The sequence below is a fragment of the Nostoc sp. DedQUE09 genome (assembly GCF_034530915.1).
Classification (GTDB): domain Bacteria; phylum Cyanobacteriota; class Cyanobacteriia; order Cyanobacteriales; family Nostocaceae; genus Nostoc.
In genome coordinates this window covers 1-45059 of record NZ_JAVRCE010000066.1, presented here as the reverse complement: position 1 = coordinate 45059, position 45059 = coordinate 1, and the positions used below count along the sequence as shown (strand labels likewise).

At 41.0% G+C, this 45059-nt stretch carries 47 protein-coding genes, 4 tRNA genes and 4 pseudogenes; 24 read left to right on the top strand and 31 right to left on the bottom strand.

Translation table 11 applies throughout. The features are described 5' to 3' along the window. Positions 1 to 590: 590 nt before the first annotated feature. Positions 591 to 779: a hypothetical protein gene (locus RMY27_RS29240; protein ID WP_322668337.1), complete on the bottom strand. Its 189-nt coding sequence runs from the start codon at positions 777 to 779 to the stop codon at positions 591 to 593. A 278-nt stretch (positions 780 to 1057) separates the two neighbouring features. Here RMY27_RS29240 and RMY27_RS29235 point away from each other — a divergent pair, with 278 nt between their 5' ends. The 3 genes from RMY27_RS29235 to RMY27_RS29225 all read left to right on the top strand — a co-directional run bounded on the left by RMY27_RS29235 (position 1058) and on the right by RMY27_RS29225 (position 3881). Then, positions 1058 to 1285: a hypothetical protein gene (locus RMY27_RS29235; RefSeq protein WP_322668336.1), complete on the top strand. Its 228-nt coding sequence runs from the start codon at positions 1058 to 1060 to the stop codon at positions 1283 to 1285. 148 nt (positions 1286 to 1433) lie between these two features. Further along, on the top strand, positions 1434 to 2309 hold the full coding sequence (locus RMY27_RS29230; RefSeq protein ID WP_322668335.1) for an SDR family oxidoreductase: 876 nt from the start codon (positions 1434 to 1436) through the stop codon (positions 2307 to 2309). Positions 2310 to 2372: 63 nt separating this feature from the next. Continuing rightward, positions 2373 to 3881 carry an HlyD family efflux transporter periplasmic adaptor subunit gene (locus RMY27_RS29225; RefSeq protein ID WP_322668334.1) on the top strand — a complete coding sequence of 503 codons (1509 nt, stop codon included), beginning with the start codon at positions 2373 to 2375 and terminating at the stop codon, positions 3879 to 3881. 211 nt (positions 3882 to 4092) lie between these two features. Here RMY27_RS29225 and RMY27_RS29220 read toward each other — a convergent pair whose 3' ends face one another. Beyond that, positions 4093 to 5853 (bottom strand): S8 family peptidase, encoded by a 1761-nt coding sequence (locus RMY27_RS29220; protein ID WP_322668333.1) that lies wholly within the window; start codon positions 5851 to 5853, stop codon positions 4093 to 4095. A gap of 218 nt (positions 5854 to 6071) precedes the next feature. Here RMY27_RS29220 and RMY27_RS29215 point away from each other — a divergent pair, with 218 nt between their 5' ends. After that, entirely contained in the window at positions 6072 to 6194 is a 123-nt protein-coding gene (locus tag RMY27_RS29215; protein ID WP_322668332.1) for a hypothetical protein, read from the top strand. A gap of 104 nt (positions 6195 to 6298) precedes the next feature. Here RMY27_RS29215 and RMY27_RS29210 read toward each other — a convergent pair whose 3' ends face one another. From RMY27_RS29210 to RMY27_RS29200, 3 genes are all read right to left on the bottom strand, one after another. Next, positions 6299 to 9001 (bottom strand): type I secretion system permease/ATPase, encoded by a 2703-nt coding sequence (locus RMY27_RS29210; protein WP_322668331.1) that lies wholly within the window; start codon positions 8999 to 9001, stop codon positions 6299 to 6301. Next, the gene (locus RMY27_RS29205; RefSeq protein WP_322668330.1) at positions 8950 to 9732 is read right to left on the bottom strand and encodes a peptidylprolyl isomerase; all 783 of its coding nucleotides are present in this window, start codon (positions 9730 to 9732) and stop codon (positions 8950 to 8952) included. Before RMY27_RS29205 ends, RMY27_RS29210 begins: the two co-directional genes overlap by 52 nt. A gap of 383 nt (positions 9733 to 10115) precedes the next feature. Beyond that, on the bottom strand, positions 10116 to 10937 hold the full coding sequence (locus RMY27_RS29200; protein WP_322668329.1) for a TIGR00297 family protein: 822 nt from the start codon (positions 10935 to 10937) through the stop codon (positions 10116 to 10118). A gap of 402 nt (positions 10938 to 11339) precedes the next feature. On the opposite strand from RMY27_RS29200, the gene RMY27_RS29195 reads away from it, so the two are divergent. Continuing rightward, positions 11340 to 11771 (top strand): VOC family protein, encoded by a 432-nt coding sequence (locus RMY27_RS29195; protein WP_322668328.1) that lies wholly within the window; start codon positions 11340 to 11342, stop codon positions 11769 to 11771. Positions 11772 to 11820: 49 nt separating this feature from the next. Here the strand turns inward: RMY27_RS29195 and RMY27_RS29190 are convergent, their stop codons facing one another. Next, positions 11821 to 12456, bottom strand: coding sequence for a triacylglycerol lipase (locus RMY27_RS29190; RefSeq protein ID WP_322668327.1), 636 nt, complete (start codon positions 12454 to 12456; stop codon positions 11821 to 11823). A 522-nt stretch (positions 12457 to 12978) separates the two neighbouring features. Here RMY27_RS29190 and RMY27_RS29185 point away from each other — a divergent pair. Beyond that, on the top strand, positions 12979 to 13551 hold the full coding sequence (locus tag RMY27_RS29185) for a hypothetical protein (protein WP_322668326.1): 573 nt from the start codon (positions 12979 to 12981) through the stop codon (positions 13549 to 13551). A gap of 34 nt (positions 13552 to 13585) precedes the next feature. On the opposite strand, the gene RMY27_RS29180 is transcribed toward RMY27_RS29185, so the two are convergent. The 6 genes from RMY27_RS29180 to RMY27_RS29155 all read right to left on the bottom strand — a co-directional run bounded on the left by RMY27_RS29180 (position 13586) and on the right by RMY27_RS29155 (position 19581). Further along, entirely contained in the window at positions 13586 to 13999 is a 414-nt protein-coding gene (locus tag RMY27_RS29180) for an after-VIT domain-containing protein (RefSeq protein ID WP_322668325.1), read from the bottom strand. 209 nt (positions 14000 to 14208) lie between these two features. Continuing rightward, positions 14209 to 15273, bottom strand: a complete 1065-nt coding sequence (locus RMY27_RS29175; protein ID WP_322668324.1) for a tetratricopeptide repeat protein — start codon at positions 15271 to 15273, stop codon at positions 14209 to 14211. Positions 15274 to 15341: 68 nt separating this feature from the next. Beyond that, positions 15342 to 16115 (bottom strand): 16S rRNA (uracil(1498)-N(3))-methyltransferase, encoded by a 774-nt coding sequence (locus tag RMY27_RS29170; protein ID WP_322668323.1) that lies wholly within the window; start codon positions 16113 to 16115, stop codon positions 15342 to 15344. A gap of 13 nt (positions 16116 to 16128) precedes the next feature. Continuing rightward, positions 16129 to 16773 carry a Uma2 family endonuclease gene (locus RMY27_RS29165; RefSeq protein WP_322668322.1) on the bottom strand — a complete coding sequence of 215 codons (645 nt, stop codon included), beginning with the start codon at positions 16771 to 16773 and terminating at the stop codon, positions 16129 to 16131. Positions 16774 to 16885: 112 nt separating this feature from the next. Beyond that, a complete protein-coding gene (gene sir / locus RMY27_RS29160) occupies positions 16886 to 18802 on the bottom strand; it encodes a sulfite reductase, ferredoxin dependent (RefSeq protein ID WP_322668321.1) in 1917 nt (638 codons plus the stop codon). Between the two features lie 239 nt (positions 18803 to 19041). After that, on the bottom strand, positions 19042 to 19581 hold the full coding sequence (locus RMY27_RS29155; RefSeq protein ID WP_322668320.1) for a hypothetical protein: 540 nt from the start codon (positions 19579 to 19581) through the stop codon (positions 19042 to 19044). Between the two features lie 394 nt (positions 19582 to 19975). Between RMY27_RS29155 and RMY27_RS29150 the strand changes: the two genes are divergently transcribed. Both RMY27_RS29150 and RMY27_RS29145 read left to right on the top strand, forming a co-directional pair. Beyond that, the gene (locus tag RMY27_RS29150; RefSeq protein ID WP_322668319.1) at positions 19976 to 20917 is read left to right on the top strand and encodes an ADP-ribosylglycohydrolase family protein; all 942 of its coding nucleotides are present in this window, start codon (positions 19976 to 19978) and stop codon (positions 20915 to 20917) included. Positions 20918 to 21004: 87 nt separating this feature from the next. Then, positions 21005 to 21946, top strand: a complete 942-nt coding sequence (locus tag RMY27_RS29145; protein WP_322668318.1) for an ADP-ribosylglycohydrolase family protein — start codon at positions 21005 to 21007, stop codon at positions 21944 to 21946. 42 nt (positions 21947 to 21988) lie between these two features. On the opposite strand, the gene cutA is transcribed toward RMY27_RS29145, so the two are convergent. The 5 genes from cutA to RMY27_RS29120 all read right to left on the bottom strand — a co-directional run bounded on the left by cutA (position 21989) and on the right by RMY27_RS29120 (position 25221). Next, complete coding sequence (cutA, locus tag RMY27_RS29140; RefSeq protein ID WP_322668317.1) at positions 21989 to 22321, bottom strand: divalent-cation tolerance protein CutA; 333 nt, start codon at positions 22319 to 22321, stop codon at positions 21989 to 21991. Between the two features lie 5 nt (positions 22322 to 22326). After that, positions 22327 to 23337 carry a transposase gene (locus RMY27_RS29135; protein WP_322668316.1) on the bottom strand — a complete coding sequence of 337 codons (1011 nt, stop codon included), beginning with the start codon at positions 23335 to 23337 and terminating at the stop codon, positions 22327 to 22329. A 21-nt stretch (positions 23338 to 23358) separates the two neighbouring features. Next, positions 23359 to 24210, bottom strand: coding sequence for a hypothetical protein (locus RMY27_RS29130; protein WP_322668315.1), 852 nt, complete (start codon positions 24208 to 24210; stop codon positions 23359 to 23361). 140 nt (positions 24211 to 24350) lie between these two features. After that, the gene (locus RMY27_RS29125; protein WP_322668314.1) at positions 24351 to 25010 is read right to left on the bottom strand and encodes an Npun_F0813 family protein; all 660 of its coding nucleotides are present in this window, start codon (positions 25008 to 25010) and stop codon (positions 24351 to 24353) included. Positions 25011 to 25095: 85 nt separating this feature from the next. After that, positions 25096 to 25221: a hypothetical protein gene (locus RMY27_RS29120; protein ID WP_322668313.1), complete on the bottom strand. Its 126-nt coding sequence runs from the start codon at positions 25219 to 25221 to the stop codon at positions 25096 to 25098. A 147-nt stretch (positions 25222 to 25368) separates the two neighbouring features. Here RMY27_RS29120 and RMY27_RS29115 point away from each other — a divergent pair. Beyond that, a tRNA-Arg gene (locus RMY27_RS29115) sits at positions 25369 to 25441 on the top strand. Between the two features lie 42 nt (positions 25442 to 25483). Further along, on the top strand, positions 25484 to 26167 hold the full coding sequence (locus tag RMY27_RS29110) for a group I intron-associated PD-(D/E)XK endonuclease (RefSeq protein WP_322668340.1): 684 nt from the start codon (positions 25484 to 25486) through the stop codon (positions 26165 to 26167). Positions 26168 to 26452: 285 nt separating this feature from the next. On the opposite strand, the gene RMY27_RS29105 is transcribed toward RMY27_RS29110, so the two are convergent. The 5 genes from RMY27_RS29105 to RMY27_RS29085 form a co-directional block, all read right to left on the bottom strand. Then, positions 26453 to 26815 (bottom strand): hypothetical protein, encoded by a 363-nt coding sequence (locus RMY27_RS29105; protein WP_322668312.1) that lies wholly within the window; start codon positions 26813 to 26815, stop codon positions 26453 to 26455. 417 nt (positions 26816 to 27232) lie between these two features. Beyond that, a tRNA-Thr gene (locus RMY27_RS29100) sits at positions 27233 to 27304 on the bottom strand. A gap of 87 nt (positions 27305 to 27391) precedes the next feature. Next, a tRNA-Tyr gene (locus RMY27_RS29095) sits at positions 27392 to 27477 on the bottom strand. A gap of 124 nt (positions 27478 to 27601) precedes the next feature. Then, the gene (gene nadA, locus RMY27_RS29090) at positions 27602 to 28573 is read right to left on the bottom strand and encodes a quinolinate synthase NadA (RefSeq protein WP_322668311.1); all 972 of its coding nucleotides are present in this window, start codon (positions 28571 to 28573) and stop codon (positions 27602 to 27604) included. A 14-nt stretch (positions 28574 to 28587) separates the two neighbouring features. Then, positions 28588 to 28743, bottom strand: coding sequence for a hypothetical protein (locus RMY27_RS29085; protein ID WP_159402586.1), 156 nt, complete (start codon positions 28741 to 28743; stop codon positions 28588 to 28590). Between RMY27_RS29085 and RMY27_RS29080 the strand changes: the two genes are divergently transcribed. From RMY27_RS29080 to RMY27_RS29070, 3 genes are all read left to right on the top strand, one after another. After that, positions 28723 to 29643 carry a TIGR04168 family protein gene (locus RMY27_RS29080; protein ID WP_292808972.1) on the top strand — a complete coding sequence of 307 codons (921 nt, stop codon included), beginning with the start codon at positions 28723 to 28725 and terminating at the stop codon, positions 29641 to 29643. The two genes, RMY27_RS29085 and RMY27_RS29080, sit on opposite strands and share 21 nt — an antisense overlap. Positions 29644 to 29774: 131 nt before the next feature. Continuing rightward, a tRNA-Ser gene (locus RMY27_RS29075) sits at positions 29775 to 29859 on the top strand. Positions 29860 to 29948: 89 nt separating this feature from the next. Next, positions 29949 to 30119, top strand: a complete 171-nt coding sequence (locus RMY27_RS29070; RefSeq protein WP_322668310.1) for a hypothetical protein — start codon at positions 29949 to 29951, stop codon at positions 30117 to 30119. Between the two features lie 118 nt (positions 30120 to 30237). Here RMY27_RS29070 and RMY27_RS29065 read toward each other — a convergent pair whose 3' ends face one another. Then, positions 30238 to 30657: a hypothetical protein gene (locus RMY27_RS29065; RefSeq protein ID WP_322668309.1), complete on the bottom strand. Its 420-nt coding sequence runs from the start codon at positions 30655 to 30657 to the stop codon at positions 30238 to 30240. A 242-nt stretch (positions 30658 to 30899) separates the two neighbouring features. Here RMY27_RS29065 and RMY27_RS29060 point away from each other — a divergent pair, with 242 nt between their 5' ends. From RMY27_RS29060 to RMY27_RS29050, 3 genes are all read left to right on the top strand, one after another. Continuing rightward, positions 30900 to 31166, top strand: coding sequence for a hypothetical protein (locus RMY27_RS29060; RefSeq protein ID WP_322668308.1), 267 nt, complete (start codon positions 30900 to 30902; stop codon positions 31164 to 31166). Continuing rightward, complete coding sequence (locus tag RMY27_RS29055; protein WP_322668307.1) at positions 31163 to 31621, top strand: type II toxin-antitoxin system VapC family toxin; 459 nt, start codon at positions 31163 to 31165, stop codon at positions 31619 to 31621. The genes RMY27_RS29060 and RMY27_RS29055 overlap by 4 nt, the downstream gene beginning before the upstream one ends. A gap of 168 nt (positions 31622 to 31789) precedes the next feature. Next, the gene (locus RMY27_RS29050; RefSeq protein ID WP_322668306.1) at positions 31790 to 32236 is read left to right on the top strand and encodes a thioesterase family protein; all 447 of its coding nucleotides are present in this window, start codon (positions 31790 to 31792) and stop codon (positions 32234 to 32236) included. On the opposite strand, the gene RMY27_RS29045 is transcribed toward RMY27_RS29050, so the two are convergent. The 3 genes and pseudogenes from RMY27_RS29045 to menA all read right to left on the bottom strand — a co-directional run bounded on the left by RMY27_RS29045 (position 32229) and on the right by menA (position 35503). Beyond that, positions 32229 to 33641, bottom strand: a complete 1413-nt coding sequence (locus RMY27_RS29045; protein WP_322668305.1) for a 2-succinylbenzoate--CoA ligase — start codon at positions 33639 to 33641, stop codon at positions 32229 to 32231. The genes RMY27_RS29050 and RMY27_RS29045 overlap by 8 nt on opposite strands. After that, positions 33626 to 34593 (bottom strand): annotated as a pseudogene (locus RMY27_RS29040) (o-succinylbenzoate synthase). The gene RMY27_RS29045 and the pseudogene RMY27_RS29040 overlap by 16 nt, the downstream one beginning before the upstream one ends. 13 nt (positions 34594 to 34606) lie before the next feature. Continuing rightward, positions 34607 to 35503: a 2-carboxy-1,4-naphthoquinone phytyltransferase gene (gene menA / locus RMY27_RS29035; protein ID WP_322668304.1), complete on the bottom strand. Its 897-nt coding sequence runs from the start codon at positions 35501 to 35503 to the stop codon at positions 34607 to 34609. A 310-nt stretch (positions 35504 to 35813) separates the two neighbouring features. Here menA and RMY27_RS29030 point away from each other — a divergent pair, with 310 nt between their 5' ends. The 6 genes and pseudogenes from RMY27_RS29030 to RMY27_RS29005 all read left to right on the top strand — a co-directional run. Next, positions 35814 to 37229, top strand: coding sequence for an isochorismate synthase (locus tag RMY27_RS29030; RefSeq protein WP_322668303.1), 1416 nt, complete (start codon positions 35814 to 35816; stop codon positions 37227 to 37229). A gap of 19 nt (positions 37230 to 37248) precedes the next feature. After that, positions 37249 to 37665 carry an element excision factor XisH family protein gene (locus RMY27_RS29025; protein ID WP_322668302.1) on the top strand — a complete coding sequence of 139 codons (417 nt, stop codon included), beginning with the start codon at positions 37249 to 37251 and terminating at the stop codon, positions 37663 to 37665. Continuing rightward, positions 37653 to 37988, top strand: coding sequence for a XisI protein (locus RMY27_RS29020; protein WP_322668301.1), 336 nt, complete (start codon positions 37653 to 37655; stop codon positions 37986 to 37988). The genes RMY27_RS29025 and RMY27_RS29020 overlap by 13 nt, the downstream gene beginning before the upstream one ends. Positions 37989 to 38002: 14 nt before the next feature. After that, positions 38003 to 38107, top strand: a pseudogene (locus RMY27_RS29015) (chorismate-binding protein); the annotation flags it as partial. A gap of 262 nt (positions 38108 to 38369) precedes the next feature. Next, on the top strand, positions 38370 to 38621 hold the full coding sequence (locus tag RMY27_RS29010) for a hypothetical protein (RefSeq protein ID WP_322668300.1): 252 nt from the start codon (positions 38370 to 38372) through the stop codon (positions 38619 to 38621). Between the two features lie 133 nt (positions 38622 to 38754). Continuing rightward, positions 38755 to 38895, top strand: a pseudogene (locus tag RMY27_RS29005) (chorismate-binding protein); the annotation flags it as partial. A gap of 43 nt (positions 38896 to 38938) precedes the next feature. Here the strand turns inward: RMY27_RS29005 and RMY27_RS29000 are convergent. The 3 genes from RMY27_RS29000 to RMY27_RS28990 form a co-directional block, all read right to left on the bottom strand. Continuing rightward, positions 38939 to 39889 carry an L-lactate dehydrogenase gene (locus tag RMY27_RS29000; protein WP_322668299.1) on the bottom strand — a complete coding sequence of 317 codons (951 nt, stop codon included), beginning with the start codon at positions 39887 to 39889 and terminating at the stop codon, positions 38939 to 38941. Positions 39890 to 39978: 89 nt separating this feature from the next. Continuing rightward, entirely contained in the window at positions 39979 to 40176 is a 198-nt protein-coding gene (locus RMY27_RS28995; RefSeq protein ID WP_322668298.1) for a hypothetical protein, read from the bottom strand. A 42-nt stretch (positions 40177 to 40218) separates the two neighbouring features. Then, positions 40219 to 40368 (bottom strand): hypothetical protein, encoded by a 150-nt coding sequence (locus tag RMY27_RS28990; protein ID WP_322668297.1) that lies wholly within the window; start codon positions 40366 to 40368, stop codon positions 40219 to 40221. A 31-nt stretch (positions 40369 to 40399) separates the two neighbouring features. Here RMY27_RS28990 and RMY27_RS28985 point away from each other — a divergent pair, with 31 nt between their 5' ends. Then, positions 40400 to 40909, top strand: a complete 510-nt coding sequence (locus RMY27_RS28985) for a GNAT family N-acetyltransferase (protein ID WP_322668296.1) — start codon at positions 40400 to 40402, stop codon at positions 40907 to 40909. An 80-nt stretch (positions 40910 to 40989) separates the two neighbouring features. On the opposite strand, the gene RMY27_RS28980 is transcribed toward RMY27_RS28985, so the two are convergent. After that, positions 40990 to 42297 (bottom strand): glutamate-5-semialdehyde dehydrogenase, encoded by a 1308-nt coding sequence (locus RMY27_RS28980; RefSeq protein WP_322668295.1) that lies wholly within the window; start codon positions 42295 to 42297, stop codon positions 40990 to 40992. A 407-nt stretch (positions 42298 to 42704) separates the two neighbouring features. Between RMY27_RS28980 and RMY27_RS28975 the strand changes: the two genes are divergently transcribed. Beyond that, positions 42705 to 44693 (top strand): zinc metalloprotease HtpX, encoded by a 1989-nt coding sequence (locus RMY27_RS28975; RefSeq protein WP_322668294.1) that lies wholly within the window; start codon positions 42705 to 42707, stop codon positions 44691 to 44693. Positions 44694 to 44778: 85 nt separating this feature from the next. Here the strand turns inward: RMY27_RS28975 and RMY27_RS28970 are convergent. Continuing rightward, positions 44779 to 45059 (bottom strand): annotated as a pseudogene (locus tag RMY27_RS28970) (hypothetical protein); the annotation flags it as partial.

Sequence of the window (45059 nt, the reverse complement as noted above, 5' to 3'; positions counted from 1 at the left end):
CCCTCAACACTTGCAATTTTACCTGTTTTAGGGAATGAAACAGCCCTGCCTTTACCAGGGGGAAAACTGGAAAATCTAGTTCCCTCCCCAATACATACGGGGAGGGTTAGGGTGGGGTAAAAAACGTTGATACACCAATTATGACTTTTCAAACATCCTCTTAACAGCTTTTGGCTATGGGCGGGCAAGATGCCCACTCCACAAGAAGTAGTTGAGTATTTTTTATTTGGGAGTCCCTAAAGTCAAATTTAATAAGCAAAATGACATTTGACTTACTCAAAAGCTGTGTTTGCTTACTCAAAAGCTGCTTTTACTTTCTAATTTCGGTGTTTTCCGCAAGTAAAATGAGCTTTTACTTTCTCAAACCCCAGTTTGCTTTCTCATTTTGGTGTTTTCCGCAAGCAAAATCAGCTTTTACTTTCTCAAACTCCAGTTTGTTTTCTCATTTTGGTGTTTTCCGCAAGCAAAATCAGCTTTTACTTTCTCAAATCCTAGTTTGTTTTCTCATTTTGGTGTTTTCCGCAAACAATCAAGCATATTGCTGACTTATTCCAGTAATTCACACATTCGTGACAACTATCTCTTTGAAATTACTTCTGTTTATCTTTATCTAATGCTTCCTGGATTGCACGACGGCAAAATTCTGGAGGATCATCCTTTGTAGATAGTTCTTCCTTCATAGTCTTGGTAATGCGTAGGTTAATCCTTTCTGTTAATGATTCTTCTCTATTTGATTTAATTGGTTGTAAATTTTGTGGATTCCCTTTAGGATTAGGCATTATTGAGAAATATAAATAAGGCTTGATTTACTTGGTGCCAAAACAATAAATTGTTTTTTGGTGGTTGCGACAACTTGCCGGAAGTACAACCACCAATATCCAATTTCAAAAATGGACACTACTATTTTATGTTCACGCGTTCCGAACTTGAAATCAAGACTATTAAAGAATTACGCGACTTGTGTCGGAGATACGGCATCAAACCAACTGGGAATGCAGGATACAAAACCTCGTACATCGTAACTCTGATGGCATTTCCACTTTTAGCGCTGTAACAAATGAAGCAAGGTAAAGGGTTAAAATTCCCTAACTTTAACGCTATCCAGGTAATCAGTTCTGCTATAGATGAGATGAATTCACCCACAGATGAGCAAGCAGCACTAATTCGGATAACTTTAGAGGGCAGGAAAATGAGCTATCCTGACCGATACGACCAGGAAAACCTGCTAAATTTGCACAAGGCTAAGATGTCGCTTGAACAAGCTATTGACTTGTTGAGCCAGTAAAACTAATCCTATTATTCTATCCCCTGCATCTACAAGGATGTGGGGGATCATTTTTAGAGTATTAAAATAAATAAGGTGTGACTATATATCGAGATATCGAGAATTTTGACAATTATAAACGCTGTAACTATTCAATTTAGGTATTTGTATGTTTCTGGTAACTGGAGCAACGGGAGGCATTGGTCGCAGAGTTGTGCGACTTCTACGACAACGAGAACAGTCTGTGCGGGCATTTGTCCGCCTTACCTCGCGCTATAGCGAGTTAGAACACCGGGGTGCAGAAATCTTCATCGGTGACTTGCTAGAAGAAAAAGATATCCAGAAAGCGAGTCAGGATGTGCGGTATATTATCAGCGCCCACGGTTCCGATAGCGATGCTTTATCTTTAGATTACCGCGCTAATATTGAACTCATCGACCAGGCGAAAGCCAATGGTGTAGAGCATTTTGTCTTCATTTCTGTGCTGGGAGCCGATCGCGGTTATGAAGATGCTCCGGTTTTCAAAGCTAAACGAGCAGTAGAGCGATATTTGGCAGCTAGTGGCTTAAATTACACTATTTTACGCCCATCTGGATTAGCATCTAACTTGCTGCCACTAGTAGAACGATTTCGGGAAACGGGATTGTATTTGCTGGTTGGCGATCGCAAAAACCGTACCTCAATTGTCAGTACTGATGATTTGGCAAGGATAGTGGTGGATTCTGTGACAGTTGAAGGCGCTCGCAACCAGATTTTACCCGTCGGAGGACCAGAGATTTTATTGCGAGAAGATATTCCTCGGATTTTTGGTCGGATTTTCGCCAAAGAACCAGTAATAGTTAACTCACCCCTATTTGTCATTGATGGGTTACAGAGTGCATTGGGTTTATTTAATCCCAAAATCCAAAAAGCTATGGGAACTTATCGCACATTGCTAGCAAATGAATTTTTCTGCACAAAAGATGAAATTGCCAATTTAGAAGCAATTTATAACTTCCAGTTGGAAACATTAGACAGTTTTTTGCGGCGCTATTTAGCAGTTTGAATAGTCATTTGTCATTAGTCATTGGTCATTAGTGAATAACCAAGCACAAATGACAAATGACAAATGACAAAGGACAAAGGACAAAAATGTATGGTAAATGCTGCTCAAGCACGTCAGACAAAAGAGCGATTCGCCCAACCGGAGGAACAACTTACTTATGAGTTGGGGAAGGCCGTACAGGAATTGCCACCCCTGTACACTAGATTATTAGCGGGAACGATGAGTGCCATTGTATTTGGAGCGATCGCTTGGGCGTACTTCTCACAAATCGATGAAGTCGCAACAGCACCGGGGGAATTAATTGCTTCTACACAGGTAAGACCGGTGACATCTTTGGGTGGAGGGTCAATTGTCGCTGTTAAAGTGCAAGAAGGCGATCGCGTTACTAAAGGTCAAATTCTGATTCAAAAAGATCCAGACTTGCAAATAACCGATGTTTCCCGCCTAGCTAAATCTAGTAGATTGATTCAGGACGATTTACAACGTTTGGATGCAGAACGTGTTGGAGGCAAAATTACTGGTACGAAACTGCAAGATGAACTTTTAAGCTCCCGCCTGCAAGACTTCCAAGCTCGTCAAGCAGCAGCGGAAGCAGAAGCAAATCGCCAAATAGCACTCATCGATCAAGCTAAAGTCCGCTTGAGCAGGTTGCAAGATAACTTAGTTAATGCTAGAAGCAGCTTTGCGAATGCTCAAACCAACCTTGTCAATGCAGATAGCATCCGAATTAAAATTGAAAGTAATTTAGCCCTTGCTCAAGAAAGGGAAAAAAGCCTACGCACTCTAATTACTCCTGGCGCTGTGCCTCGTGTCGATTACCTAGATGCCCAAGAAAGATTAACTCGTGCAAAGACAGAAATCACCAGAGCGCAAGATGAAGTGATCAACGCCCAGAATAGAATCACAGAGGCTCAAGATAAAGTCACATCATTAGAAAAAGATATTGCTGCTCAAGTCCAGGAAATTCGCCAAGCAGAACAAGCTTACAACGCTGCACGTAGTCAGGCCCAGCGTGTAGCATCAGAACGCCAAAGCGAAATTTTGACGCAGTTTAATAAGCGTAAAGAAGAACTGACAACCGTTCAAGGTCAATTAGAGCAGGCGAGGAAGCAACAAGCCTTAGAAACGATTGAGGCTCCCGTAGCCGGTACAATTTATAAAGTCAAAGCCACCAAGGGACCAGTACAATCGGGTGAAGAATTGCTGTCAATTTTGCCGGAAGGGGAAGAAATGCTTCTAGAGGTAAAAGTTCTCAACCGCGATATTGGGTTTATTCGTCAAGGAATGAAGGCAAAAGTGAAAATGGCGACTTTTCCCTTCCAAGAATTTGGCATTGTGGATGGCGAAGTTATGCAAGTCAGTCCAAATGCAATTGCTGATAAAGAATTGGGTTTGGTTTTTCCGACAAGAATTAAGCTAAATAAACACTCAGTAAACGTTCGAGGTCAAGAAGTAGAATTTACACCAGGGATGGCTGCTACAGGTGAAATTGTCACTCGTAAAAAATCAATTTTGACATTCATCACTGAACCTGTGACACGGCGCTTCAATGAGGCATTTTCCGTTAGATAGGGCAGTCTGTTAGATTAGCCACAAGTAAGGGTTTAACATTGTTAAACCCTTACATTTATTCACGACAGATGAGCAGTATTGAACTTATAGCGTTTACTAATCACATGAGGTACATCATATTCCCCTCCTCGCTTGCGGGGAGGGGGTTGGAGGTGGGGTTCTTGTACCTCACTCAACTGAGAACCGCTGTAAATGCAAATCGCTATAAATTTCAAGCTATCCCCAAAAATTTTCTATGCTGATCTATTTGTTTTTGCATTCCCTCTAGTAGTTTGACAAAATCTGGATTATTCTCATCCTGATTGCTATTTACATTGATACTGCCCAGAATCTTCTCATAGTTTTGAAATTGCCACCATAATTCTGGATTTGTTGATATGTTATTACCTTCGGCTGATATCAGATATTTTGTGGTTTCTGTAATTGCCTGACTAATTACAGGGCTAAAATCAGAATTATTCCAATTAGCGATCGTCTCTGGTGTTAGATATGTTGCGGTTTCTGTAATTCCCTGACCAATTAGTGAACCAAAATTGGAATTATTAAAACTATTGATATTTTCGGGTGTTAGATATCTTGTGGTTTCTGTAATTGCCTGACCGATTAGAGAACCAAAATTGGAACTATTAAAACTAGAGCTTGTAGTTTGTGTGTTATTCCCTGCGGTTTCTGCAATCACCCAACTCGCTAGAGAACTGACATTAGAACTATTAAAACTAGAGCTTGTAATTTGTGTGTTATTCCCTGCGGTTTCTGCAATCACCTGACTCGCTAGAGAACTGACATTAGAAATGTTAAAACTAGAGCTTGTAGTTTGTGTACTATTTGCTGCGGTTTCTGTGACAATCTGACGTACCTGGGCATCAGTCAGGGTGGAGTTAGCACTAAGCATCAGGGCAACGATACCAGCAACATGGGGAGCAGCCATAGATGTGCCGCTATAAGTTGCATACTGATTATTCGGAACTGATGAATAAACCTTGACTCCTGGAGCTGTGACGTAAGCGATTGGATTCGTTCCAGAGCGGTTAGAGAAGTCGGGCATATTATTATTCTTATCTACTGCCCCAACGGCAATTCCCGACTTGGATGCATAGCGGGCAGGATAGTCTGGTGAGGAGTCACCATCATTACCTGCTGCCATGACAACAATTACTCCTTTACTGCTGGCATAGTTAATGGCTGACTCTAGAGTGCGATTAGAAGATGCGCCTCCTAAACTGAGGTTAATTACATTAGCTCCATTATCTACAGCGTAGCGAATACCTTTAGATATGGAACTATAGGAACCAGAGCCAGAGCTATCTAAAGCTTTGACAGCCATAATCTTGGCATCGTAGGCTATACCAGTGACACCGTAGTTATTATTTTCTCCTGCGATCGTACCGGAAACATGAGTACCATGACCGTTGTCATCTAGGGTGTTGTTGTTTTGATCGGCAAAGTTCCAACCGTAATTATCATCAACATAGCCATTTCCATCATCATCTATACCGTTACCCGCAATTTCCTTGGTATTCGTCCAGATATTATTTGTTAAATCCTCGTGGTTATAGTCAACTCCAGTATCCACAACAGCGACAACAACGCCTTTACCTGTATATCCCTGTGCCCAAACTTCCGGTGCTTTAACCATGTCTGCTCCCCAATTATCGCCACCAAGATCGGGAACATCAGCAAAGGTATTTTGACCAATAGCTCTAGCCACTGCTGCTGCTCCATTAATCAAGCCATAGCCATTAGTGGAGTTATAATTTTGAGTGCTAAAAGCATTATTAGTAGCGTTATTGCTATTTTCAGATTCATCATTATTTAGTAACTGCACATCAGCATCATCTAAGTTATAGCTACTACTTCTGCTGAAGTTGAGGCTGTAGTTATCTTTTGTATGAAAGCTATCTAATGAGGAGATTGAAGTGGTATTTAGCTGTTTATTTGACAATATATTGTTATTAACATCATCAATGTGCATAAATTATTTCTCAAAGATAGCAACCGTTTTTTGACAGTTTGAAGCTGTGAAACCTTTACAACCAAAAACTTTCAATGTGTGAATAAACTTCATTCTCAATAATTACTATGGAATTTAATAACAAAATGCTAATTTTATTACCAAAAAAAATTATGAGAATTACGGTTTTTATTAAAAGTAACTTTATCGACTAAATGTTAAATATTTAAGGTGTATTAATGGAGACTAATGCAAAAATCGCAACATGGCGTTATCAACTCCTTTTATTACTCTTAGAACTCCTGCGATCGCTAGCTATAAAAGTTATTTACACCACACAGACTGGAGCATCAACAAAATAAAAATAGCGAACGGAGTTATGCTCCATTCGCCAAAGGCTATATTTAAGCCGCTTTGCAAACGTCGATCTTTTATGTAGCTACAAGCTTTGAGTTAGTTAAATCTATTAAATATTTGCTTGCTGTCGCTGATATAATGACCAATACAAACCCTTTTGCTGCAACAATTGTGAGTGAGTACCACGTTCGGCAATCACGCCTTGCTCCAATACCAAAATCAAGTCAGCACGTTTAAGCGGTGCAAAGCGATGAGCAATCAGAAACACGGTACGGTTGGCAGAAATTTTTTGCAGATTTTGCAGTACTTGTTGTTCAGTTTCACTATCCAAGGCACTGGTAGCTTCATCCAAAACTAAAATTGGCGCTTGGGAAAGAAATAACCTTGCCAGAGCAATGCGTTGTCTCTGTCCACCAGATAAAGCTGTACCGCGTTCGCCAACATTGGTTTCGTAACCGTAGGGTAATTGACTAATGAAGTCATGTGCCACGGCTAATCTTGCCGCCTCTACTACTTGCTCTGCGGTAATGTCGGGACTACCGAGAGTGATATTTTCCAAAATAGAACCGTTAAATAAAAAGTCTTCTTGGAGAACTACACTAACTTGTTGCCGCAGTGAGGCTAAATCGGCACTTTTTATATCAAAACCATCAATCAGGATGCGTCCTGATTCAATTTGATAGAGGCGTTGCAATAACTTAGAAAGGGTACTTTTCCCAGAACCGCTACGTCCGACAATGCCAACAAACTGCCCTGGTTCGGCACTGAAAGAGATTCCTCGCAGAATTGCTTCAAAGTTCGGGCGGTAGCGGAAAAATACTTGCTCGAAGGTGATTTGTCCTTTCAGAGGTGGCAAAACTAAGCCAGTTCCCAGTTCAGCTTCTGGGGAGACGTTGAGAATATCACCAATGCGATCTACAGAAAGTAGCACTTGTTGAAGGTTTTGCCACAACTGTACTAAGCGCAAAAGCGGGCCTGTAACTCTACCAGACAACATTTGAAATGCAACAAGCTGTCCAATTGTGAGCTTTTGTTCGATGACTAACTTGGCACCAAACCAGAGAATCAGCATGGTGGACAAATTAGTAAGAAAGTCACCAATGTTGCTGCTGATATTGGAGGTAGTAGAAGCTTTAAAGCCTGTGCGAATGAAACGGGCAAATAAGCCTTCCCAGCGATCGCGGGCTACTGGTTCGGCTGCGTGGGCTTTAACGGAGTGAATTCCGGTGATTGTCTCTACTAGAAACGATTGACTATCAGCACTTCGGTTAAAGGTTTCGTTGAGCCAGTTACGCAGAATAGGTGTTGCAACTATCGTCAATGTGGCAAACAACGGCAGTACTGCTAAAGCCACAAAGGTGAGTGGGATATTATAGTAAAACATCAATGCCAGGTAAACCACAGCAAAGATGCTATCCAGAATTACAGTTAATGCTGTACCTGTGAGAAACTGACGAATTTGTTCGAGTTCTTGGACTCTTGCTACTGTGTCTCCGACGCGCCGCGACTCAAAATAAGCTAATGGCAGACGCATCAGATGGCGAAATAGCTGCGCTGATAAACTCAAATCCAGACGGCGAGCTGTATGAGTAAAGATGAATAGGCGGAGAATGCCTAGTACGGATTCAAATATGGCTACGCATAAAAGCGCCAGCGCCATCACATCGAGAGTCGGCAAACTCCCCTGCACCATCACTTTATCAATGACGACTTGGGTAATTAGCGGTGTTGTTAACCCCAAAAGCTGCAAGGTAAAAGATGCTAACAATACTTCTGTGAGCAATCCTTTATACTTCCAAACTGCTGGGGTAAACCAACTGAGGTTAAATTTTTCTTGCTGGGATATGAGTTCTACTTGCCACAATTGTCCATCCCAACATGCCTCAACTATGGACTGCGGCAAGCTTTCACAAGTCCGTTCGGGATTTAGAGGGTTAGCGATAATTAAGCGATCGCCTTTAACTCCATAAGCCACCACCCAGGATGGACTCTGGGGTGAGTCAGAATTCCACAGCAATAAAGCTGGAAATGACAACTGTCGCAACTCACTCCAACTCACTTGTAACCGCCGCAACACTAACCCTAACTTTTCTGCTGCTTCCACAACCTGTTTTGGGCGTTGTCCTCTAAGTTGACGCTGCACCCATTCCAGTTGCACAGAATTTTCTAACTGTTGCGCCACCATTGTTAAACAGGCAGCAGCGGTATTCCAACTGGCAACAAACGGATAAATTGCAGCGATTAAATTGGCGGCTGGGAGTCCTTTTTGGGGTTGGAGGCTGTGGGGGCTGGAAGTCCCGTCTGAGGCTGAAGTTACTGAAGGAGTGCTAGAGAAGGAAAATGTTTCCCTTTGTCCCTCCATCTCTACTGGTAACGCTTGCCAAAATTCCTGAATTTGTGGATGAGAAAATTCTGCCCACAGCGCAGTATCCCAATAAACTACTATCACTTCTTTACTAGCAGCTACAGCTTTAAAATCCGCAGACAGCTTTTGGAAGTCGCCAAACCAATCCCCTGCATCTAGGGCGGCTATTGGTTTGCCAATGCCTTCTTCTCGCAAGCGGACTTTCCCAGCCACAATTAAGAATTGATAACCGCGAACATCGTTTGACCAGATTTTTTCTCCAAGACGATACTGGCGGGTTTGGCACTCATTTTCTAATCGGGATTGTTGTTCGGGAGTCAGCCAGGATAGCGGTGGCTGATTCCAAGGCAAAGAAGCTAGCACTTTTAATCGTAAAGATTCATTATCCAGAGTTTTTAACTCACTTGTAACTTGACTGTCAGTTTTTGAATTTTCTCTGCTAGCCATTTTTCAAACAACTCATTTTGTAGTGCTTGCTGTAGTTGAGTATCTTCTAAAGACGCTGGTAGAAATTGTTCTACTCGAAACAAACCATAAGGCCCTTCTCCTTGGGGAGAGTCTTTGCCAACGATTTCTATTGGGCCTATCAATTGTCCAGGACTGGCCACATCAATAGCTGCCCGTAATATATCCGGCATACTACCTCGGCTGACGATTCCCATCATGCCATTCACAATTCGGTCATCTGAAAGGGAATACTCTTTAGCTAGTTGCTCAAAACTACCTCCTTCTTCAATTTGGGTTTGGAGTTCGTCTGCCAATTCTCGATTGTCAACAACAATCCGGGAAAGTACTACCCGATCCAAAAAAATCTTGCGTTCAATAAAATATTCTGGGAGTTTTGTTTGTGTCACTACAGCTTTCAGCTTTTCTAACTTGTAACCAAAAGCAACCGATGTGTGAAAAGTAGCGTAATCTGTATTATTTGTCTTTAACCATTCTTGAAAACTTAGGGGGTCAGTAAGTTGATTTTTCAGCCTAAAGTCAATAATTGACTGTTCAGTTATTGCAGTACCAATTTCGATATCATCTCGTGTTCGGATTTCTTCCTCAATTACGTACTGCCGGAGAATATCCCCAATGAACTGTCCCAATTTTCCAGAGGCTTGCAGGTACTTTACTGCTTGCTCTATAGAAATTATTTGGTCATTAATTGTCAAAAATGATAAAGATTCCATGAACTAATTATGTGAAAATTGTTAAACACTTATAGGACTTTTAAATTAAATCATATAGAAATCATCTAGTCATTAATGGATAAAAATGATAAAGATTCGATGAACTAATTACATATAAATGGTCAAAAAATTATATAGCTAGTAGATAAAATAATTTGCCACAATCACTTTTACAGTCTAGTGGGGGCAAAATCAGGATTGAAAATATTAGTGGTGGTGCAGTAGTAAGGCAAATAGTTATTTTTTACCAATGTCTTTCAAGAATGCTGAGTGCTGTTAGCGGATAGCTAGGGTTTAGCCAGTGCTAAGTGGGGAATCTGGAACTGGTAATGATCTAAATGCCCCACTTAAACGAGTAATTGTAATTGTTTATTGTTGTCAGTCTAGTTAATGAAAGTTATCCATGTCCAAGCAAATAGCACAGATGCGATCGCACCGATTAATGTATTAAAAATATTTACTACTTCATTGGTCAGCCAGGTATACTTAGATTGCAGTGTTGCGCCAATCACACTTTCTAGGTTGGTGGCAATAAATGCTGCCAGTACACACCAAGCGACTCCCAATAGATCGATTAAACCAACTCCCCAACCCACAAGTGCGATCGCTACAGAAGCCAAAATTCCGGCTAAAGTTCCCTCCAAGCTTACCGCTCCTTCTGTACCACGAGGCACTGGTTGGAGTGTGGTAATCAAAAAAGTGCTTTTACCATAAGCTTTACCGACTTCACTAGCAGTGGTGTCAGCTAGCTTGGTACTGAAACTCGCTACATAGGCTAGCAATAATAGGGACTGGAGACTTGTACTGAGCGAAGCCGAAGTATTGGGGATTAGCGACTGGGGATTAGGTACGAGGAATCCCGAATTTATTATTCCTACTCCCAACGCACACAGTGCCCCAGTTAAAGCCGAACCCCAAACATTTTCTGGGCCTCTTGCCCCAGAACGCTTTTCAGCAATTCCTTCTGCCTCCTTCTGCGCCATACCGATGCGGGTAACGCCAGAACCAACCAAAAAATAGAACATTACTACTGCATATCCTTGCCAGCCTAGAGTTACCCAAATTAAGATGGCCAGGAACCAGGCGTGGAATAATCCAGCAGGGGTAAGTAGCTTTTTCGGAGCAATCCAAGCTAAACCCAATAAAATTGTGTTTAATACTACTGCTACTAACCAGGGATTTACAGAATCTATTGAGGATGACATCAGCAATTAATCATGAGTAATTTTGTCTGAATATCAACAGAATAACGAATTTGTGATGCTTAGTGCTTTATTTTTGAAACCTCTCTAAGTAAAGTAATATGTTTGTATTATTAAGTAAATTGCGTAGGCATCGCTCTGAAAGCTGAGTGTCAAACCATCAATGAGGTTTTAGATATACGCTGCAATGATTAAACAAAATGCAAAACTTCTTTTGAGTTAGGTAGACTCTTCTCCATAGCCGCAGAGTACAGTGGCGGAAGTATTACTCAGTGCCCAATCTTAGTAATAAGGATAAAGAATATAAGTTAATGTCAATAAAAACTGTGTTCAAGTTAACCACAATTAAAACTTAATAGCATAAATTGTAGATAGCATAAATTACTAGTATTTTTCACATAAGCTATGAGCCAAACTTTATTCCATCTAGCTTTCCCTGTAACTGACATTGCCCAAACAAAAGCATATTATGTAGATGGTTTGGGCTGCATTCCAGGTCGTGAAAACCATCATGCCCTGATACTCAATCTCTACGGTCATCAATTAGTGGCTCATGTCACAAAAGGACCTTTGACACCGCAACAAACTATCTATCCCAGACATTTTGGACTAATTTTTACCCAAGAACGTGACTGGCAAGACTTACTACAAAGGGCACAACAACAACAGCTATTTTTTCGTGAAGAAACCAAAAATCGCTTTGTTGGTTCTCCTCTTGAGCATCGCACTTTCTTTTTAGAAGATCCCTTTCACAATCTCATGGAGTTCAAGTATTATCGTCACCCAGAGGCAATTTTTGGGAGTTACGAACATACGCAAATTGGGGATAGGACTTAAAAATTAAAAATTAAAAATTCAAGTAATGCACGCGTAACAAGCATCCTGGTTACTGACTGGATTTTTTATTCAGCAAGGGTAGTTTAATAGGCTTTGCTAAAGCTGCTGTGACTACCGTTAAACTCCTGGAGTCTGTCAGCATCCAAGGGTGTAGAGTAACTGGTACTATTACTTGGCTTCCTACGGGCATTTGTGAACTATTTGCTGGGACAATCATCAAATCATAAGGTGTCCAGATAGACGTAAAATCTAGCTGGCCCAACATTACAGCATCAGAATTTAAATCTTTGAGAAAAATGCTGTCGGGGCGCATTTGTAGGCAACCAGGACGACGGGAACCATAGGCAACTACAGTTCCATAATGGGGTGAAGCGATTGTAATAAACCGCTGCACGCGGTTAATTCCTCCTAATCGCTGAACATAGTAACGGCTGACAATTCCTCCCATACTGAAGCCGATTAAATCTAGACGTTGTTCTGGTGCAAAGGTAGCTGTAACATAATCGGCTACTTGTTTTGCCAATTCATCAAGACCCACATCACCATTGTTAGGAACTAGATTCAGGCTATATACAGACCAACCCTTTAGTCTTAATTGAGCCGCCATTCTATGGAAAACTGCCTCTGTATCGTCAATGCCGTGTATTAACAAAACGGGATTGCGTTGTTGATTTTCAATGTTCATTTACAAAATCTGGCTGAATTAAGGGGTGTATTTCACTTTTGTAGGTACATACTGCTCTACAAACTGAAGTTATTGCTTTTCGGATTCTTTCTTTATAAAAATATTGTGGCAAACAAAACTGAAATGCTTTCAAAGATAGTTTGTATAAAATTTAACTAATTTATCTTGCCATCTGCCATTCGGCTATGACACTCTTCCTACTGGGTGAGAGCAAACTGCTTGTTTAACTTCAATTGGCTATTTACCAAACAAAGAAATGTTAATTATTGTGAAGCTTGCTTTCAGAATCTTGCTCTTAGCTACAGTAAAATTTAATAATTAGTTCTCGGTGTGTGCAGGTTGCAAATGCTTGCAATAGAACATTTGCCCTGTGGTTTTACTACAATGTTAATTAAGCACAAACCTATAAGGGTTGTCACCAGAGCGGGGTGAAGCCAAGTAGATAATGTAACATTTTTTCGTAATTTTTAACAATTACGGTCGAGTTCAAAATATAAAAGGTAAAAGGCAGGAGTAATTGTAATGGATTTTATCAAAAAGTTAATTTCGGGTATTCAGGGTTTCCTTGGCGGTATTCTGGGCTTTATTACTGGATTGTTACCCGGAAAGAAGAAAAGCAATGGCTACTTTTTAGAATTGGACGAAGCCAAAGATGCTGCCAAAGATGCTGCTAAGGAGGTAGCATCGAACGCGAAGAAAGTAGCAGATACAGTTACATCGACAGTTGCATCGAATGCTAAGAAAGTAGCAGATACAATTTCATCAGAAGCACCAACTCCATCTAAACCAGATTCATTGAATGGAACAAAAACCGCCGCGTCTAAGGCTAAGGAAAAACCAGCTAAGGAAAAATCAGCTAAAAATCCTAAACCAGCCGACGTTCAACTAGTCCAGACTGCTGAGGGCCTTAAAATTGAACCAGGCAAAAAAGCAAAAGCCGCGGCAGCGAAAGTACTCAAAGAAGAGCCAACTGAAACAACCTTTGCACCAAAATATCTAGCTCCTTCGGCTACTAGCTCTAATGGTCGTCGTCGTCCAGGAGCGAATATGAGTGTTTATCTAGACATGGCGCGTCAGATTAAAACACCTAAATAATTCATAGAGACCGTAAATTTACGGTCTCTATAGATTAAACGCGAAGATGCAAGGTTAAGATAACTTTGCTATTTGTAGATGGGAGAACTCTCCAAATTAGGAGCGATCGCTTAATTTTCTCCACTACAACTGCATCTTTTAGGGTTGAGGTTTCCTCGTCTAACATTATCCCTGCTACCCGACTCTTGTTGACAGTGAACTCGAAAACGATTTCACCACCAAAGGCTGGGAGTAAATTTGTTTTTTCTAAGTGTTGAGTTAGATCAGCAATTGCCGCTTCATTCAAGCCAGTAATACTGATGACTTCTAACTGTTGGTGGATAGGTGCTGCTAATTTTGGCGATCGCGGGGCTGATTTTTTTCGCTTTGGCTTATTTTGCTTTGACAGCGGCCTTTGCACAATAAAATCTGGAGCTTCTGGTGGAGCTTTCGCTGGAGCGCGTTCCACTAAATATGCTATTTGCCTTTTTTGCTATAACTTCCGTATGCTTGAGTGGAAAAACTAGTTGCTCTCCTTGAGGGGATTTAACGTACAAACCCCCTAGCTATTGGTTTTTAGTACTGACTATATTCATAAATTTGATATAACACTCCAATTTGATTTATGAACTGAGTTATTCAGGTAGGTAATACGAATTACGAATTACAAATTACAAATTATTTAACAAACACCAGTCCACTATACAAATGAAAAGCTGAGTCCCAATTAGTCTGTTCCCTACGAAACAGCTCGATGTGAGACTTGATATGACTCAAAATTTCGGTTTGATCTAATGTTGTATCTGCAAAACACGTAAAATCTGACCAGATTTTGACTTGAGGTAGTTGCTGGTCAATCCAACTTGATAAACTATTCCAATTAATTCTGATTGTATGTTGGCTAGCTTGAGGAATAATTTCTAAACCTTGCTGAAATTCATAGCCGTTATCATAAAGTCGGAGAATAGAACGTCTACCAGGTATGTGTAAATCACAAAACTGAGCATAGTCTTGTGTTTGAGTTTTCCATTCCAGTTTATGGTGAGCATCAAAATCTACAACTTGTTCAAAAATGGGCAACAGTCCTACTACTCTTGCTGTGACTTCTGACCAGTCAAAAGTGAGAGAACCAAGTTGATTTACCTCGTTACGACAAACAACAGTAGCTTGTGGGGTAGATGCTTGGAAATGTTTGACTTGATAAACTTGAATTTGCTGAATTTGCGCTATTGTTGCCCAAAAGCAAGGAATACCAGCCTGCTGTAGCTGTTTGCCATAAAATTTTAGTTCTCCTACTTGGCCAGTGCGGTACAACCTCCAGCCACGACTTGGCAGTACCAGCCGTGCGGTGTAGGGGTCTAGCTGCATAATCTGGGCGAATTTTCGAGATGCTTCTGTTTTCATCTCGATACTGAGTGGCTCTAAGACTAGTACGCCAAGTTCGGTGTTATTTGGTTCAGATTTTGCTTGGGAAATAGCTCTTTGTCTTTCTTCTAGTTCAATTTCTTGTAGCCGTCGCAAACCTTGGCGTGCGAGTGTTACTATTTTGGCGTTCCTTGTATCTCGCAGCAGTTGCCGATAAATTTTTTCTGCATCTTGGTGCTTTTCAGATACTTCATATAGCCGACCGAGATAATATTGTACCCAAGGATTTTCGGGTGATTCTTTTTGCAGCTGTTTTAGTAATTTAGCTGCTGTTTGATAGTCTTTATGCTCAAAAGCGATCGCAACTTGCTCAATCATCACTTACTTTAAATACACGCTGGAGTGATGTCTCATGCAAAATATATTTTGCGTGAGCTATAAATCATTTATACTTCACAACTTGCGGTAATCAAGGATAATGCTACTACTGGGGCTGTAACTGCTCTCAAGATGCGGCGACCAAGGGAAACAGGTTGAAATCCAACTGCGATCGCATTCTCGATTTCTTGTGTTGTCCATCCTCCCTCTGGGCCAGTAGCAATAACAATTGTTTTTTGTCCTATGTCATTTGTCATTTGTCCTTTGTGCTGTAAGCAATCTTTTAAATGGGGAAACTCACCACGCGCTTCACAGATATATTGCTGACTGTTTACAAATGACATAGGCGCTTCGCCTTCCCGCAAGGGATGACTAATGACTAATGACAAACCCGTATTAAAAGCAACAGGCTCTAAAATTGTCGGCACGAATGAGCGCTCTGATTGTTCGGCGGCTTCGGCTGCGATGCGCCGCCAGCGTTCGAGCTTTTGAGGACTAGGATGAAGTAAAGTGCGATCGCTCAATACTGGTGCAATACAAGTTACTCCCAACTCTGTACAACACCGCACCACTTCATCAAATCCATTACCTTTGGGCAATGCCACCATCAGCGTAATCGATACAGGTAATTCTGTTTCTACTAAAAGCGCTTCTAAAACCTGTGCTTGTTCCCCTGCTAGCTGCGCTAACCACCATTTTCCTTTACCATCCATTGCAATAAAGCGATCGCCTTCACGCAAGCGCAACACACGCCCCAAATAATGCTGCTGTTCTTTAGTGAGCAAAATTTGCCCTTGTTGGAATTGGGAGGGTGCGATCGCAATTCTTTGCAGTTGAGACATTTTTCTTAATAAATTATTGCCCTGCTGTAGATATCTGTTGTCTAACCCAGGTACGGAAAGCACGAGTTGCTGTTATTTGTCCAACTTTCTTGCTTTCTTGAAGAAATCGGGGAATCTCCGTCACCAGAACAGGCGCAAAAGTTGGACTGCGATCGCTTTGCGAGTATTGCCCATTATTAAGGGCGTAGATTTTCAAGACATTTCCGTTATACCGCCAGAATTCTGGGACTCCCATTGAAGCATAAAGGCTTAACTTGTCTATCTTGGGTCTGGAATATTCCACTTCCAGTACTATGTCTGGTGGTGGGTCTGTATTTAGGTCAATATTTTCTTTGTTGCGAACTAACAATTCATTTTGGATATAGTAACTACTGTCCGGCTCGCCTCCTTGCTCCAAGTCATCCCGCGTCATAGTCAACGAGCCAGCGCTTTTAACTTCTAAACCAAATTCTTCACACAACACAAGAACAAAACCTTCGATGAGACGGTTTGAGTTCTCGTGTGGCATCAGGGGGGTCATAATTTCTACTATTCCGTTGTCATAAGCTAGCCTTTTATTTCGCTCAGATCCCATATCTGCCAGCATAGCTTTGAATGTCTGCCAGCTGATGTTTTGCAGCACATCCCTAGTTTCTGCGAATTTTGCTGTTGTTACCATATTTCAGTTTTCTTTTGGATGTGTTACCTAACTGTATTAGGACTTATACCAGAGAGACACAGATGAATTTATCTGTGTCTCTCCTTGATTTCATTATCTTCAATTATTCAGCTTACGAAAGATTCTGGAAGTAAGCCTCTAGCGCTTCAGTAACTAACTGAGTCATGGGTTTACCTTGACTTTCTGCTACTTCTTTCAACTTGCCATAAACCTCTTCTTTCAAATTGACCCGATGACGCGATTTGTTTGCACCATTAGCTGTTTGCGGTTCGTAGCTAGCAGCAAATTCGCGGATGGCATCAAAACCAACGCGATCGCAAAAATCACCAAACTTTTCTTTCGATTTGCGGAATTTCTTAAAGTAAACAAAAATCGGCTCTAAGAAGGTTTCCAAGTCATTATGGTGCAGCTTTTCTATGTAAGGTTGTGCTAGTCGAGTTTGATTTGGCGAACCCCCTAACCATAATTGATAAGATTCTGGAGCGCTACCGACAAATCCCAATTCTGCGAGGTAGGGACGAGCGCAACCATTGGGGCATCCAGTCATCCTTACCACAAAATGTTCTTTTTGTAAACCAACTTTATCCAAAAGGGCGCGAACTCTTTCCAAAATACCCGGTATTGCTCGTTCTGATTCAGTGATTGCCAAGCCGCAAGTGGGCAAAGCCGGACAAGCCATTGCATACCGTACTAAAGGTTCTATTTTACTAGGGTCGTCTCCGACACCGTGACGGCTAAGAATGTCTTGAATAGCTTCCTTGCTATCTGGTTCGATATCGTAAAAAATCAGGTTATGGTTGGGTGTCAGGCGGATGGGTAAGTTGAACTGTTCGACAATTTCCCGCAAAGCGGTTTTCAGTTGAAACGAACCTTCATCCTTGATTCGACCATTGTCAATGGAAATTCCTAAGAATAGCTTGCCATCACCTTGTTCATTCCAGCCGAGGAAGTCGTGAAATTTAAACTCTGGCAGTGGTTTGAAGGCTTCGACTGGTTTGCCGAAATATTCTTCAACTTGGGTGCGGAATTTATCTAGGCCCCAATCGTTGATTAGATATTTTAATCTGGCATGACGACGGTCGGTGCGATCGCCATAATCTCTCTGGGTAGCAACAATCGCTTTCACAATGTCGTAAACGTCATCTTTTGCCACATAACCAATGGGGTCTGCTAACCTAGCAAAAGTTTCTTCTTTACCGTGGGTTCTACCTAAACCACCACCAGCAAAAATATTAAATCCTTCTAATTGCTTCTTCTTATTGGTAATTACTACCAACGTCAGGTCTTGAGAATACAAATCAATCGAATTATCCCCAGGCACTGTCACGCAAATTTTGAACTTGCGGGGCATATAGTAGGTGCCATAAATCGGTTCTTCGTTGTCATGGATAATTGTGCCATTCCCATTGCGTTGTCGCGCCGCCTTCACCTCTGGGTCTTCTTCAGCACTAATTGCCTTTTCCCCATCTAACCAAATTTCGTAATAAGCGCCTGTTTGTGCTGTCAGCAAGTCAGCAATATTCTGGGCATAGTCCCAGGCATACTGATACTCTGGACGATTCTTAAAAGGGGCTGGTGGTGCCATCACGTTGCGGTTGATGTCGCCGCAAGCTCCCAAAGTCGAACCCAGGTTCTTGACAATGGTGGCAATTGCTGACTTAAGATTCTTCTTTAAAATTCCGTGCAGTTGGAAACCTTGACGGGTAGTTGCTCGTAACGTGTGGTTGCCATACTCATCAGCTATTTTATCTAAAGCCAGATATAGCTGCGGCGGTACTAAACCACCTGGATTTTTTGTCCGCAGCATAAACTGATAATCTTTTTCCTGTCCCTTGGTGCGGTTGTCGCGATTATCCTGTTGATAAGAACCGTGATACTTCAAAAGCTGTACCGCATTTTCAGTAAAATGGGTAGTGTCTTGAAGGATCTCAGTTGCTACAGGTTCACGCAAAAAATTACTATTTTCCTTGATCCCTTCTACTTTGGAAGGCTTACGGCTAGCGATGGGGGAAGGAGCAGATTTAACCATTAGACTTGTATAGTATTCTCAATAAAGCATTAGTAGACGCCGAATCAGCACCCTTCGACTACTTGATCCCCGGTAATCCGGCCGGAATAATGAGGAATATTTTAATTTTATCACGGCAAAAGCTGGCTTTGTCAGTGATGTAATACTTAACAAAACCAGCTTTTTAGAGTAGTGAGTGAAGAAGTGCTGAGTCCTGAGTACTAAGTAAAGTATAAACTGACTGAGGACTCAATAATCTTTTATTTGAAGCGATAACCAATACCACCATTGATGCTAACAGCAGAAGCATCGCTATTTTGGTAAGCACCAAGTCCTACTTTGGCATTAGTGTAGACGAGGAAGTTATTAGCAACTTCCGATTCAACACCAGCACCTACCACAACTGAATCTCTATTACCTATAGGAGTTGGTGAACCATCTTTCTCTACAAAAGAATAACCACCAGTTAAATAGGCATTAGTTCTGTTAGCTATAGGCACATCCACAGAAAGTTCTGGGATAATAGCACTTGTTTTATCACTCCAGAGGACATTACCGCGTGCAGAAAACGGGGTAGTTCCTAATTTCACGCGACCTGTGACATTACCACCAAATGTGGCATCATCATTGATGCCTTGTCCGCCACTGGTAACGCCAGCTGCAACACCAGCACCAACATAACTAGCATCAGTACCCTTTTTGGTTTCAGCAGAAGCTTGGCCAGCTGATAGAACAAAAGGAGCAACTATTAAGGAAGACAATGCAGAAATTGTCACGAAAGACTTGAGGAAGCGTTTCATAATTTTTACCAAATTTTGTATTTTTTACTTGTATATTCCAGGTCGAAAATAAAGTGATAATGTTCCAAATTATTCCCAACTTTTATGAAAAAACTGTTGTTGCTAATGCATAACGCTTAGAGGATAACTATCCCTTAAATTGATAAATAAGCTGTTATAATTACATCTCAATGTCTTTTGATTCTGGCTGTTTGTTCCCCCAACAGACGCTTTTAAAACTGTCACAATATGTGGAACTAAAACTAAGTTGGGATATGGTAAATAAAATACCCGATTAAGAATTTTTGCCTATCTTTTTATCATCTGTGAAAAAGTAGGCTGTAACATCTGTTGCAACAAGCTATAGAGGGAATCTATAAAGTTAATTTTGAGCAATTCTCGTGGAGATTGAATAATGCTAACCGCTGCAAAAACGTTGTCTGGTTTGATGGGTTTATGTGTCGGTGATGCGTTGGGTGTACCAGTGGAGTTTACTAGCCGTGCTGAACGAGTAAAATCTCCAGTGACAACGATGTTGGGTTATGGCACATGGAATCAACCACCAGGAACTTGGTCAGATGACAGTTCCTTAAGCTTTTGCTTGGCAGAATGCCTTTGTAGAGGGTATTCCTTGGATGCGATAGCCAATTCCTTCTGGCGCTGGTATAAGGAGGCTTACTGGACTCCTCGTGGCGATGTCTTTGATATTGGTCAAACTACCCACACAGCAATTATGCGTCTGAAGCAGGGAGTTGTTCCCCATCAGGCGGGTGGGAAGGTTGAAAATAGTAATGGCAATGGTTCGTTGATGAGAATCTTGCCGATGGCTTATTGTCACAGAAACTTGACTTTAGGCGAATTGCTGGCGCGGGTGCATGATGTTTCGGCAATTACCCATGCTCATGCGCGATCGCAAATGGCCTGTGGCATTTATATTAGTATTGCAGTGGCGCTCTTAGAAGGGGCTGACCCGCAAACAGCTTATCTACAAGGATTACAAGATATCCAAACAATCTATTCTGTGCGGGAATTTTTGTTAGAGAAGCCGCATTTTGGCAGAATTTTCAGTGGTGAGATTGCCAAGATACCAGTGGAAGAGATTAATTCTGGTGGCTATGTGATTGATACTTTAGAATCATCCCTGTGGTGTTTATTAAATAGCTCGTCTTATTCTGAGGCGGTGCTGAAAGCTGTCAACTTAGGCGGAGATACAGATACTACCGCTGCTGTAACTGGTGGATTAGCGGGAATTTACTACGGCGTGGAAAATATTCCCAAACAATGGATAAATCAAATTGCTCGTAGACAGGACATTATTTACTTAGCAGAACGTTTTGCAAGGGCTGTCTACAGCTAGTTTGGAATTAAAAATTATACCAAGCGTTTGATAACCGGCTTTTCGCAAGTAAAATCAGTTGTAGAAAAGTTTCATACTGGTTGAACAATGCTCACCTCTGCAAAAACGTTGTCTGGTTTGATGGGTTTATGTGTTGGTGATGCATTGGGTGTGCCAGTGGAATTCACCAGCCGCGCTGAAAGAGTAAAATCTCCAGTCATATCGATGCTGGGTTATGGAACTTGGGATGTTCCTGCTGGTACATGGTCAGATGACAGTTCTCTAACTTTTTGCTTGGCAGAATGTCTTTGTGAGGGATTTTCACTGGATGCGATTGCTAATTCCTTCTGGCGCTGGTATCACGAAAGTTACTGGACTGCTCAAGGTGAAGTATTTGATATCGGTAACACCACATTTTTAGCAATTGTGAACTGGAAACAAGGAACTCCACCCCTGAAAGCAGGTGGTACTAGTGAAAATAGTAATGGTAATGGTTCTTTAATGAGAATCTTGCCGATGGCTTATTGTCACAAAAGTTTATCTCTGGATGAATTGATTGCACGGGTACATCAAGTTTCTTCCATTACCCACGCTCATCTCCGTTCTCAAATGGCCTGTGGCATTTATATTAGTATTGCAGTGGCGCTCTTAGAAGGGGCTGACCCGCAAACAGCTTATCTACAAGGATTACAAGATATCCAAACAATCTATTCTGTGCGGGAATTTTTGTTAGAGAAGCCGCATTTTGGCAGAATTTTCAGTGGTGAGATTGCCAAGATACCAGTGGAAGAGATTAATTCTGGTGGCTATGTGATTGATACTTTAGAATCATCCCTGTGGTGTTTATTAAATAGCTCGTCTTATTCTGAGGCGGTGCTGAAAGCTGTCAACTTAGGCGGAGATACAGATACTACCGCTGCTGTAACTGGTGGATTAGCGGGAATTTACTACGGCGTGGAAAATATTCCCAAACAATGGATGAACCAAATTGCTCGTAGACAGGACATTATTTACTTGGCAGAACGTTTTGCAAGGGCTGTTTACGCTTAGAGTTATTAGTTGAGAGTAAAGAGTGAGAAGTTATAACAATCCTCACCCTTTAATTTTTACTTGTTGAGAAATCCACTGCAAGTAGGCTTGAGAACTGGCAACAATTGGTAAAGCAATAATTTCTGGCACTTCATAGGAATGAAGTTCTTTAATTTTGGCCTCCATTGCAGAAAATTTTGCCAAATCAGTTTTAATCAGTAATTGCCATTCTTGCTCTTTATGCAGTTCTCCTTGCCAAGTGTAAATTGAGTGGATTGGTAACAGACTCACACAAGCAGCAAGTTTAGCCTCCACAAGGGCATTAGCAATTGATTCTGCCTCCTGCATGTTGCCAGCTGTCACCAATACCACACCATAGCCAGCAGGTGTCTCCATGACCTCTAAACCGTCGTAGACAAGGAATAGACCTGACCATCAATTAGCAGTCGTGTGATGCCCTTAGCTTGGAGATGAGTCCGAGCCTTATGGAGCATTTTACTATCAGGAACTTTAATCACGCGATCGCGCTTCGTAGAAAAGCGTTTGGCGACGCGGTGGTTATCAAACACCGGCAGAGTTCTTTGCTGGGTTTCTAGGCTGGGAATTTGTCCCAAGTCACCAAAGTCCCTCAGAGGACGGGTAATTAATTCCGAAGAACGGTCAATTACCAAATAGCAAGTTTTGGGCAAATTCGCTATCGACAGAGGTAAAACTTCAACTGATGCTTCACCTGGTCTTCTTCTTGTAACTAAAGGTCTTTGCTCATCCAGGTCATCATCATCAAAGTCTTCTTCCTCAAAGTCGTCATCCTCTAAATCATCATCATCTAAATCATCCAAATCCTCTGATTCGTCGAGCAAATCTTCGCCTAGCATGTGCGCAATGACAGCTGCTCCTGGATGTTCATTCTTTAGCGGTGGGATGGGAATGCTGACTATTTCCGGCGGCTTTGGCTCTGGAGTTTCTAATTTATCTGCTGTGATTCGAAGTTTCGGTTTCTCCGTCGCCGAAGGGCGTCGCCGCACTCGTCTACTAGCAGCAATTGACTCCGCCGTTTCCTCTGAGTACAGCTCCTGCTCTACACGAATTATCTTACGTGGTAGTGGCTCAACCTTTGGCACTTCCACAGGCTGGCTCTCAATGGGTGGAACTTCTATCTCCGGCTCTGGTTCTGGTTGACTCAGCAGTGGTAACTGCTCATAGCTTACCTGTGCCCTGCCTTCAGGAGTTCTCGCAGCCCGCTTTAAAGAGACTAAGTATTCATACTCATCTTCTGGCAAAGTGCTTTTGAGCAGACGACTAATCGTCGAGTTACTCACACCATAGCGGTCTGCCAAAGTTGAGGTTGTTTCAGCAGTCTCTCGATATAACTTAAGAATTTCTTGCTTGTCAGAGTCTGTTAGTTTTCTCACGGTAGATACCAAAAATCTTTACTAAGCTCGTTTACGTCCGCTGGTACGCCGCGTTCGTCTTAGTGATGCGTCATATTCTAAGACAGCGCCCATGCCAAATAACACTCCACTAAACACCCAAAACACTTCTAATATTTCTCCACTTTGATAATTGGGGCCTTGGGCATATTTAAACCACATATCTGCAATGTAAAGCGAAAAGGCTGCCGCTGCAATCATTCGCCAAGACTGGGAAACTCTTCCCCCCCAAAAGGCTAGTAGCAGAGTGGTAGCAATAATTAACAAAACTACATCGCTAACTACGTAAAACCAATTCAAAATAGCGACTAGCAGTTCTGAGGGTGTTTCCTGTTGCATAGAAATCCACCATGCCAACAAACTACCGAACACTGCAATTGCTAACACAATTAGCCACTGCCATTTTTCCAGATTGATTCGCCTGGAAGCCACAGCTAAAATCATGCCAGCGCCAAGTAATAAATAACTGAGTACAAAAAATATATCGCCTACAGACACATCCGGTTCATCTTTTAAAACTATTTCGGTATAGCCGAAAATTATCCCCCCAATGAAATAGGAAAGCATACCTAGCCCAATTAAGAGCCAAACATTCCGGCCACTGACGATTTGCTGACTCAGCCAGTTCCTCAAGCATAAGATACTGGCACCCAAATAAGCTAAAGCTTCAAAAATATTTGTGCCAATCACATACCACTCGGCTCGGCTTTCGATGCCATCTGCTCCGGGAACTTTGGCACTAAACAACAAAAAGTATAGCAGTGCCAGTACGGCCCAGCCAATATTAGCTAAAACAATGTTCTGAGTGTTGAAAATTGATTTAGAAAGGAACGAATTCTCGTAAGAGTTATTCATAAGACTTGACTATGTAGATGCACTCTGGCAGTATTTTGAGTTAAAGGACTGTATATCTAGCAGTGTGTCTGTCAGGTAATACACAATCGGACACCAAAAGCAAGTGCCAGTGGCAGGATTTTTGTGAAAAAATTTCCATGCTACTGCCATAGTTTACCCAGTGGCGATTGATTTAGCCAAGTGATAAACAGCGATCGCTCGGCTTCTGGCATATCTTCTAGCTTATAAATCACTTGTTTGGTAAAATTAGCGTTACCAAAATAGGCTTTTCCTAATCGATGCAGTTCTTGTAACAGGATAACTACATGATTTTCTTGCCAATCAGGTAGTTTAGCTGTCGGCAAAGGATTAGTAGATACCAAATATTTAACTGCTTCTAGGGATGATGCTTGGGGAAATTGTTTTTGCTTGAACACTTCGGCAATATCTTTTTCAAATAATGCAGCTTGCCTAGCACCTAAAAACTCTTCAATGTCGATAGAAACACCCTGCAACAGCAAAATACCGGCTTGGATTAAAATCGCCGTTTTGCCATGACCACCTGTGTCACTATCTAGCTGCTCTAAACGGATTTTACCCCAAACACTAAAGCGTTCCGGTTCCTCCAGCAAAACACAGGCTTTACCTCGGTTATCCGTTAATTCTCTCCATAAGCCTCTAGCTTCTTCCTCTTGACTAGCTTTGAATACGCTAATCAAGCGAAAAGTCTGCCCTTGATAACTAAGGATCGGCACCTGCTGATCCTTTTTTGGGTGCTGAATGCTTGATATTTCAACATCCTGCCGTTTGAGAATAAACATGGCACTAGCAAATAACTCCTCACAGGGGCACTCTTAATATGGAATATATAATGGCATTTGGCAGCATCGCCAAGGCTGAAATTACCTAGCATACTGTAGGAATGAGCCTAGCGATCGCCCGATCCTTCCCGAAGGTAGCCGCCCAGAGGACGGTGGCGTTAACAGGCAAATAACCCCTTGACAACTCAATATATCTAAACCAATACTCCATCTGTTTCGTTTTCGGTGTAGATTGCACTAACTAGCGACTAGCATCTTAGCCTTGCTAGTGGTAAATCTGCAATTTTTGATTGCTTCTTGGTACGCGAAAACGATATAATGGTTTAGATGACTCTTTTGGGAGCCATTATTTTATGTTGGGCGCGTAGCTCAGTGGATAGAGCAATTGCCTTCTAAGCAATCGGCCGCAGGTTCGAACCCTGCCGCGCTCGTTTTAACTCAATATGAACCCTCAAGCAGCGTGAAGTGATATGATGATTTCCATGTTTGAGGGTTCGTTATTGCTGCATCATACCAAGAATAAAGGCGATATTGCTGCTACGAGAGCGATCGCCGATCTAACCCTTAAAGGTTATTTAGTCCTCACGCCACTTGTTTGTGAACATTTACCTTTTGATTTTGTTGTTTACAAAGACGATAAATTTTACAAAATACAAGCTAAATACGCAGCAGACAATAGGGTAGTCAATAAAACTATTTGGGTAGATAAAAATGGTACGCACCAAAAGAAGTACAAAGTAAATGACTTTGACTTTTATGCTGTTTATCTGCCTGATATAGATAAAGTTGTTTATCCATCAATTAACTTTAATGGTTGCTACATAACTACCCAGATACCTAATTCAGCTACACCATTTTACTGGTGGGAAGATTTTACAGACTTAACTGAAGCAGCATCTAAGCGAAACTACAAGGAGTTTGGCGTTGATTTAACAACCAGAAAGGTTAATCCAGACTCTAGAATTCATACCAGAAAAGTTGAAAGACCATCGAAAGAAGAACTAGAAAAACTAGTTTGGGAAAAGCCAACCGCACAAATTGGGAGAGATTTTGGCGTGTCTGATAAGGCTGTAGAAAAATGGTGTAAGGCTTATGGGGTAGAAAAGCCACCCAGAGGGTATTGGGTTAAGAAAGCTTATGGAAAAGTAGAAGGATAATTTTGCTTAAATCTTTCATTTGTTTAAGCATAAGAGGAAGACCTACTAATATGAGCTATGCGTTACCCGGATCTTTCTTAAATTTGCGAGAGTCTTGACTCAGTTTTTTATAACCCTGATTCGTTCGTTGTCCATTCTCAATAAAAACAAAGTTTTAGCGAGAATATTAAAAGCGAATTTGTCAAGTATGCCTCAATTTTCAGTGTCTAAGATGGTTATAAAACACGAGTTTCAAGATTGTAAAGAAAGATGTGGGTAACGCATAGCTAATATAACAAAGGCTATTTAGTTTTTTCTAGAATGTCTAACTGTTAACAGACACTCCTCAATAATACCGAAGTCTTCCTCTGAGTATGCGTAACTTTTGTTATTCCACTTCCCATTGACGTTACGAGATACCTTTCTTGGGTTTATGCCGTGTACTTCCCTGTGCTTATCAGCCACACGTGTAGCTAGCTTATGGTAGTCTGATTCATCTACTTGTATTTTATTTTCGTCTAAGTATTGCCCTACGGTTAATAGCTCTTTAGCTGGTATGTCCCCTGATAATTCCTTCATAGACTCAGCCTGAGCTACTATATAGCGCTCTGGGTATGTTAATGCTTCCTCCCAACGCTTAACCAGTTGGGTTTTAGATAATGTATTCAAATACACTACTTCTATTTGCCTATCTACGTGTGCGGGTGGGAGGATATTAAGAACTAGCACTTGTATGATTAACCTACTAACTTTATACCTTTTAGAATACCCAGTTCTATAAGATACATTAGCTCCATCGAAACCAAAAAACACTAGGGACTAACCACACGTAACCAAATACCCATCAGGTACGCTAACTCCTGACTCCCTACTCACCACTTATTACTCAAAGGTTTCGATAACCTGGGAAATATTTTGATTTACCCACGCCAGCCAGGAAGTCTAAGGATACCTAAAAGTTTTACAGGTCTGCACTAAGTTAAAGATTTTAGATATCTCTAGCAAACTATCATTAGATTTTCTTATGCTTATGACACTTTTAGGACAATCTAGGATATTTTAGCACTGCTAAGTATTTCTGGAAAAAGCCCGTGACGAGGATTGAACTCGTGACCTCACCCTTACCAAGGGTGTGCTCTACCACTGAGCCACACGGGCAAAATATAACTTTGGTTTTTTAGTTGTAAGTTACAATGCTGGGAGCTTTGCTCTTAACCCAGTCATTATAACTTATAACTTCGTAAGTGGTGGGCCGGGCTGGATTTGAACCAGCGTAGGCGCTAGCCAACGGATTTACAGTCCGTCTCCATTAACCACTCGGACACCGACCCGATTTGTCTCACGATTTAAAATCTTAGCACCATGTTTTAGAAATTGCAAGTAATTAGAAAAAATAACTTGCGGGTAGAGATCACAACAAAACTGCGTCTCTACCATCTGGATAAAAAATACTGGTTACACGCTCATCTCCAGCATTCGTTGCATTGGTCGCAGTGCAGCCAGCCGAATATCCTCTGACATGGTAATTTCGGGAGTACGATTTTTCATTGCCCAGTAAAGCTTTTCTAGGGTGTTTAACCGCATAAACGGACATTCGTTACAAGCACAGTTATTTATCGGTGGTGCAGGAATAAAATGCTTGTCAGGAGCTAGTTTTTGCATTTGATGAATGATTCCCGGCTCCGTAGCAACGATAAATTCTTTGGTAGGACTGTTTTGACAATACTTGAGTAAAGCGGCTGTGGAGCCAATAAAGCTGGCGTGGCGCAATACACTACTTTCACATTCTGGATGTGCGATCGCCTCTGCTTCGGGGTGGGCAATTTTTAACTGGACAATTTTCTTTTCCGAGAAGGTTTCATGGACAACACAGCTACCTTGCCATAGCACCAAATCTCGTCCAGTCTGTTCCATCACATACCGCCCCAAATTGCGATCTGGGGCAAAAATAATCGGCTGTTCTTTCGGTATCTGCTGCACAATTTTCACAGCGTTGGAACTAGTACAAATAATATCGCTCATCGCCTTGATATCAGCAGAACAGTTGATGTAAGACACCACTAGATGATTCGGATGCGCTGCTTTAAAAGCTGCGAATTCGTCTGCTGGACAACTGTCGGCTAAAGAACAACCAGCATCCAAATCTGGTAAAAGTACTAATTTATCGGGATTAAGTATCTTTGCTGTTTCTGCCATGAAGTGAACGCCAGCAAAGACAATTACATCCGCATTAGTTTTTTCGGCGGCTCTTGCCAGTTGTAATGAATCCCCAATAAAGTCTGCAATATCCTGAATATCTGGCTCTTGATAATAATGCGCCAGGATAACGGCGTTGAGTTCTTTTTTGAGACTCTGAATCGCGGCAAACAAATCTAGTGGTACACCCAGTTGGGTGTTTTCTCGTTGAGCTAGTGCAGTAGTAAACACAGTTTAGGGGTGCTTTATGTTGCAAATGTATGTCCTGTGGATTCAATTATAGTAGTTTTTACCAAAAATAGTGGACGGTTGATATTTTCGGGTTGTGTCCAAATCGGGCTGAGTTTCATATCCTGGAGATAGACGGCAAGGAAAGTGGCATGACCAGTCAGAAAACTCAATCGATAAACCTCAAAATTGCTGTAGTTGGAGATATTCACGACCAATGGGAAGTGGAAGATGGCGTTGCACTCAAGCATTTGGGTGTTGACTTAGTGCTGTTTGTCGGGGATTTTGGCAATGAATCGGTGGAAGTGGTCAGAGCGATCGCATCTCTCGATATTCCCAAAGCAGCTGTAATGGGCAACCACGATGCCTGGTACACCGCCACCGAATGGGGACGCAAAAAGGCTCCTTATGACCGCTCTAAGGAAGACTGGGTACAGGAACAACTCGATTTATTAGGTTCGTCCCATGTTGGTTACGGTAAGCTGGATTTTCCCGCTTGGAATTTAACTGTAGTGGGGGGTCGTCCCTTTACTTGGGGTGGCCCAGAGTGGAAATTCGCGGAAATCTGTAAAGAACGTTACGGTGTGACGAGTTTGGAAGAATCCGCCGATCGCATCTTCAAAGCAGTTAAAAGCGCCGCTTACGAGACAATTATATTTTTGGGTCACAACGGGCCTAGTGGGTTAGGCGATCGCCCCGAAGACCCTTGCGGCAAAGACTGGCATCCAATTGGCGGCGACTTTGGCGATCCAGATTTGGGCGAGGCGATTTCTCAAGCCTTGACTGCTGGTAAAACCATTCCTCTGGTGACATTTGGTCACATGCACCGAGATTTACGCCATACCAAGAAGGTGCAACGCAAACCCATCTTTAGAAGTCCAGAGGGGACAATTTACTTGAATGCAGCTAGTGTCCCCAGGATTGTGGAAAATGACAGCGAGAAGTTGCGTAACTTTTCCATTGTCACCTTAGAGGCGGGTGTGGTTTCGCAAGTTTCCCTAGTTTGGGTGGGGAATGATTTTCAGGTGGCTAAGGGGGAAATTTTGTACGAGCGATCGCGTATTGTGTCGTAGACATTCGCATCCAGTAGTGCAATCTGCGTAGATAATAGGGTATAGTATTATCTGTCAAGTTTAGTGCTAACCAACAAAAGCGCCTGAATAGCGTCTAAAACTAGGATCAGCACAAGTTTGACAGATTTACTGGAGAGGTGGCAGAGTGGTCGATTGCGTCCGACTTGAAATCGGATGAGGCTAAAACCTCCGGGAGTTCGAATCTCCCCCTCTCCGTTGAATGAATGTTGTTATCAAGTACTACACCTGTTTTGCATCTACAATATATCCAAATTGATGCACAAAGAGTATTTGGTTAACAACTGATGAAAAATCTAAATATTAAAGAAGAAGCCCGCAAATTGATTGACAAATTGCCAGAAAATTCCACATGGGATGATTTGATGTACCAAATTTATGTTCGGCAAACTGTTGAAGCTGGACTAGAGGATAGCAAAGCTAGTAATGTTATTTCTGTACAAGAAGTACAGAAATAATTTAGGCTGTCAGAGTGAACGCTCAAGCCTTTCCTTCTCCATTGAGTTTTTCATGAATGAGTCAAGATGGAAGGCTGGCGTTCGTGTTTACCTTTGTTTTACAAAGCAAAGTAATTAGTTATTTAAACATATCAAAAATAGTCTGATTTAATCCTATATGAGGGTTAAATGTTGGTGTGGAGTTAGTGATTTGTGGTGCATATACACCTAGCAGTAATTCTGGAGCAACCACAGGTAAATTGTTACTCAAAACATAAGAATTTCTTGTAACTATCAATACTGGTTGACCTTGGTACAAAACGATAGGAGGATTGAGGCAGTAAATATTGTAAGGACTGTAAAGGCCATATTGACTACCATATAATCCATAGGAATTCCGAATGCTGTACATACCATAGGAACCCCCGTAAATACCATGAGGATTACTAATAGAGTTTTGGTCGTATAGATTACTTGATAAAACACCCAAAAATTGTCCATCAGCAGCCCATAATTGAGCCACACCATTTACGGAAACGAGAAAATCTACAATTGACATAGGTTTTTACAATAAAAACTTATTTTCTCCAGCTTCATCCCCTAAGAGTGGCAACAACCTCAGCAAAAATGCCTAATTTGTGGATTTGGTAACGTGGTCATATTTTTAGCGTAATTAAATAGGATTTCAAATAGAAAATATTGAAGCGAAAATATGACTTAACAAGTGCGATCGCTCCCTAACCTCTCCCCCTACTGCCATCGTGCTACCATTACCAATAAATTATTTTGAGAGGTCAATCAATGGCTACCATTCATGCGCTCAATATACCTGATGAGTTATACGAACAACTACAACACTTAGCTAAAGCTGAAAATAACTCAATTGATGCTCAAGTTATTACAATATTGCAGAACGCTTTGCAGGCAAAAACACAGCCAACGGAAGAGGAAAGGCGAAAAAATGTCCCAAAACTCCTAGAGGAAATTAGTCGCCGTCGCCGCTTGAATCCAGCAGACTTTGGATTACCTGATAGTACTGAACTAATTCGAGAAGACCGCAATAGATGAGCAGTCCTCTTAGATGCGTGGTAGATACCAGTGTGTGCATCAAGTATTTTATTGCTGACCCACTAACTGCCAAAGTTAATCAACTCTTCGGTCATCTCGCCAATCCACAGACAGAAATTTTTGTTCCAGACCTTTTTTACATTGAGTGTGCTAACACGTTCTGGAAGTATGTCCGTGCAAGAATGTACACTGCTGCTGAGGTTCAGACAGATTTAGCTACTCTGAAAGCTTTTCCGTTGCGTGTTGTTTCAACAGCCGATTTGATGGCAGATGCAGTTACTATAAGCTTGAGTTATGGAACTTCTGCCTACGATGCCTCTTATGTTGCGCTTTCACAGCAGGTAGGTGCTACTTTGCTGACTCTCGACGGTAAGCTGGTGAAAGCCCTAGCCGCTTCGTCTTACAATGTTTGCTCGTTTAATGACTTTGAGGTTCCGCCGTTGGAGTCAATGTAAAAGCGATCGCCTTTCCTCACCCCAAAGCATTAGATAAGACTAAACATCTTGATACAAACTCAGAATTGGGAGAATAGAATTTTTCTCACCGATTTACTTAGTTGCAATAAAATTAGTTTGTAGAGTAGGCAATAATCCTGCTGTTTTTTTAATATTCAATTGTCAAAAATGCCTTTTACTTATAACCGCACGGTTCGTTTTCAAGATACTGATGCTGCTGGGGTAGTTTATTTTGCTAATGTTTTGGGTATTTGCCATGAAGCTTATGAAGAATCTTTAGAAGCATCAAGTATTAATCTCAAAGATTTTTTTACTAATCCTTCTGTAGCTTTTCCCATTGTTCATGCTAGTGTCGATTTTTTGCGCCCTATGTTTGGCGGGGACAAGTTACTGATTAGTTTAATTCCCCAAAAAATAGGTGTTGATAAGTTTGAAATTAGTTACGAAATTACAGTGGCTGAGGTGGTAGTTGCTAAGGCTATTACTCGCCATGTTTGTATTGATGCAAGTAGTAGAAGTAAACAGGAATTACCTGGTGAGATAGTTCAGTGGTTGGAGACGAACCGCAGAGACGCAGAGGGCGCAGAGAGAAGAAGGTCGAGAGAGATTATGTGATGGGATTTTGGAGGAATTCTGTGGCTATTTGTTGTAATTGTTGGCGGTTAATCTTACCTTGAGAGTTACGGGGTAAGTTTTGCTGGGGAATCCAATATTTTGGGATTTTAAATTTGCTGAGTTTGTTTTTGAGTAGGGTTTGGATTTTTAAGGCAGAGGTATCTGATTTTTTAGGAATGTAAATCGCTGTTAAGGCTTGCCCCCAGTGTTTATCTGGGATGCCGATGACACAAATATCGGCAACCATTTGAGTTGATTGTATAGCTGATTCAATCTCTGCTGGATAAATATTTTCTCCACCTGTAATAATTTTGTCGCTGTTACGTCCGACTATATTTAAATGTCCTTGTTCGTCTAAAAAACCTAAATCATCTACTTGGAAATCAGTTTGATTTTCTCTGGTTATCGGATAGTAACCACGGGCTAAAGATTTAGCATGAATGGTAATATTTCCGATTTGATTGGAATTTAAAATTTCGTATTTTTGGTTGCGAATAGTTACTTTTGCATGGGGAAGAATTTGACCACTGCTTATTTTACCGCCTAGAAAATCATCTGGTTTGAGGGTAGCAATTTGAGAGGCGGTTTCTGTCATGCCATAGGTAGGTGCTAATCGGATGCAATGAAATCTGGCTTTTTCTAGTAGTTCGTTCCATGCTGGCGCACCTCCCAAAAGTACAGTATTAAATTGGGATAACCATTCAGTTAATTCTGGATTTTCTAGAATACGTTGTAACTGTGTTGGTACTAAAGATATAAAAAAATCAGATTCTTTAATATTGAACATCTGTCCTGTTTCTACTGCTTTGAAGGGTAGAATAGCTAGTTTACCTCCAGTAGTGAAGGAGCGCATAAATTGCATTAAACCGCTAACGTGATATAGCGGTAACACGCAAAAAGAATTGACTTGCTTTAGTTGAAAGTATTCTGTAAATCCTTGTATAGATGCTATGAGAGTTTCCCAAGTATGGATGGCAAATTTAATCTGCCCCGATGAACCACCTGTGGGAATCATAATCAGTGCTGAGTGCTGAGTGCTGAGTGCTGAGTGAGAGACGCAATTAATCGTGTCTGTACTTGGGATTAGAGGAGTGGGAGAGTGGAGTAGTTCTCCCCAAATGATGTCTGGCTGTACTAAATCAAAGACTTGTTGCCATTCTTGTGTTCCCCAATCGGGGTTACAAAGGAAAACTGGACAGTTAGCAGCACAAGCAGCAATAAAGCTTGCTAAAAATCGTAATGGTTCGCATTCAGCTAAGATTATTTTTGGTGGTGTTCCACATTCTGAAATATGTGTTAGTTCTAAATATAATTCTTGAGCTATTTGATTAAATTGATGGCTATCATAACCGATTAGCCAATCATTTTGAGCTAGCTTATTAAGACAGTTTAAAGGTCGTTCCATAAACTTTGAAGCCAGTTTCTTCTTGTTCAAAAAAATGGTCGATGCCAAAACCAATCGCTCTGTTGTTTTGGGATAATTCCGCCGCTAGTTGGAGTGCTGCAAGTCTACCGATCGCAGTTTCAAATACTGATGAAAATACAGTATCAATTTGATGCTGTTGACAAAACTTTCTCAGACGAGATGGTGATCCAACTATCCCAGGTTTTATGACAAAAACCCCTCGCCAACCTTGCTGATGACAGGTGGCGAGTTGTCCAAGTGTGGCGACAGATTCATCTATTGCGATCGCAGTTTTATAACTCGTACTCAATTCCAACATCTGCTGAAATTGTTCTACGGGTAGGGGTTGTTCGATAAATTCAATTTCTAGGGGTAGTTCTGGATTTTCCTTGAGATTATCGCAAGTCCGCAGCCATAAGTTAGCTTCTTCATAACTGAGTCCACCGTTGGCATCTAATCGTAGTTTGGTAAAGGCTGGTAAGGTGTGTATCAATGATTCAAAAATTTTTAGTTCATCAGCGATCGCATCCACACCAATTTTCCACTTAAATGTACGATATCCTTGCTGCCATAGAGTTTCCAATTGATTTAAAGCCGCTTTCCCAGATGGTAATAAGCCACTAAAAGATTGCGTATTGGGTATGGAAAAGAATTCACTTTCCCACTCGCAGGCTGACTCAAAGCCAAATTGACAAGCAGGTAACTCATCTGGGATGGAGAAAATTATCTCGTCTGTGATTTCTTCTGGGAGTTGGCGACAAAAATCTAGGGCTTGTTCTAGGGTTTCGGAACCAAACCAACTGATAGGGGCGATTTCTCCCCACCCGAGTTTACCTGATTCATCAGTAAGGCGAAGAATAATACCTTCACGAATATCCCACTTACCATGATTAGTGGTAAGCGATCGCAAAAATCTTCGCTGATATGGACGAAATTTAAATTGATAACGCATCAATTAGTAATTGCTAAAGTATAAATCCCAGTCCAAGCAGCAAGCAAGCCCAGAAATGCACGGCTACGGCAATGAATTTACAGTTACTAACTTTGTCCGGCTGATTGTGATTTTCTTGGACGTGGCGGCATAATTTGAAGGCAAAGGGTAAACTTACCCAACTTAGTAACGTCCAAACTGGAAAAATTCCCAATAGCACAAATAGCAATGTGAGGGGATAAATGCTGGCAGTAAACCAAACTAGGAGTTTGGCCCCTTTTGCTGTTCCGAGACGGACGATAGGCGATCGCTTGCCTGCGGCTATGTCATCCTTAACTTGGTGAAAGTGCGAGCAAAACAAAATTAAGGTTGTGGCAATCCCGACAATTACTGAAGCTGCTAAACTTGTCATTGACCAAGTTTGCGTTTGGCTGTAATATGCTGCCTCCACTGCTAAGGGGCCAAAGGCAAAAAAGCAAATAATCTCGCCTAAACCCTGATATCCTAAGCGAAAGGGAGGGCCTTGGTACGTGTAGCCTAAACCACAGCATAGTAAAATAATGCCGATAACAGTTAGGTCATGTTGCCAAAAGGCGATCGCTAGTATGCCCAGCAATCCCAAACCTAAACAAAAATTTCCTATCCAAAATATTAATGGCTTATTGCCTGTTAAATTCACCAAAGAATGGTGCTTATTTTGATCGATACCTGTTTCGGAATCAAACACATCATTACTGATATTTTCCCAGGCAAGAATTAAGATTGCCGCAGCTACAAAAGTAGAAAATACTACAGTATTGAAAGTTTTAGTTTTGGCAAATGCTACTGCTGTTCCCACCCAAATGGGCATAATGGCAACGCTATACATTGGCGGTTTAATCGCTGCCATCCATAACTTAGTGTTGGGATATAAAATTTGCTTGGTAGTCATCAGTTGTGATTAATTAAATTACCGGAATATTACTCACACTTGAGATTTTATGGTTTAAAGAGACGCTAGATATGGGTGATATACAAACAACTGTCACTTTTACTATGGCTTGTTAACCTGGTGTTGTTAATACTCACCCTCACGTTGCAGTCTCAGGCTGAAACTGTCTTATCATAGTCTGAGAACACCACAAATAAGGCAAACCCTACGCTGGTGAAATAGCAACTTAATATGTTACCTGTAAAAATACGACCACGATTAATTACACTTTAGGAAGTTAACTTAAAAAAAATTTACTATCGTTAAATCCATGACAGTTTTACCATGTCGTAGCAACTTCTTTGTAAAGCACAAAGATTTATATCAATTTCTGGTAGCAGTGCAAGAAAAGTGCGTCAAAAATAATTGCAGACAAATTGTCAGTGTTTCCCAAGAAATTGATTTAGTTGACCCTTTACTTGTATTAGATAAACTTACACAAGCAAATGAAATAAATTTTTACTTTGAGGACAGAGGTAAAGGAGAAGCGATCGCAGCAATTGATGCTATAGCAAAATTACAGATTGATGGCTCAGACCGTTTTAATCAAGCAGAATATTTTATCAAATCTTGTCTAAAAAATATAATTAATTTTGGTAACGGAAACCAACCTTTTTCTGGGCCTCACTTTTTTTGTTATTTCAGCTTTTTTGATAAAAATGCCCAAGTAGATTATCCATTTCCGTCTGCTACCATTTTTCTTCCACGTTGGCAAGTAGCCGTAAAAAATCAGCGTTGCATATTAGTAACAAATATAATTATCAATCCAAATGTAAATATTGAAAGATTGTTGGAGAAAATCCAAAATAAAATTGAATTTATCCAAACTTTAGAAAATTACTCTACTAATATTGATTATTTTTCTAGAAACTTATATAAAAAATCTCTCACAAATGCTGTCCAATTTAAAGGTTCAGTAGTATCTGCTTTAGAAAAAATTCAGTCTAGTCATTTAAGCAAAATTGTATTAGCAGATATATTAGATGTAAAATCAAGCAACCACTTTAGCCTAGTTAAATCCTTAAATAATCTTAGACAAAATCATCCTAATTGTTATATTTTTTCTACAAGTAATGGCAAAGGACAAAATTTTATTGGTGCAAGTCCAGAAAGATTAATTAGTATTAATAATCAACAGTTAATCACTGATGCTTTAGCTGGTTCTGCACCACGAGGTAAAACCCCTGCTGAAGATGCAGCTAATGCCAATCGCTTACTAAATAGTGAAAAAGAAAAGCATGAACATTCCCTAGTGCTTAATTTCATTACACAACGACTATGCCAACTAGGCTTATTACCGCAAATATTAGCACCCCGATTGCGACAATTATCGAATATCCAGCATTTATGGACACCAATCAGTGCTATGGTTCCCGCTGACATACACCCATTAAAGATTGTCGGACAATTGCATCCTACGCCAGCCGTTGCAGGTGCAGCACAAGATGTAGCTTGTGCCGAAATTCGTCGTTATGAAAGCTTCGAGAGAGGTTTATATGCTGCACCTCTGGGTTGGATAGATTCTCAGGGTAACTGTGAGTTTATTGTGGGAATTCGTTCAGCATTGATTGATGGCGATCGCGCCAGATTGTATGCTGGTGCTGGTATCGTCGCTGGTTCCGATCCTGACAAGGAGTTTGCAGAGGTGCAGCTTAAGCTTCAGGCGTTACTGAAAGCATTAGTTTAAAGTTAATTACTAATCTTGTATGCCAGCTAAAGATATTTACCACAATTCTGTTAGAAACGCTCTTGAAAAAGAGAGTTGGCATATTACCAACGATCCATTTATCTTAAGATGGGGTGCAAGAGATTTATATATTGATTTAGGTGCCCAAAAGCTAATAGCAGCAGAAAAAAGCGGGCAGAAAATAGCAGTAGAAGTTAAAAGCTTTATCGGTGCTTCTCCAGTAACCGAATTAGAAAAGGCTTTGGGACAATATATTTTATACTACGATATTCTCAGTCGCTTAGAACCAGACCGCCGCTTGTATCTTGCTATTCGTCAACAAACATACTTAGAATTATTTCAAGAACCAATTGGTAAGATATTGATAGAAAATCAGCGTCTTTGTTTACTCGTCTTCGATTCAGAACTAGAGGTGATTCTAGAATGGATACCTTAGATAATTATCGCCAAATAATTGAAAAAATATTAACTGAATATGCCCAACTTCCTTACGCTCATGGAGAACTAGAAAGACAGCTAATTATTGATGAAAATGCAAACCATTACCTACTACTCACACTTGGCTGGGAAAACAAACAACGGGTACATGGATGCCTTGTCCACATTGATATTATCAATGATAAAATTTGGATTCAAAGAGATGGGACTGAAGATGGTATTGCTAACGAATTCGTCAGTGTCGGTATTCCTAGAGATCGTATCGTTCTAGCCTTTCAACCTACTGAAGTAAGAAAGTATACTGATTTTGCTGTTACATAAATTTTAAATCTAGCGATCGCGCAAGATTGTATGCTGGTGCTGGTATCGTGGCTGGCTCTGATCCTGACAAAGAGTTTGCAGAGGTGCAGCTTAAGCTTCAGGTGTTACTCAAAGCATAAGTTTAATGGCTAATTTCTCTTGCTGTTTTTCATAGGGCAGATGTCCATAATTATTTATTCATACCGAAAAAGGTTACAAGTATATATAGCGTTTACTAATCACATGAGGTACATCATATTCCCCTCCTTGCTTGCGGGGAGGGGGTTGGGGGTGGGGTTCTTGTACCTCACTCAACTGAGAACCGCCGTATACTCACTATAACCACTGTGTTATGGTAATTTATAATTATTTGAGATATTCATAGGTATTGAAATACTAAATATGAATCAATCAATTACAGACAGCTACTTTTTTGAGGAGCTTAGTGACGCTGACTCTGCTCTTATCGTTGGTGGACAAAGCTCTGTAGTCGCTCCTGTTCAGATATCTGGATTTCTTTTCCTTCCTCAACCAAGCTTTCTAGAAACTCCTATTCCGCCTTCTTCTATAGAAACTACTGTTCCCCTTCCTGGAGTCACAGTTGAGATGCTTCAAGAATTGGTTTCAACAGAACCTACCCCCATTCCCATGTAGGAATTGAGTTTCAAAGCCTCTCTCTGTTTCGGTAAGAGGGATGGAAGTGGAGTTTTTAGTATATTTTTAGCTTTTTCAAACAACCTTTAAGGCAATGTAAAATCTTAGGTTTGTTCTATATCAAACTTCGTAAATTGGTGTTCGTTCAGCCTTGATAGATGGCGATCGCACGAGATTATATGCTGGTGCTGGTATCGTTGCTGGCTCTGACCCTGACAAAGAGTTTGCAGAGGTGCAACTTAAACTTCAAGCTTTACTGAAAGCGTTAGTTTGACATTCAAAAAAGGACGTTTTTAAACAGACTATTTAAGTTGATTTTAATTATCCAAAGAATTGTAGGCTTCATTCAGTTTGGCGGCTGACTCTTCTAATAAGCGTTGTTCCTGAGCATTTCTTGGTAACACCAGTTGGCGCTCAATACCTTGGGAGCTAATGATACATGGAAGTCCAAGAACAACTTCACTACCAACTCCATAGTTAGAATCTGCTCTAGCCGATACTGGAAATATCTGCTTTTCATCTCGCAGGATGGTATCAACTAACTGAGAAACTACTATTGATATGCCATAGCTAGTATTTCCTTTACGTTTAGAAATGTTATAACCTCGTTTACGGGTTAACTCTGCGTACTCTTGCTGAATTTCTTCCAGCGTTGCTCCTTGTGGTATAGGAAATTCAGCTAACAAAATTCCCCCAATAAATGCACTAGACCAAACGACAAATTCACTGTCTCCATGCTCTCCAATCACATAAACACGAACATCTTGTTTACTAACGTTCAGTCGCTTACCAAGTTGATATCTCAGTCTAGCAGTATCAAGAACGGTTCCTGAACCGAAAATTAGGTTTTCTGCTCTAGTGGAACTGGCGATCGCAATCCGTGTTAGTACATCCACTGGATTGCTAACGATAAGTACGATTGAATTCGGTGCAACTCGATCCAATTCTTTCATCGTCGAACGCACGATCTCTGCATTATCGTTCAATATATCTAATCGGCTTTGTCCTTCTTTTTGCCGCACCCCAACAGTCACGACAATCACATCAGAATCAGCTAAATCTTCATACTGATTTGACGCTATAATTTCCATGTCTTTAAGTAAAGGAATGGTGTCTTCAATATCCCATGCTTGCCCCTCAGCTTTTGATAAAGTTCGGTCAAAAAGGACGACTGTTACACATTTACCAAGTAGCACTAAAGCATTTGCTACATTTGCACCCACATTACCCGCACCAATAATACCGACCTTGGATATTTTGCTACTCATGCCAAATCTATTTTTTTGTAACTGGCCTGATAGGTTAATGTTAACTCTAGAACTAACCGTTTCGAGTCAAGATTCTTGAAGCGATCGCTTCATCTCAAAGATTTGATGTGTTGACGCAAGACAGAATTGATGAGTATTTTGTGTTCGACATTCTGAAATTGAAACCAAGCTATCATATCTGGAATAATCTGAATTAAGTTATGTGCTTGAATTGCTGGCAATCTCAACATTACCTTCTCCAAAAACTCATCGTTTAATAATGGAATATTCAGAATAATCAATGTCAATACGGTTCGGTTAAAGGGGAAAGGGAAAGGGAAAAAAAACTTTTAACCCTTAACCTTTAACCTTTTCCCCAAAGGTAATTCTGAGTTCAAAATGCTTATCCGAACTGTATTGTAATCAATGTCGTCATCTGACTTCAATTCCAAAGCTTCCCAATTAGGATGTGAGATATTGTTTAAATCGTTGGTGTTCATTATGTTTTAGTTTCAGTATCGTAGATGCTTTATGAAAATTGAAGTGGTAAAAGCTATTCAACAACACAAGTCAGTGCTGTGTAATTTAATGGAACTATACCAGTATGACTTAAGTGAGATAGAAGCTAAAGATGTAGATGACTGTGGCTTGTTTGGCTATCTATATCTTGATTACTATTGGACAGAACCTGAGCGACACCCATTTTTGATTAAAGTTGATAAAAAACTGGCAGGGTTTGTACTTGTTAATCAGCACACTTACCTTCATCAAGATAACAATGCTAAGTCTATTGCTGAGTTCTTTATTCTCAAGAAGTATCGAAATCAAGGTATTGGTGAACAGGTAGCTACTCACATTTTCAACCAGTTTCCCGGCAGTTGGGAAGTACGGCAGACTGCTTTGAACCTAGGCGCACAAGCTTTTTGGGATAAGGTAATTAGTCAATACACTAATGGAGCTTTTAACGAAGTTTTTTTAAATGATCATCGATGGCATGGCCCAATTAAAACTTTTGATAACTCAAATAAACTATTAACATAAATAAACTATTAACATAAAAAATACACCGATTTATCCGGTGTATTTCTAGCGTTACTAGAGCATATAGTTTTAATGATACTTTACACTAAATCCTGATGAGTAAAAGCCTTAGCATTTGCCCCGGTGTAAGTAGCTACAATATGACCATCGCCACTCATTTGATATTTGTATGTCACTAATCCTTCTAAACCAACAGGGCCGCGGGGAGGCATTTGTTGCGTACTAATTCCTACTTCTGCGCCGAAACCATAGCGGAAACCATCAGCAAATCGGGTAGAACAATTGTGGAATATATTCGCTGAATTTACTAGTCCAAAGAAAGTTTCAACAGATGCTGAATCTTCAGTAATAATGGCATCGGTATGACGAGAACCATATTCGTTAATATGTGCGATCGCATCTTCTATAGAGTCTACAATCTTTATCGACAAAATAAAATCGCTGTATTCTGTTTCCCAGTCTATTGCTGTTGCAGCTTTGATGTTAGGTAAAATTTTCAAGGTGCGTTTATCGCCTCTTAACTCCACATGACGTTCTTCCAAAGCCTCAGCAACTTTTGGTAAAAATTCTGCCGCAATCGATTGGTGAACTAGCAAAGTTTCAATTGCATTACAAACAGCAGGATATTGCGCTTTTGCATCGACGGTAATCGGAACTGCTTTAGAAATATCAGCCGCTTTATCTATATAAAGATGACAAATTCCATCAGCGTGACCTAATACAGGAATTCGTGTATTTTCTTGCACAAAGCGCACAAAGGAATTAGAACCTCTAGGAATAATTAAATCTACATATTTATCTAACTTCAAAAGTTCTAGAGTTTCTTCTCTAGTTGTTAGCAACTGCACTGCATCAGGATTAACAGCAGTTTGCGATAATCCCTGTTTAATTGCTTTAACTATCGCTTCACAAGAACGGACAGCTTCCTTTCCACATTTGAGGATTACACCATTTCCTGATTTGATTGCTAAAGAAACAATTTGAATCGCCGCCTCTGGACGGGCTTCAAAAATAATTCCCAAAACGCCTAAAGGACAGGTGATGCGCTTCAGAATTAAGCCAGTGTCAAGTTCGCGGTGAATCTGCACTTTACCAATTGGATCGGCTAGCTTACCAACATCTCGTACCCCAACGATCGCATCTCTTAATTTATGTTCATCCAACTGTAAGCGCTTATAAAGTGGTTGAGGAATTCCTTCAGCAGTAGCAGCTTTACAATCAGCAACATTTGCTTGTAAAATTTCATCTCTAGCTGATTCTAAAGCTTGGGCGATCGCAACAAGTGCCTGATTTTTTGCCTCAGTGGAGAGAATCGCTAGCTTACTTGCAGCTTGGCGGGTTTGCCCAGCGATCGCAGTTAGGGGAGAAGCTATATCAAAAATAGTCATAGTACAAATCTTTACTTTTTCCTCATCTTATCAATCTCAGGTTATGTTCATCATTCGTCTTCCTCCAATCGGGTGAACCATTTGGGTAATCAATAATTACTCTGATTGGGTGAAGTAAGACTGGGTTCAAAATATGTATTCTCTGAATATCAAACACGGACAAATAGGTACTAAGTTTACAGCAACAAAAATATTCTAAGTATTATTACAGGTTTATTTGAAAATCTTAAACATGATTTATGCGTTCCCAAGGCTAGATAAACATAGTAATGTATGTTTATCTAGCCTTTTACTTAAGAAAATATTTTATACTGTCATTATTTAAATTTTTACGAAATTGCAGTGACGATCGCTGGATCTATTGAGTATTGATAGATCAAATACCACTCCTTCAGTAGGGAGATCCTATGTCATTGCAATCTGCATTAAATGCCTTAAACCAAAAACGTTATCAAGAAGCGGTTGAATTACTCGAACAATTCTGCCGCGATTCTGTTGAACACAATTCCTCAGATTATCTTTCAGCACAGATGTGGCTGATGAAAGCCTATCAAGCCACAGGCGAAATCGAAAAAGCCAAGGCCCTGTGTCAAAAGTTAATCATGAGTGAAAATCCACAGGCTCGCAGTTGGGCAGAACAAGCTAGTCAATCCTTCCACCAAACACCATCTAACGTTAGCCAAAAAGCTGGTCGCGCCGCTACAACTGGGATGAAATTAGCGATGGGGGGAGTGGGTGGTAGTTTGGCGTTAGCTTCTGGTGTCACCATGACCTTGCTGTTTGGCATGGTGTTGGCTTTAGGTTTGAGCTTAGTATTTATTTTAGGTAACGATAATCCACTCCAAGGATTAGCGATCGCTATTGGTATTACTCTAGTTTTTAATATCGCTGCCTTTTTCATATCTCCATTCATCATGGACTTAACTCAAGGTTGGCTTTACCAAACTCGCTGGGTAGAGTTAGCAGAAGTTGAAATCCTAAGTCCAGAGACAGCTAAAGTTATTCGCCAAGTCTGTGAGCAGAAAAAGCTGAAAACGCCGCGTTTGGGAATCATTAACGACCAAAATCCCACGGCTTTTACTTATGGCTCATTGCCGAACAGCGCCCGTTTAGTCGTCAGTCAGGGACTTTTTACATACCTCGATGACGATGAAATTGCTACTGTTTATGCTCACGAACTGGGGCATATCGTCCACTGGGACTTTGCAGTGATGACAGTAGCTTCTACCTTAGTGCAAATTTGTTACTTGATTTACAGCACAGCCAGAAGATTTGGGCGTGGCGGTGGCGATAGCAAAATCAAAGATGCGATGCAAACTGCTGCCTTAGTTGCTTACGTGTTTTATGTCGTCGGTACTTATCTAGTGCTGTATCTCTCCCGCACACGGGAATATTTTGCTGACCACTTTGCAGCCGAAAGTACGGGTAATCCCAATGGATTATCCCGCGCTTTGGTGAAGATTGCTTATGGGATATTAGAAGAAGGTTCGCGGACACAAGAACCCAGCCGTTTAATTGAAGGAACTCGCGCCTTGGGTATCTATGACCATAAAGCCGCCGCTTCCACAGGAACCGCTTACCGCATTGCATCGGATACCCAAAAAATTGGTCGCGTCTTTCTGTGGGATATGTTTAACCCTTGGGGCTGGTGGATGGAGTTAAATTCCACTCACCCATTGACAGGTAAACGAGTTCGTGCATTAAGTACATACGCCGAACAATTGGGTTTACCAACTGAGTTTGATATGGGGCGAGTTATTGGAGAAGGTAAAAGCCTTAATAAGAGTAGGCTTTACGGCAACTTCTTTTTAGATGTTGTACTCTACGGTGCTGAAACGATTGGTTTCTTCGCTGGCTTGGTAACAGGTGTGATTTTGTTGTCAAGTTCCCCAAATACAGGTTTAGTATTGGGTGCGCCACTAATTGGCTTAGGGATCGGAATTTTCGTCAAAGCTTTGGTAATGTTCCCCGACTACAAGCAAGCGCCGGAAACCGATATTCTCACTTTGATGTCAGACCCTTATGCCAGTCCGTTGCGTGGACAACCTGCAAAACTGGAAGGTCAACTTATTGGTCGTGGCGACGCTGGTTATAAATTTGGTTCCGATTTAAAAATTCAAGATCGTAGCGGAATGCTTTATCTGCATTACGCCTCACGCTTTGGCCCCATCGGCAATTTTCTGTTTGGGATGAAGCGAGTCCAAAGTTTGATTGGCGAACAAGTTGGGGCTGTGGGTTGGTTCCGTCGAGGTGTTGCGCCTTGGATGGATTTAATTCAACTCCAGAGCGAAAATGGCACTATCGTCAACAGTTACCATCGCTTCTGGTCATTCATCCTTAGCGGTGGATCGATTATCCTGGGAGTGGTCTTGATTATGTTTTTGAGCCGCAGCTAGCAAAGTTTCTAGGCTGCTGTGAAAGCATTTCTCAGTCCATCCAAGCTTTAATTTGTCAGGAGGTAGTTAGTAACTGCCTCTTTTTTTAATACCCCCTTAATCCCCCCGATGCATTGGTGGGAAACCGGAAATCTAATTCCCTCCCCTTTGCAAGGGGAGGGTTAGGGTGGGGTAATGGCATTTGCTGATTTAGCGATCGCATTTGTTGATTTGGAGTTCGCATTTGCTGATTTGGAGTTCGCATTTGTTGATTTGGAGTTCGCATTTGTTGATTTGGCGATCGCATTTGTTGATTTGGAGTTCGCATTTGCTGATTTGGAGTTCGCATTTGTTGATTTGGAGTTCGCATTTGTTGATTTGGCGATC

Bases quoted from the DNA above. Each gene is read 5' to 3' on its own strand.
- RMY27_RS29240 (WP_322668337.1), bottom strand. From the start codon at position 779: ATGCCTAATCCTAAAGGGAATCCACAAAATTTACAACCAATTAAATCA.
- RMY27_RS29235 (WP_322668336.1), top strand. From the start codon at position 1,058: ATGAAGCAAGGTAAAGGGTTAAAATTCCCTAACTTTAACGCTATCCAG.
- RMY27_RS29230 (WP_322668335.1), top strand. From the start codon at position 1,434: ATGTTTCTGGTAACTGGAGCAACGGGAGGCATTGGTCGCAGAGTTGTG.
- RMY27_RS29225 (WP_322668334.1), top strand. From the start codon at position 2,373: ATGACAAAGGACAAAGGACAAAAATGTATGGTAAATGCTGCTCAAGCA.
- RMY27_RS29220 (WP_322668333.1), bottom strand. From the start codon at position 5,853: ATGCACATTGATGATGTTAATAACAATATATTGTCAAATAAACAGCTA.
- RMY27_RS29215 (WP_322668332.1), top strand. From the start codon at position 6,072: ATGGAGACTAATGCAAAAATCGCAACATGGCGTTATCAACTCCTTTTA.
- RMY27_RS29210 (WP_322668331.1), bottom strand. From the start codon at position 9,001: ATGGCTAGCAGAGAAAATTCAAAAACTGACAGTCAAGTTACAAGTGAG.
- RMY27_RS29205 (WP_322668330.1), bottom strand. From the start codon at position 9,732: ATGGAATCTTTATCATTTTTGACAATTAATGACCAAATAATTTCTATA.
- RMY27_RS29200 (WP_322668329.1), bottom strand. From the start codon at position 10,937: ATGTCATCCTCAATAGATTCTGTAAATCCCTGGTTAGTAGCAGTAGTA.
- RMY27_RS29195 (WP_322668328.1), top strand. From the start codon at position 11,340: ATGAGCCAAACTTTATTCCATCTAGCTTTCCCTGTAACTGACATTGCC.
- RMY27_RS29190 (WP_322668327.1), bottom strand. From the start codon at position 12,456: ATGAACATTGAAAATCAACAACGCAATCCCGTTTTGTTAATACACGGC.
- RMY27_RS29185 (WP_322668326.1), top strand. From the start codon at position 12,979: ATGGATTTTATCAAAAAGTTAATTTCGGGTATTCAGGGTTTCCTTGGC.
- RMY27_RS29175 (WP_322668324.1), bottom strand. From the start codon at position 15,273: ATGATTGAGCAAGTTGCGATCGCTTTTGAGCATAAAGACTATCAAACA.
- RMY27_RS29170 (WP_322668323.1), bottom strand. From the start codon at position 16,115: ATGTCTCAACTGCAAAGAATTGCGATCGCACCCTCCCAATTCCAACAA.
- RMY27_RS29165 (WP_322668322.1), bottom strand. From the start codon at position 16,773: ATGGTAACAACAGCAAAATTCGCAGAAACTAGGGATGTGCTGCAAAAC.
- sir (WP_322668321.1), bottom strand. From the start codon at position 18,802: ATGGTTAAATCTGCTCCTTCCCCCATCGCTAGCCGTAAGCCTTCCAAA.
- RMY27_RS29155 (WP_322668320.1), bottom strand. From the start codon at position 19,581: ATGAAACGCTTCCTCAAGTCTTTCGTGACAATTTCTGCATTGTCTTCC.
- RMY27_RS29150 (WP_322668319.1), top strand. From the start codon at position 19,976: ATGCTAACCGCTGCAAAAACGTTGTCTGGTTTGATGGGTTTATGTGTC.
- RMY27_RS29145 (WP_322668318.1), top strand. From the start codon at position 21,005: ATGCTCACCTCTGCAAAAACGTTGTCTGGTTTGATGGGTTTATGTGTT.
- cutA (WP_322668317.1), bottom strand. From the start codon at position 22,321: ATGGAGACACCTGCTGGCTATGGTGTGGTATTGGTGACAGCTGGCAAC.
- RMY27_RS29130 (WP_322668315.1), bottom strand. From the start codon at position 24,210: ATGAATAACTCTTACGAGAATTCGTTCCTTTCTAAATCAATTTTCAAC.
- RMY27_RS29125 (WP_322668314.1), bottom strand. From the start codon at position 25,010: ATGTTTATTCTCAAACGGCAGGATGTTGAAATATCAAGCATTCAGCAC.
- RMY27_RS29120 (WP_322668313.1), bottom strand. From the start codon at position 25,221: ATGGAGTATTGGTTTAGATATATTGAGTTGTCAAGGGGTTATTTGCCT.
- RMY27_RS29110 (WP_322668340.1), top strand. From the start codon at position 25,484: ATGATTTCCATGTTTGAGGGTTCGTTATTGCTGCATCATACCAAGAAT.
- RMY27_RS29080 (WP_292808972.1), top strand. From the start codon at position 28,723: ATGACCAGTCAGAAAACTCAATCGATAAACCTCAAAATTGCTGTAGTT.
- RMY27_RS29070 (WP_322668310.1), top strand. From the start codon at position 29,949: ATGAAAAATCTAAATATTAAAGAAGAAGCCCGCAAATTGATTGACAAA.
- RMY27_RS29065 (WP_322668309.1), bottom strand. From the start codon at position 30,657: ATGTCAATTGTAGATTTTCTCGTTTCCGTAAATGGTGTGGCTCAATTA.
- RMY27_RS29060 (WP_322668308.1), top strand. From the start codon at position 30,900: ATGGCTACCATTCATGCGCTCAATATACCTGATGAGTTATACGAACAA.
- RMY27_RS29055 (WP_322668307.1), top strand. From the start codon at position 31,163: ATGAGCAGTCCTCTTAGATGCGTGGTAGATACCAGTGTGTGCATCAAG.
- RMY27_RS29050 (WP_322668306.1), top strand. From the start codon at position 31,790: ATGCCTTTTACTTATAACCGCACGGTTCGTTTTCAAGATACTGATGCT.
- RMY27_RS29045 (WP_322668305.1), bottom strand. From the start codon at position 33,641: ATGGAACGACCTTTAAACTGTCTTAATAAGCTAGCTCAAAATGATTGG.
- menA (WP_322668304.1), bottom strand. From the start codon at position 35,503: ATGACTACCAAGCAAATTTTATATCCCAACACTAAGTTATGGATGGCA.
- RMY27_RS29030 (WP_322668303.1), top strand. From the start codon at position 35,814: ATGACAGTTTTACCATGTCGTAGCAACTTCTTTGTAAAGCACAAAGAT.
- RMY27_RS29025 (WP_322668302.1), top strand. From the start codon at position 37,249: ATGCCAGCTAAAGATATTTACCACAATTCTGTTAGAAACGCTCTTGAA.
- RMY27_RS29020 (WP_322668301.1), top strand. From the start codon at position 37,653: ATGGATACCTTAGATAATTATCGCCAAATAATTGAAAAAATATTAACT.
- RMY27_RS29010 (WP_322668300.1), top strand. From the start codon at position 38,370: ATGAATCAATCAATTACAGACAGCTACTTTTTTGAGGAGCTTAGTGAC.
- RMY27_RS29000 (WP_322668299.1), bottom strand. From the start codon at position 39,889: ATGAGTAGCAAAATATCCAAGGTCGGTATTATTGGTGCGGGTAATGTG.
- RMY27_RS28990 (WP_322668297.1), bottom strand. From the start codon at position 40,368: ATGAACACCAACGATTTAAACAATATCTCACATCCTAATTGGGAAGCT.
- RMY27_RS28985 (WP_322668296.1), top strand. From the start codon at position 40,400: ATGAAAATTGAAGTGGTAAAAGCTATTCAACAACACAAGTCAGTGCTG.
- RMY27_RS28980 (WP_322668295.1), bottom strand. From the start codon at position 42,297: ATGACTATTTTTGATATAGCTTCTCCCCTAACTGCGATCGCTGGGCAA.
- RMY27_RS28975 (WP_322668294.1), top strand. From the start codon at position 42,705: ATGTCATTGCAATCTGCATTAAATGCCTTAAACCAAAAACGTTATCAA.